55 protein-coding genes, 1 tRNA gene and 1 pseudogene (1 of these 57 cut by a window edge) are annotated in these 56,344 nt (G+C 68.8%); 26 read left to right on the top strand and 31 right to left on the bottom strand.

The genetic code is table 11. The annotated features are described in order from the left end of the window. From VGS97_RS16190 to rpsF, 10 genes are all read right to left on the bottom strand, one after another. Window positions 1-477, bottom strand: partial view of an AAA family ATPase gene (locus tag VGS97_RS16190; protein WP_326854355.1) — the 5' portion only. 447 nt of this gene lie to the left of the window's left edge; 477 of the gene's 924 nt are visible here — the first part of the coding sequence; it begins with the start codon at window positions 475-477; its stop codon lies off the left edge, out of view. Between the two features lie 30 nt (window positions 478-507). Then, window positions 508-1,005: a hypothetical protein gene (locus tag VGS97_RS16185; protein WP_326854354.1), complete on the bottom strand. Its 498-nt coding sequence runs from the start codon at window positions 1,003-1,005 to the stop codon at window positions 508-510. A 17-nt stretch (window positions 1,006-1,022) separates the two neighbouring features. Next, window positions 1,023-2,018: a CBASS oligonucleotide cyclase gene (locus VGS97_RS16180; protein WP_326854353.1), complete on the bottom strand. Its 996-nt coding sequence runs from the start codon at window positions 2,016-2,018 to the stop codon at window positions 1,023-1,025. A gap of 500 nt (window positions 2,019-2,518) precedes the next feature. Further along, the gene (locus tag VGS97_RS16175; RefSeq protein WP_326854352.1) at window positions 2,519-2,806 is read right to left on the bottom strand and encodes a DUF3892 domain-containing protein; all 288 of its coding nucleotides are present in this window, start codon (window positions 2,804-2,806) and stop codon (window positions 2,519-2,521) included. A 147-nt stretch (window positions 2,807-2,953) separates the two neighbouring features. Continuing rightward, window positions 2,954-3,670, bottom strand: a complete 717-nt coding sequence (locus VGS97_RS16170; RefSeq protein WP_326854351.1) for a MerR family transcriptional regulator — start codon at window positions 3,668-3,670, stop codon at window positions 2,954-2,956. Between the two features lie 163 nt (window positions 3,671-3,833). Next, entirely contained in the window at window positions 3,834-6,335 is a 2,502-nt protein-coding gene (gene dnaB, locus VGS97_RS16165) for a replicative DNA helicase (RefSeq protein ID WP_326854366.1), read from the bottom strand. Window positions 6,336-6,853: 518 nt separating this feature from the next. Then, window positions 6,854-7,300, bottom strand: a complete 447-nt coding sequence (gene rplI, locus VGS97_RS16160; protein WP_326854350.1) for a 50S ribosomal protein L9 — start codon at window positions 7,298-7,300, stop codon at window positions 6,854-6,856. Window positions 7,301-7,314: 14 nt separating this feature from the next. Then, complete coding sequence (gene rpsR / locus VGS97_RS16155) at window positions 7,315-7,551, bottom strand: 30S ribosomal protein S18 (RefSeq protein WP_211469144.1); 237 nt, start codon at window positions 7,549-7,551, stop codon at window positions 7,315-7,317. A 33-nt stretch (window positions 7,552-7,584) separates the two neighbouring features. Beyond that, entirely contained in the window at window positions 7,585-8,136 is a 552-nt protein-coding gene (locus VGS97_RS16150) for a single-stranded DNA-binding protein (protein WP_326854349.1), read from the bottom strand. 96 nt (window positions 8,137-8,232) lie between these two features. Beyond that, the gene (rpsF, locus tag VGS97_RS16145; RefSeq protein ID WP_326854348.1) at window positions 8,233-8,535 is read right to left on the bottom strand and encodes a 30S ribosomal protein S6; all 303 of its coding nucleotides are present in this window, start codon (window positions 8,533-8,535) and stop codon (window positions 8,233-8,235) included. 249 nt (window positions 8,536-8,784) lie between these two features. Here rpsF and VGS97_RS16140 point away from each other — a divergent pair, with 249 nt between their 5' ends. The 4 genes from VGS97_RS16140 to VGS97_RS16125 are packed head-to-tail and all read left to right on the top strand — an operon-like array spanning window position 8,785 to window position 12,290. Then, the gene (locus VGS97_RS16140; protein WP_326854347.1) at window positions 8,785-9,105 is read left to right on the top strand and encodes a hypothetical protein; all 321 of its coding nucleotides are present in this window, start codon (window positions 8,785-8,787) and stop codon (window positions 9,103-9,105) included. Between the two features lie 59 nt (window positions 9,106-9,164). Further along, entirely contained in the window at window positions 9,165-9,980 is an 816-nt protein-coding gene (locus tag VGS97_RS16135) for a deoxyribonuclease IV (protein WP_326854346.1), read from the top strand. A 14-nt stretch (window positions 9,981-9,994) separates the two neighbouring features. Then, window positions 9,995-11,257, top strand: a complete 1,263-nt coding sequence (locus VGS97_RS16130) for a lipid II:glycine glycyltransferase FemX (protein WP_326854345.1) — start codon at window positions 9,995-9,997, stop codon at window positions 11,255-11,257. Between the two features lies 1 nt (window position 11,258). Further along, the gene (locus VGS97_RS16125; RefSeq protein WP_326854344.1) at window positions 11,259-12,290 is read left to right on the top strand and encodes an alanine racemase; all 1,032 of its coding nucleotides are present in this window, start codon (window positions 11,259-11,261) and stop codon (window positions 12,288-12,290) included. 252 nt (window positions 12,291-12,542) lie between these two features. On the opposite strand, the gene VGS97_RS16120 is transcribed toward VGS97_RS16125, so the two are convergent. Both VGS97_RS16120 and VGS97_RS16115 read right to left on the bottom strand, forming a co-directional pair. Beyond that, window positions 12,543-14,084 carry a glycosyltransferase family 87 protein gene (locus VGS97_RS16120; protein WP_326854343.1) on the bottom strand — a complete coding sequence of 514 codons (1,542 nt, stop codon included), beginning with the start codon at window positions 14,082-14,084 and terminating at the stop codon, window positions 12,543-12,545. A 53-nt stretch (window positions 14,085-14,137) separates the two neighbouring features. Further along, entirely contained in the window at window positions 14,138-17,170 is a 3,033-nt protein-coding gene (locus VGS97_RS16115; RefSeq protein WP_326854342.1) for a transglycosylase domain-containing protein, read from the bottom strand. 386 nt (window positions 17,171-17,556) lie between these two features. Here VGS97_RS16115 and VGS97_RS16110 point away from each other — a divergent pair, with 386 nt between their 5' ends. The 4 genes from VGS97_RS16110 (at window position 17,557) to VGS97_RS16095 (ending at window position 20,349) form a co-directional block, all read left to right on the top strand. Further along, window positions 17,557-18,195, top strand: coding sequence for a PadR family transcriptional regulator (locus VGS97_RS16110; protein WP_326854341.1), 639 nt, complete (start codon window positions 17,557-17,559; stop codon window positions 18,193-18,195). 97 nt (window positions 18,196-18,292) lie between these two features. Beyond that, window positions 18,293-19,372, top strand: coding sequence for an inositol-3-phosphate synthase (locus VGS97_RS16105; RefSeq protein ID WP_326854340.1), 1,080 nt, complete (start codon window positions 18,293-18,295; stop codon window positions 19,370-19,372). Between the two features lie 105 nt (window positions 19,373-19,477). Further along, window positions 19,478-19,774 (top strand): hypothetical protein, encoded by a 297-nt coding sequence (locus VGS97_RS16100; RefSeq protein ID WP_326854339.1) that lies wholly within the window; start codon window positions 19,478-19,480, stop codon window positions 19,772-19,774. Continuing rightward, window positions 19,771-20,349: a DUF1697 domain-containing protein gene (locus VGS97_RS16095; RefSeq protein WP_326854338.1), complete on the top strand. Its 579-nt coding sequence runs from the start codon at window positions 19,771-19,773 to the stop codon at window positions 20,347-20,349. Before VGS97_RS16100 ends, VGS97_RS16095 begins: the two co-directional genes overlap by 4 nt. 11 nt (window positions 20,350-20,360) lie before the next feature. Here VGS97_RS16095 and VGS97_RS16090 read toward each other — a convergent pair. Then, window positions 20,361-20,445, bottom strand: a tRNA-Ser gene (locus tag VGS97_RS16090). A gap of 76 nt (window positions 20,446-20,521) precedes the next feature. Continuing rightward, window positions 20,522-20,890, bottom strand: coding sequence for a YbjQ family protein (locus VGS97_RS16085; RefSeq protein ID WP_326854337.1), 369 nt, complete (start codon window positions 20,888-20,890; stop codon window positions 20,522-20,524). A 128-nt stretch (window positions 20,891-21,018) separates the two neighbouring features. On the opposite strand from VGS97_RS16085, the gene VGS97_RS16080 reads away from it, so the two are divergent. Next, complete coding sequence (locus VGS97_RS16080; RefSeq protein WP_414641729.1) at window positions 21,019-21,822, top strand: glycerophosphodiester phosphodiesterase; 804 nt, start codon at window positions 21,019-21,021, stop codon at window positions 21,820-21,822. 394 nt (window positions 21,823-22,216) lie between these two features. Next, a complete protein-coding gene (locus VGS97_RS16075) occupies window positions 22,217-22,855 on the top strand; it encodes an ATP-binding protein (RefSeq protein WP_326854335.1) in 639 nt (212 codons plus the stop codon). A gap of 262 nt (window positions 22,856-23,117) precedes the next feature. On the opposite strand, the gene VGS97_RS16070 is transcribed toward VGS97_RS16075, so the two are convergent. After that, the gene (locus VGS97_RS16070; protein WP_326854334.1) at window positions 23,118-23,798 is read right to left on the bottom strand and encodes a TetR/AcrR family transcriptional regulator; all 681 of its coding nucleotides are present in this window, start codon (window positions 23,796-23,798) and stop codon (window positions 23,118-23,120) included. Window positions 23,799-23,918: 120 nt separating this feature from the next. Further along, window positions 23,919-24,557, bottom strand: a complete 639-nt coding sequence (locus tag VGS97_RS16065) for a hypothetical protein (protein WP_326854333.1) — start codon at window positions 24,555-24,557, stop codon at window positions 23,919-23,921. 195 nt (window positions 24,558-24,752) lie between these two features. On the opposite strand from VGS97_RS16065, the gene VGS97_RS16060 reads away from it, so the two are divergent. Beyond that, complete coding sequence (locus tag VGS97_RS16060) at window positions 24,753-25,508, top strand: glycosyltransferase (RefSeq protein ID WP_326854332.1); 756 nt, start codon at window positions 24,753-24,755, stop codon at window positions 25,506-25,508. Window positions 25,509-25,734: 226 nt separating this feature from the next. On the opposite strand, the gene VGS97_RS16055 is transcribed toward VGS97_RS16060, so the two are convergent. Then, the gene (locus VGS97_RS16055) at window positions 25,735-26,073 is read right to left on the bottom strand and encodes a rhodanese-like domain-containing protein (protein ID WP_326854331.1); all 339 of its coding nucleotides are present in this window, start codon (window positions 26,071-26,073) and stop codon (window positions 25,735-25,737) included. A gap of 422 nt (window positions 26,074-26,495) precedes the next feature. Here VGS97_RS16055 and serS point away from each other — a divergent pair, with 422 nt between their 5' ends. After that, entirely contained in the window at window positions 26,496-27,773 is a 1,278-nt protein-coding gene (serS, locus tag VGS97_RS16050; protein ID WP_326854330.1) for a serine--tRNA ligase, read from the top strand. A 129-nt stretch (window positions 27,774-27,902) separates the two neighbouring features. Further along, window positions 27,903-28,904 (top strand): phosphotransferase, encoded by a 1,002-nt coding sequence (locus tag VGS97_RS16045; protein ID WP_326854329.1) that lies wholly within the window; start codon window positions 27,903-27,905, stop codon window positions 28,902-28,904. Between the two features lie 5 nt (window positions 28,905-28,909). On the opposite strand, the gene VGS97_RS16040 is transcribed toward VGS97_RS16045, so the two are convergent. The 6 genes from VGS97_RS16040 to VGS97_RS16015 all read right to left on the bottom strand — a co-directional run bounded on the left by VGS97_RS16040 (window position 28,910) and on the right by VGS97_RS16015 (window position 32,794). Next, a complete protein-coding gene (locus VGS97_RS16040) occupies window positions 28,910-29,476 on the bottom strand; it encodes a dihydrofolate reductase family protein (protein ID WP_326854328.1) in 567 nt (188 codons plus the stop codon). 24 nt (window positions 29,477-29,500) lie between these two features. Further along, window positions 29,501-30,088 carry a bacterial proteasome activator family protein gene (locus tag VGS97_RS16035; RefSeq protein ID WP_414641731.1) on the bottom strand — a complete coding sequence of 196 codons (588 nt, stop codon included), beginning with the start codon at window positions 30,086-30,088 and terminating at the stop codon, window positions 29,501-29,503. Between the two features lie 52 nt (window positions 30,089-30,140). Next, a complete protein-coding gene (locus VGS97_RS16030; protein WP_326854326.1) occupies window positions 30,141-31,118 on the bottom strand; it encodes an NAD(P)H-quinone oxidoreductase in 978 nt (325 codons plus the stop codon). 86 nt (window positions 31,119-31,204) lie between these two features. After that, window positions 31,205-31,459 carry a DUF6457 domain-containing protein gene (locus tag VGS97_RS16025; protein WP_326854325.1) on the bottom strand — a complete coding sequence of 85 codons (255 nt, stop codon included), beginning with the start codon at window positions 31,457-31,459 and terminating at the stop codon, window positions 31,205-31,207. A gap of 158 nt (window positions 31,460-31,617) precedes the next feature. Beyond that, window positions 31,618-32,325 (bottom strand): molybdenum cofactor guanylyltransferase, encoded by a 708-nt coding sequence (mobA, locus tag VGS97_RS16020; protein ID WP_326854324.1) that lies wholly within the window; start codon window positions 32,323-32,325, stop codon window positions 31,618-31,620. Window positions 32,326-32,332: 7 nt separating this feature from the next. Beyond that, a complete protein-coding gene (locus tag VGS97_RS16015; RefSeq protein ID WP_326854323.1) occupies window positions 32,333-32,794 on the bottom strand; it encodes an ATP-binding protein in 462 nt (153 codons plus the stop codon). A 171-nt stretch (window positions 32,795-32,965) separates the two neighbouring features. Here VGS97_RS16015 and pheA point away from each other — a divergent pair, with 171 nt between their 5' ends. Then, entirely contained in the window at window positions 32,966-33,904 is a 939-nt protein-coding gene (gene pheA, locus VGS97_RS16010) for a prephenate dehydratase (protein ID WP_326854322.1), read from the top strand. 333 nt (window positions 33,905-34,237) lie between these two features. After that, on the top strand, window positions 34,238-35,074 hold the full coding sequence (locus VGS97_RS16005) for a hypothetical protein (RefSeq protein WP_326854321.1): 837 nt from the start codon (window positions 34,238-34,240) through the stop codon (window positions 35,072-35,074). 52 nt (window positions 35,075-35,126) lie between these two features. Here VGS97_RS16005 and VGS97_RS16000 read toward each other — a convergent pair whose 3' ends face one another. Both VGS97_RS16000 and VGS97_RS15995 read right to left on the bottom strand, forming a co-directional pair. After that, window positions 35,127-36,155 carry a hypothetical protein gene (locus VGS97_RS16000; RefSeq protein WP_326854320.1) on the bottom strand — a complete coding sequence of 343 codons (1,029 nt, stop codon included), beginning with the start codon at window positions 36,153-36,155 and terminating at the stop codon, window positions 35,127-35,129. A 68-nt stretch (window positions 36,156-36,223) separates the two neighbouring features. Beyond that, the gene (locus VGS97_RS15995; RefSeq protein ID WP_326854319.1) at window positions 36,224-36,547 is read right to left on the bottom strand and encodes a multidrug efflux SMR transporter; all 324 of its coding nucleotides are present in this window, start codon (window positions 36,545-36,547) and stop codon (window positions 36,224-36,226) included. 170 nt (window positions 36,548-36,717) lie between these two features. On the opposite strand from VGS97_RS15995, the gene VGS97_RS15990 reads away from it, so the two are divergent. Continuing rightward, window positions 36,718-36,996 (top strand): TfoX/Sxy family DNA transformation protein, encoded by a 279-nt coding sequence (locus VGS97_RS15990; protein WP_326854318.1) that lies wholly within the window; start codon window positions 36,718-36,720, stop codon window positions 36,994-36,996. Between the two features lie 46 nt (window positions 36,997-37,042). Here VGS97_RS15990 and VGS97_RS15985 read toward each other — a convergent pair whose 3' ends face one another. The 4 genes from VGS97_RS15985 to VGS97_RS15970 all read right to left on the bottom strand — a co-directional run bounded on the left by VGS97_RS15985 (window position 37,043) and on the right by VGS97_RS15970 (window position 40,305). Next, window positions 37,043-37,879, bottom strand: coding sequence for a peptidoglycan-binding protein (locus VGS97_RS15985; RefSeq protein ID WP_326854317.1), 837 nt, complete (start codon window positions 37,877-37,879; stop codon window positions 37,043-37,045). Between the two features lie 555 nt (window positions 37,880-38,434). After that, on the bottom strand, window positions 38,435-39,283 hold the full coding sequence (locus VGS97_RS15980; protein WP_326854316.1) for a fructosamine kinase family protein: 849 nt from the start codon (window positions 39,281-39,283) through the stop codon (window positions 38,435-38,437). Continuing rightward, window positions 39,280-39,735: a low molecular weight protein-tyrosine-phosphatase gene (locus VGS97_RS15975; RefSeq protein WP_414641730.1), complete on the bottom strand. Its 456-nt coding sequence runs from the start codon at window positions 39,733-39,735 to the stop codon at window positions 39,280-39,282. The genes VGS97_RS15980 and VGS97_RS15975 overlap by 4 nt, the downstream gene beginning before the upstream one ends. 186 nt (window positions 39,736-39,921) lie before the next feature. Further along, the gene (locus VGS97_RS15970) at window positions 39,922-40,305 is read right to left on the bottom strand and encodes a phage holin family protein (protein ID WP_326854314.1); all 384 of its coding nucleotides are present in this window, start codon (window positions 40,303-40,305) and stop codon (window positions 39,922-39,924) included. A gap of 161 nt (window positions 40,306-40,466) precedes the next feature. On the opposite strand from VGS97_RS15970, the gene VGS97_RS15965 reads away from it, so the two are divergent. The 5 genes and pseudogenes from VGS97_RS15965 to VGS97_RS15945 all read left to right on the top strand — a co-directional run bounded on the left by VGS97_RS15965 (window position 40,467) and on the right by VGS97_RS15945 (window position 48,242). Beyond that, on the top strand, window positions 40,467-41,036 hold the full coding sequence (locus tag VGS97_RS15965) for a MarR family winged helix-turn-helix transcriptional regulator (RefSeq protein ID WP_326854313.1): 570 nt from the start codon (window positions 40,467-40,469) through the stop codon (window positions 41,034-41,036). 441 nt (window positions 41,037-41,477) lie between these two features. After that, window positions 41,478-41,690 (top strand): hypothetical protein, encoded by a 213-nt coding sequence (locus VGS97_RS15960; protein ID WP_326854312.1) that lies wholly within the window; start codon window positions 41,478-41,480, stop codon window positions 41,688-41,690. Window positions 41,691-41,918: 228 nt separating this feature from the next. Continuing rightward, window positions 41,919-43,484, top strand: a pseudogene (gene thiC, locus VGS97_RS15955) (phosphomethylpyrimidine synthase ThiC); the annotation flags it as partial. A 25-nt stretch (window positions 43,485-43,509) separates the two neighbouring features. Continuing rightward, the gene (locus VGS97_RS15950; protein ID WP_326854310.1) at window positions 43,510-46,245 is read left to right on the top strand and encodes an MGH1-like glycoside hydrolase domain-containing protein; all 2,736 of its coding nucleotides are present in this window, start codon (window positions 43,510-43,512) and stop codon (window positions 46,243-46,245) included. Between the two features lie 119 nt (window positions 46,246-46,364). After that, window positions 46,365-48,242 carry a DUF262 domain-containing protein gene (locus VGS97_RS15945; protein ID WP_326854309.1) on the top strand — a complete coding sequence of 626 codons (1,878 nt, stop codon included), beginning with the start codon at window positions 46,365-46,367 and terminating at the stop codon, window positions 48,240-48,242. Window positions 48,243-48,275: 33 nt separating this feature from the next. On the opposite strand, the gene VGS97_RS15940 is transcribed toward VGS97_RS15945, so the two are convergent. Beyond that, window positions 48,276-49,109, bottom strand: coding sequence for a metallophosphoesterase family protein (locus tag VGS97_RS15940; RefSeq protein ID WP_326854308.1), 834 nt, complete (start codon window positions 49,107-49,109; stop codon window positions 48,276-48,278). A 150-nt stretch (window positions 49,110-49,259) separates the two neighbouring features. Here VGS97_RS15940 and VGS97_RS15935 point away from each other — a divergent pair, with 150 nt between their 5' ends. Further along, the gene (locus VGS97_RS15935; protein WP_326854307.1) at window positions 49,260-50,057 is read left to right on the top strand and encodes a nuclease-related domain-containing protein; all 798 of its coding nucleotides are present in this window, start codon (window positions 49,260-49,262) and stop codon (window positions 50,055-50,057) included. A gap of 31 nt (window positions 50,058-50,088) precedes the next feature. Here VGS97_RS15935 and VGS97_RS15930 read toward each other — a convergent pair whose 3' ends face one another. Continuing rightward, window positions 50,089-51,204, bottom strand: a complete 1,116-nt coding sequence (locus VGS97_RS15930) for a HoxN/HupN/NixA family nickel/cobalt transporter (RefSeq protein ID WP_326854306.1) — start codon at window positions 51,202-51,204, stop codon at window positions 50,089-50,091. 211 nt (window positions 51,205-51,415) lie between these two features. On the opposite strand from VGS97_RS15930, the gene hisC reads away from it, so the two are divergent. From hisC to VGS97_RS15910, 4 genes are all read left to right on the top strand, one after another. Then, complete coding sequence (gene hisC, locus VGS97_RS15925) at window positions 51,416-52,480, top strand: histidinol-phosphate transaminase (RefSeq protein WP_326854305.1); 1,065 nt, start codon at window positions 51,416-51,418, stop codon at window positions 52,478-52,480. A gap of 350 nt (window positions 52,481-52,830) precedes the next feature. After that, complete coding sequence (gene pdhA, locus VGS97_RS15920) at window positions 52,831-53,997, top strand: pyruvate dehydrogenase (acetyl-transferring) E1 component subunit alpha (RefSeq protein ID WP_326854304.1); 1,167 nt, start codon at window positions 52,831-52,833, stop codon at window positions 53,995-53,997. Then, window positions 53,994-55,049: an alpha-ketoacid dehydrogenase subunit beta gene (locus tag VGS97_RS15915; RefSeq protein ID WP_326854303.1), complete on the top strand. Its 1,056-nt coding sequence runs from the start codon at window positions 53,994-53,996 to the stop codon at window positions 55,047-55,049. Before pdhA ends, VGS97_RS15915 begins: the two co-directional genes overlap by 4 nt. Window positions 55,050-55,067: 18 nt before the next feature. Further along, window positions 55,068-56,344 (top strand): dihydrolipoamide acetyltransferase family protein (locus VGS97_RS15910; protein ID WP_326854302.1); only part of this gene is annotated, 1,277 nt, incomplete at its 3' end.

Genomic DNA, 56,344 nt, shown 5'->3' with positions numbered 1-56,344 from the left:
GGCGTCGGCCTCGTCGATGACGAACACCAGCACCGACGTGGCGCCGCGGGGCCCGCGCGCCCGGCCGCCCTGGTGGTGCAGGTGCGCGAATGCCTCGCCGATGAGGGTGGTCATCTCCCCGACCAGGCCGCTGCCGCGCGTGGACAGCTTGAGGCGGTACAAGTAGACCGGCAGGCTCAGGAACTCGGCCAGGTCGCCGCCGAAGGACTCGGCCAGCGCAGACTTCCCCGAGCCGACGTCGCCGGCGAACACGAACAGCGGCGCCTGATCGGTGAACAGGCTCAAGGCGGCCACGCGGTCGGTGCCGTGGTGCTCGCTCGCCCATGCCTGCAGTCGCCGCGGGTCCGCCAGCAGTGCTGCCTCCTTGCGCAGGCGCTCCTTGATGCCGTCGAGCCCGACCAGCCGGTCGTAGCGGGCCTGGCGGACCGGTTCTGGGAGTTCGATCACGGGGTGGAACAGGTCGTCCTGATTGGCCATGAGGCATATCCGTTCTGCGAGGGGAGGGGACTACGACGCGACGTACACGTCGCGGGTGACACCGGTGCCGGCCCGGCCGTACCCGTTGCCAGTGGTGGTCGTGCCCAGCGACGTGGTCGGCTCCGGCGCGCCGGTGCGCTGGAACGGCAGGTCCTGGCCGAACCGTGACTTCTCCGCCGCCCCCAGCGATCGGTAGGCCGAGCTGTAGGTGAGATAGCTGTAGAAGTCCAAACCCTGTACGGCGACGCTGGTCGGCAGGGCGCCGGGGCGGCTGTCCAGCAGCTGGCCCCCGGTGGTGGCCCGGTAGCGCAGGCGCAGCCGCCACGACTGGCCGTCGGCGTTGCGAAAGCCGTAGTCCACCGTGTTGAGGTAGCCAGCCTTCAGCAGCAGGGCGACCTCCTCGACGTAGTCGGGGATGACGGCCAAATCGGGCTTGCCGTACAGGTTGTGCAGAAGCCGAAGGTCGGTCCCCACCTTGGCCCCGACGTACCGGGCATCGGTGATCGTGAAGCTGGCGGAGCGTGTCATCGAGGCGGTCACTGCGCTCACGCCCCCGGGAAGGCCGGGCCGAACAGGTCGCGCCAGGCATCGGTAGCGTCGCCCTTCGTGGGGGCCATGGCCGCCCACGCCACCGACTCCAGCGCGGCCTGGGCGTGCTCGACCAGGCGGCGCCGGTCCAGCTCCACGTAGGTCGAGGCGACGTTGTTCTCCGGGTTGACCGGGTCCCAGACCTGGATCGGGTCCGAGCACGCCACGACCTCGTCGGCGCCGTAGAAGTCCTCGAAGATGATCGGCGTCTTCAACCCCGTGGTCACGACGTAGGACAGCACCTGCTCGAACGCCCTGGGGTAGTCGTCGACCTGCAGGGACTCGCCGTTCCAGCCGTGCTCCCACAGGTGCGCCACCAGCAGCTCCAGCAGGAAGCTCTTGCAGCGCAGCGAGGGGTCCTCGACCTTGGAGTGCCGGATCCAGGCCTTCAGCAGCCGGATGAGCTCGGCGTAGCCGCGGCCGGCCTGGCGCTTGCGTTCCTCGATGAAGCGCAGGTGCAGCGTCACCGAGGTCAGGACCTTGTTCCCCTGTCGGGTCACCAGGTGTCCCTTGTCGTCCGGCTCGCCGGTGTACAGCACCGGTGCCACGTCGATCTTCAGGCCCGTGCCGCGCAGGGTGATACCCACGGCGTGCTCGGAGATGACGAAATCCTCCGCGTCCTTCGTCGCCCCGTACACGGCGCGGCAGCGCTCCTTCAGCCACTCCAGCAGCTCGCACTCATCGATGTCGAGATCCCCGGTGCGCAGGTACGCTGCGACGTCGGCGTCCGAGCCCTCATTCTTCTTGCGCTGGATCGCCGTGTGCTTGGCCGTGCTCCCCGCGGCGCGCAGCTTCACCAGGTCGAACCCGGGGTGCGCGTCGATGTGCTTCTCCAGGCGCTGCCGCAGGTGGTTCACCTGCCTGCGCCGCTCCGCCGCCTCGTCCTTCGGCACGTTCACGTTCTTCTGCGCGAACTGCGCGAGGACCTCGTGGTTGATGATCTCGCCTGACATGTTGCTCTCCGTCGTTCTCGTTCTCTGTTCCGCCCCGACGGAGGTCACCGTCAGGTTCAATATCGGCCGCCGACAGTTCCGCCCGCCGTCAACCTGGGCGTTCCGCCGATACTGACCGCGAGACTCAGCCCGGGCGGAGCGCCGAGGGCGCGTCAGCTTCCGGGAGCGTCATGGAAGTAAGGACCCTGGGGCCGCCGCGTTAGTTCGGTAGCTGCGGCCGTGGAGGTTCTTGCGGAATGCCGGGCTGGAGCAGCGCTTTCCTTCCGCCCCTGTGCTTTTCGGCGGTCGGCTGGACGGCAGGTACGAGGGAAACGATCCCGCGCGAGGCGGACCCGATCGTTCGGGTGAAGCCGATCCCTCCGCTGAGTCTCACTCTGATGGCGAGGCCGCCATCAGAGTGAGACATGAATGTCTACCGCTGGGGAAGCGCCAGGACGTTGTTGTTCCACACCCCGTCCGCGTGTGGGTTGGGGGAATCTGATCCCCCAACCCACAGCTGGCTATCGCCGGGTATGCGCTAGCGCCAGCAGGTTGTTGCCCCACACGCCGTCGGCGCGGGTCTGCAGGTACTTCACGCCGCGCTCGGAGGTCCGCACCAAGACATCGGCCCGATGGCCTCTACCATCATCGGTGTAGGCCTTGCCGCTCTCGTTCTCGATCCACGCCACAATTTCGGCGCGCGAGTTGTTGCCGGACTCGTTGGTGCTGGGGTTGGTCCACCAGAGGCGGACGATGTGCTCGTGTGTGGAGCCGCCCGAGAGTTCCGTGCGCGTGATTTGGATCGACACTGGCTTTCAACTCCTCAATCTGACGTGTGCCGCTTGGCGGCTTGGCAGTGAGGGTCGTAGGCTGTCCGTGCCATAACGGGTTGCCTTGCGACCCTCTACTGAGGCGGGCACTCCAATGCCCGCCTCAGATACTTTTTTGGAGACGCGCTATGTGGTCGCGGCTTCCTCCAGCTCACAGTCGCGTGACCTGTCTGCGTCGGGATCCGGCGGCAACGCCTCGTTCGGTTTCACTCCAAGGATCACAGTCGTCGGATCCGATGAGTGACTGTCCGTGAAGGCCAAGCTCACGCGGGTCGCCGCGAACCAGTCGGGCGTCGATGCCCCGTCCTCGTCTTCAAACGACCGGGCGATCGCGAAGCCCACGGTGGTCTCTGGAGAGTTCATCGGCCTACGTTCGCCGTCCTTCGTGACGATGACCATGTCCTTCTGGCATCGCGGGCAGCGATGGCCCATCACGTCGGCGACGACACGTACGACACCTAGCGAGCCCTCGACGGATGTGACGTGCTGTCGGGCTACATACTCCAGTTCACCCAGTATCAACTCCCCTGAGGAGCGCGCCCGGATCAGGAACTTCCAGACGGGGAGTAGCTCCTTCAGGGCTTCGATCGAGACCCCTACATCCCGAGCGCGCCGGATCCAGGTCAGCAGTTCGACGACCACGGTCGGGTATGCACCAGCTCGTGAACCGACTCGGACTGACCGAGGCATAAGCCCTTCCGTGACGTAGAAGGTCAACTGCCGGTCGGTGATGGGGTAGCCCGCGCCTCGAACGCGCGCTATGAGTTCGGACTTCGTCACCAGTTCGGGCTCGCCGTCCAGCAGTTGCAGGTACTCGAAGAACCCATTCGGTTCGACCGTCATGATCACCTCCGGCGTTGACGTCTTCAGTCTAACACGAGTCTCGAACAGTACTGCTGTTGTGTCCTTCAGTACTACTGAAGGCTAGCCTTCCTGGCGGATCCGCCAGCCTCTCGCCATCTCATCTGGGAATCCGCCATTCCAAATGAGTCCCTACACCTACATATCAGCTCTGGGCCATGTCGACGAAGCGGGAGTAGTGGCCCTGGAAGGCGACGGTGATGGTCGAGGTGGGGCCGTTGCGGTGCTTGGCCACGATGAGGTCGGCCTCGCCGGCGCGCGGGGATTCGCGCTCGTAGGCGTCTTCGCGGTGCAGGAGGATGACCACGTCGGCGTCCTGCTCCAGAGAGCCGGATTCGCGCAGGTCGGACATCATCGGGCGCTTGTCGGTGCGCTGCTCGGGGCCTCGGTTGAGCTGGGCGATGGCGACGACCGGGATCTCCAGTTCCTTCGCCAGCAGCTTGAGGGCGCGGGACATCTCGGAGACCTCCTGCTGGCGGCTCTCCGGGCGGCGCGAGCCGCCGGTGGACATCAGCTGGAGGTAGTCGACCACGACGAGGCGCAGGTCGTGACGCTGTTTCAGGCGGCGGCACTTGGCCCGGATCTCCATCATCGACATGTTGGGGGAGTCGTCGATGAAGAGCGGCGCGGCGGAGACCTCGCCCATGCGCCGGGCCAGGCGCGCCCAGTCGTCGTCGGTCATCGTGCCGGAGCGCATGTGGTGCAGGGCGACCCGCGCCTCGGCGGACAGCAGGCGCATGGTGATCTCGTTGCGGCCCATTTCCAGGCTGAAGATCACACTTGTCAGGCCGTTGCGGATGGAGCAGGAACGGGCAAGGTCCAGTCCCAGCGTCGAATTGTGCGTCGGGATCCAGGTGCGACCGGCGAGGTACAGGTGGTCGTCGTTGTCCACTTCCACGCAGCGGACAGGCACGGACTGGATCGGGCGGACGTCGATGATATATCGCAGGCCAGTGCTCGGGTGCTCGCGGCTCTGGCACACGATCTTGCGCGGCAGGCGGAATACCTTCTCGGACGGCGTGAATGTGATCATGTAGCAGATCGGGCGATCACTGTCGTGACTGGCGCCGAGGTTTGTCGTCATCGTCGCTTTGTAGCCGAGACTCATCACGAGTTCCCACGCATCGTGCGCTAGCCGCCGGTTGGTGGCTGAGAAGTGCACGGCGCCGGTCTTGTCGACGTAACCGCCGGTGTCGAGCAGTCCGGCCAGTAGGTCGCGGCGCTGGGCTTCGGAGGCGCGTAGGTAATCTTGTGGGATGTGCTTATCGCCGAGCATTCCCATGTGCCGCAGAACCGCTTGCACGGTTCCATGGCGGTCATGGCCTGCCTGGCAGTGCGTCAGAGCGTTCGACGGGTCGCCGCAATCGCAATCTGGGCACTGTGGTGTGGACCCGGCGGAGAAGGGGAGCGAGTAGTCCAGGCTCTCGCTCGGGGCGATGCTGAATCCTTCGGCCTTGAGGTTCTCGATGATTTCCGGGTCGGTGGTGGCGAATCGGGCCGAGTCTGCGTCGCCATCGCCGAGCCAGACGCCGAGCACGTATGGGGACAGCGGGAAGTCGGCCGTCGGCAATTGCGCGGCTTTGGCGACCGGAACGGCGTGGTTGATTCGTGTGCCAGCCGGGTCGCAGTGCAGAGTGACGGCGATTTCCCGGGTGGTCTTCACGGAGGCGGAGGTCTGCTGATTGCGGCTGTGGTTGTGGCTGCGGCTGTATCCGGCGGCGGCGGACTGGGCCGACTCGCGTGACGCCCGGGTCTCGGTCAGCCACTGATGTTGTTCGTCGGCGACGAGAACCGCGCCGTCGGAGAACTCGACTTCGTAGCACGGGCGGTCGTTCATCACCTCTGTCGCGGCGATGACTCGGGTGGGGCGCCCGTCAGCCCCTAGCAGGAAGTCGCCGACTCGGACTGCGCCCATGGTGGTCCAGCCCGTCGGGGTCGGGAGCGCTGTATCGACGGCGAGGGCCTTGCCGATGGCGGGACGAGCCGCGAGGATGATCATCTGGCCGGGGTGCAGGCCGTTGGTCAGCTGGTCCAGGTCGGTGAAGCCGGTGGGGACGCCGGTCATCTGGCCGGAGCGGTTGGAGATCGACTCGATCTCGTCGAGCGCGCCCTCCATGATGTCGGCGAGGGCGGCGTAGTCCTCGCCGGCGCGTTGCTCGGTGACGCCGTAGATCTCGGCCTGGGCGCGGTTGACGATCTCGTCGAGGTCCGCGCCGTCGGTGGAGTAGCCCATCTGCGTGATGCGAGTACCCGCCTCGACCAAGCGGCGCAGGATGGCGCGCTCCCGCACGATCACCGCGTAGTAGCCGGCGTTGGCCGCGGTGGGCACCGAGGACATCAGGGTGTGCAGGTACGGTGCGCCGCCGACTCTGGCCAGCTCGCCGCGCTTGGTCAGTTCCGCCGAGACGGTTACGGCGTCGGCGGGTTCGCCTCGGCCGTAGAGGTCGAGGATCGAGTCGAAGACCAACTCGTGCGCGGGCTTGTAGAAGTCTCGCCCTTTGATGACGTCGATGACGTCCGCGATGGCGTCCTTGGACAGCAGCATGCCGCCGAGCACGCCCTGCTCGGCTGCCAGGTCCTGGGGCGGGGTGCGGTCGTACGACGAGCGGCTGCTGCCGCCGTAGCCCTGGGGGCCGGGGTCGCCCATGCCGTCGTCGGGAGGTTCGGGTACGCCGTCCGGACCGTTGAAGGCGGACATGGGACTGCTCGCCTCCTCGGGTCAGGCGGGTGTCGGCGGATCCGGGGTTCGCGGCCCGCAGTTCGCGGCCTGCAATTCAGGGTCCGGGTCGGTCGGGGTCGTTGATCCGGATACGGGGGCTGTGGAACGCGGGTGGGTCATTCACGGTACGGCGGGTGGGTGCGGCAGGCGAGCGGGAAGTACACAGGGGTTGTGGATAACCTGGAGATTCCTGTGGACAACCGGCCTGTTCCTGTTGAAAACCCGGCCTTGTCCTGTGCGTATGGAGTGGACAACCGGTGTGGACGAACCTGCCGCCCCCGGTGGCTCGCGCCGTGAGGTGCAGTGGTCCGGCGGGTGGTTTTCCACCTGCTGTGGATAGAAAAAAGTCGGGTGCCGCGCCTCCGTTTCAGGCGCGGCACCCGACACCGCGTCGGTACCCGGCGGACGGACCGTCGGGCGTGACGACTATCAGGCGGTGACGACCGTCAGGCCGCGGTGACCGTCAGGCCGATGGTCGCCGCGACCTCGGGGTGCAGCCGGATGGAGACCTTGTGGCTGCCGACCGTCTTGATCGGGGCCGGGATCTCGATCTTCCGCTTGTCCACCGAGGGGCCGCCCGCCTTGGACACCGCGGTGGCGATGTCCGCCACGGTGACCGCGCCGAACAGCCGGCCCGAGTTGCCCGCCCGGCTGGAGAGCCGGACGTTGAGCCGCTCGAGTTCCTTCTTGATCTGCTCGGCGTGGCCGAGGTCGCGCACCTCGCGGGCGCGGCGGGCCTTGCGGATGGTCTCGATCTGCTTCTCCGCGCCCCTGGTCCAGGAGATCGCGAAGCCGCGCGGCAGCAGGTAGTTGCGGCCGTAGCCGTCCTTGACCTCGACCACGTCGCCTGGGGCGCCGAGGCCGGTGACCTCGTGCGTGAGGATGAGCTTCATCTTCTCGGCCCTTCCTAACGCGCGGTGCTGGTGTACGGCAGCAGCGCCATCTCACGGCTGTTCTTCACGGCCGTGGCGACGTCGCGCTGATGCTGGGTGCAGTTGCCGGTCACGCGACGGGCACGGATCTTGCCGCGGTCGGAAATGTACTTCCGCAGCAGGTTCGTGTCCTTGTAGTCGACGGACGTGACCTTGTCCTTGCAAAAGGCGCAAACCTTCTTCTTCGGCTTGCGCACCGGGGGCTTAGCCATGATCGCTCTCTTATCCCTGCGAAATCTGTCGGTCTAGAAGGGGGGTTCGTCCGAGTAGCCGCCGCCCCAGCCGCCGCCCGAGCCACCACCGGTGGCCCAGGGGTCGTCCTGGGGTGCGTTGCCCCCACCGGAGTTGCCGGGGCCTCCCGAGGGAGCACCGCCCCAGCCGCCTGCGCCGCGCGAGTCGCCTCCGCCTCCGCCGAACCCGCCGCCTGCGCCGCGCGACGCCTTGGTGACCTTCGCCGTCGCGTACTTGAGCGACGGGCCGACCTCCTCGACGTCCAGCTCGACGACCGTGCGCTTCTCGCCCTCGCGGGTCTCGTAGGACCGCTGGCGAAGCCGGCCCTGCACGACCACGCGCATGCCCTTCGTCAGGCTCTCGGCCACGTTCTCCGCGGCCTGGCGCCAGATCGAGCAGCGCAGGAACAGCGCGTCGCCGTCCTTCCACTCGTTCGTGTTCTTGTCGAAGGCACGCGGGGTCGAAGCGACGGTGAAGCTCGCCACCGCCGCGCCGCTCGGGGTGAAGCGCAGTTCGGGGTCGTCGGTCAGGTTCCCGACGACGGTGATGACGGTCTCGCCTGCCATGGGGTTCTACTCGCCTTTCGGGCTAGCGGTCTTGTGGGGCGCAGCGCCCCGACGATGACGGCAAGTGCCCGGCGCAGCTCGGTGACTGAGGAACACTCACCGCTGGTCGGGTCGGATGACCTTGGTGCGCAGCACGCCCTCGTTGAGGTTGAGCTGGCGGTCGAACTCCTTCACCACGGAGGGCTCGGCGTTCAGGTTGATGACGGCGTAGATGCCCTCGGCAACCTTCTTGCCGCCCTTCTTGATCTCGTAGGCGAGCCTGCGACGGCCCCAGATGTCGGTCTTCTCGACCGTGCCGCCGTTGGTGCGGATCACGTTCAGGAAGCTCTCCACCGACGGAGCGATCTGACGCTCTTCGAGGTCCGGGTCGAGGATGACCATGACTTCGTAATGACGCATACGGAAACCCACCTCCTATGGACTCAAAACGGCCGCGGGCTCTCCGCGACAGGAGGGTTATGCGTCGGGCTGTGCTCAGGTGCGTGCACAGACCGGGTTCGGGCAAGTCTAGCGGCACCCTCATGGACCCTTGAAATCGACGGGAAACGCCCCGATGGTGACAGTGGGAGGGGCGGCGCCCGCACCGTGCGCGCGGGGGCGTGCCCGACCCGTTCGGCCGAAGACGCCCGCGGCAGGAAGGATCCATCGATGTCCCGCACGGTCCCTCCGGGCAGTGCCTCCCAAGGAGTCCACCGGCACCACTTCATCCTCAACACCGACGGCGGGAGCCACCCGCTGGAGAACACCGGCAGCATGCTGACCGCGGTCCTCGGCCTGGTCGCCGCGGTGTGCGCCTTCTTCCCCCCGCTGCACCTGCTCGGCTCGTGGACCGGGCTGTTCGGCCTGGGCACCGGGCTGTGGGCGCAGATGATCTCGGCGACGACGGCCGAGCGGTTCGTGAACATCACCGGAGTCGTCCTTTCCGGGATCGGTCTGCTTTTCGGGCTCGCTCACGGTGGACTCTACTGACCGCCACTGACAGCGACTGACTGCGGCGGGTGTCGGCGAGCGGGCGTACGGTTGGCCTCATGACCAAGACCCAGGGCTCGCGCGTCGGCTGCACCGTCGACCCCGCCGATCCGATCGGCGCCGCGGCCGAACGCGGCGCCGAGGCGATCCAGATCCTGCTCGGCGATCCGCAGAGCTGGAACAAGCCGGTCACGCTGTACCCGGACGGTGCCGAGGCGCTCAAACAGGCCGTGAAAGACGCTGAGTTGACCCTGTACGTGCACGCGGCGTACGTGATCAACGTGGCGTCGGCGAACAACCGGCTGCGGATCCCGAGCCGCAAGCTGTTGCAGCAGACCTTGGACGCGGCGGCGGAACTGGGCGCGGCGGGGGTCGTGGTGCACGGCGGGCACACGACCAAGAACGACGATCCCGAGCTCGGCTTCGACAACTGGCGCAAGGCCGTGGCGGGGCTGGAGTTCTCCTGCCCGATGTTCATCGAGAACACCGCGGGCGGCGATCACGCGGTGGCCCGCAGGCTGGAGTCGATCGCCCGGCTGTGGGACGCGCTCGACGGATACGACGTCGGGTTCTGCCTCGACACCTGCCACGCGTTCGCCGGGGGCGAGCCGGTGGAGACGGTGGTGGAGAAGGTCCTCGCGATCACCGGGCGGATCGACCTGATGCACGCCAACGACTCGCAGGGCGGCCTGGACTCGGGCCGGGACCGGCACGCCAACTTCGGCGAGGGGGCCATCGCCCCGGCGGACCTGGCCGCGGCGGTGCTTGCGGCGGCGGCGGTGGGCGCCGACTTCGTCTGTGAGACCCCCGGCGCTGCTACCGCTCAAGCGGCTGACATCTCCTGGATTCGCGAGCGGCTGGCCAAGGCGGAGTAGTACCCTCGCTCGGCGTGGCACTACTTTACGCGAGCAGATCATCACGCAAGGCGACTGCGGGGCTGGTGGTGCGGCAGCTCGGCCGCGCGGCTCACCTCGAATTCGTGGATAGGGCGGTTGGCGTCGTCGGTGTCGGTGTCGGTGTCGGTGGCGTTGCTGGTGGCGGCAGTGCTGTTCGCAGTGCTGTCGACAGTGGTGCTGTCGGCGGGATCGGCGTGTCGTTCTTGCAGTGTCCGTCGTGGGGTGCCGTGAAGAGCGGGTGGGATGCGGAGTCGCTGGGCTGGTACCAGGGCGCGCGGCTGGTGGGGGCGGGCCTCGTGCTCTACCGGTGGCTGCCGCGAGTACGCCGCTGCCTGGCGTATCTGCCCGAGGGACCGATGATCGACTGGTTCGGCGAGCGCACCGGGACCGAGGTGGCGGAATGGCTCGGACCACTCGTCGAGGGACTGCGGCGGCGCGGGGCGTTCGCGGTCAAGCTGGGGCCGAAGGTGGTCAGCCGGATCTGGTCTGTGGCGACGCTCAAGCAGGCGATGGCCGGCGGAGGGCAGTGGCGGCTCGGTGACGTGCCCGCGGATTACGTCGATGCGCGAGCTGACGAACTATCACGACGGCTGCGCGCACTCGGATGGCGGCGTGCGAGGCCCGGTGGCGACGGTTTCACCGACTTCCAGCCGCGTTACCTCTTCCGGCTTCCGCTTGCCGGGCGCAGTGAGGAGCAGATCAGCGCGGGATTCAGTCAGCAGTGGCGACGAAACATCCGGCTGTCGCAGCGCGCCGACGTACACGTGGCGTGTGTAGGGCGCAGCTGGCTGCCCGAGTTTCACCGGCTGTACGTCGAGACTGCGGCGCGGGGCTGGTTCACACCGCGACCGCTGGAGTACTTCCAGCGCATGTTCGACGCCTTCGACGAGGAGGATCCGCAGCGGATCCGGCTGTACATCGCGCGGCGCGGTAACGAAGCGCTGGCTGCGGCGACCATGGTGCGCGTCGGGTCGTACGCCTGGTACAGCTACGGCGCGTCAGCGAACCAGGGGCGTGAATACCGGCCGTCGAACGCGTTGCAGTGGCGCATGATCCAGGACTGTGTTGCCGACGGCATGAACGTATACGACCTACGTGGTATCGGCGACTCGCTCGACCCGGCGCATCACCTGTACGGTCTGCTGCGTTTCAAGGCCGGACTCGGTGGCGAGGCGGTCGAGTACCTCGGCGAGTGGGACTACCCGATCAACCCGGTGTTGTATCGCGCGTTTCAGTTCTACCTGGCCCGGCGTTGACATGCCGCTCACCCTGTACGTCGACCGCAGTGCCTGGCGACATCATCAGCTGCGCGTGACACGGAGCGAGCCCGACCTGGTGCCCGTGGCCAAAGGCAACGGTTACGGCTTCACCGTGCCGGTGCTCGCGCGCGCGGCCGCCACACTTGGCGTGGATCAGCTGGCCGTGGGCACGGAGGACGAGGCCGCGTCGGTGATCGACTATTTCTCCGGCGACGTGATCGTGCTCGATCCGTACCTCGACGGCCTTGATCCGGCGCTTCCGGACGACCGCGTGGTGCGTACCGCCGCGTCCGTGGACGCGGTGCGGAAGCTGGCCGGCCACCGGATGGTCGTCGACTGCCGCAGCTCGCTGCGCCGTCAGGGCATCGCGCCAGACGAATTGCCGCTCGCGGCAGAGGCACTGGGTGGCCAGCGGGTCGACGGTTTCTCGCTGCACCTGCCGCTCGCCCGGCCCGCCGCGGCCGATCCCGTCGCCGAGACCCGATCCTGGGTGGAGGCGCTCACGGACGCGGGGTTCCGCGTCGAGACCATATATGTCAGCCATCTGGACCACGCCGAGGTCACCGATCTGGAGCTGGCTTTTCCGCGAACGCGGTTCCGGCCACGCATCGGCACGCAGCTGTGGCTCGGCGATCCGACCGCCGTCGAAGCCCGCGCGACCGTGTTGGACACGTTCCCGGTGCAACGCGGCGACCGGATCGGTTACCGGCAGACGCGATCGCGTCAAGACGGCTGGGTCGTGGTGGTCAGCGGCGGCACGGTGCAGGGCGTCGGGCTCGAAGCGCCGCGCACCCTGCGAGGGCTCGCGCCGCGTGCGAAGGAACTGCTGCGCTCGGGCCTCGCGGCCGTGAACCGGACTCGGTCACCGTTCCGCTGGCAGGGACGCAAGCAGTGGTTCGCCGAGCCGCCGCACATGCTGGTTTCGATGCTGTACCTGCCGCGTCAGGTCGACCCGCCGGAGCCGGGCGCCGAGCTGCCGGCCGAACTGCGGCACACCTCGACACACTTCGATCAGGTCGTCATGCGCTGACCTCGGCGCCGGCGTCTCACGCTGGCAGTTCGCCGCAGAAATCGGCCCCACGCGGTTGATCAAACACAGTCCGCCTGGCTGCGTTGCCGCAGCGCCCTCAAACAGCAGCGCACTCGTGCAAAGTGCCCTTATGCCACAGCGCCCTCATATGCCACAGTGCCCTCAAACAATCGAGTTTGAGGGCACTGTGGCGCCTTGCAGCCGGGCGCGGATGGCCGATTTCCTACGCGGCGAACATCCGGCGCGGGACCGCTAGGCGGTCGCTTCGGTGGGTTGCGAGGCTTCCGGCTCCGGTTCCAGTTGCAGGTCCTCTTCCGGCGCCACCGCGTTCGGTGATACGTCTTCGAGTACGTCGCGGAAGCCGTACACGTCCGGCGCGCCGTCCAGTACGCCGCCGCCCGGGTCGTCGTGGCCGCCGGCCCGGATCGGGTCGCGCCGGGTGTCGAAGATGTCTCGGATCACCTGCACCACGAAGAAGAGCGTGCCGCCGATGTGGATCGCGATGGCCGTGTCGTAGCCGCCCTGCGGCAGGCCGCGCTCCGGCGTGTTGAGGGTGACCAGGTAGAGCCAGATCGCGCCGTAGTACAGCACTTCGCAGGCCTGCCAGATCAGGAAGTCGCGCCAGCGCGGCCGGGCCAGCACCGCGAGCGGGATGAGCCAGAGCACGTACTGCGGCGAGTAGACCTTGTTGAACAGGATGAACGCCGCCGCGACCAGGAACGCGACCTGGGCCACCCGCGGCCGGTTGCGGGCCAGCCAGGCGATCAGGCCGACGCCGACGCAGGAGAGCGCCAGCAGCACCGCGAAGTAGGTGTTGATCTGACTGTAGGTGAAGTTCATGTGCAGCGGGCTGTACTCGAGGAACAGCCACAGCGAGCCCCAGTCGGCGCCGCGCTTGTCGTTGAACGTGTAGAAGTAGACCCAGGAGTGCCAGTTCTCGACCGCGAACGGCAGGTTCACCACCAGCCAGGCGCCCACCGCGCCGAACAGGCACTGCGCCCATTCCTTCATCTTCCCGGCCCGCCAGCAGACCAGCACCAGGGACACCAGCAGCAGCGCCGGGTACAGCTTGGCCGCGGTGCCGAGGCCGATGAAGGCCCCGGCCAGCATCGGCCTGCGGCGGGCCCAGGCGAACAGCGCCACCGCCGCCAGGCCCACCGCGATCAGGTCCCAGTTGATCGTGCCGTTGAGCATCAGGCCCGGGGCCACCGCGAACATCGCGGCGTCCCACGGACGCGGCCCCGAGATCCCGATCAACGCCACCACCGTGATCGCGGCGAAGGCGAGCAGGAACCAGGTGGTGAACACGTAGAACCAGCGGCCCTGGTTGTTCGCGTCGCCGGGCACGTGCCTGGCCAGCAGCGCCGCGGTCTCCATCGCGGCCCCGGTGATGACCGGGTACTCCAGGTAATCGTTCGGGTTGGTCGAGAAGTACGCGACCTCACCCTGCGAGAAGCCGCGGCCCTGGTACATGAACGGGATGTCCGTGTAGCACATGTGCGTGTACTGCTGATTCCCGCCGCCGGTCCACGACGAGTTGAAGCACGGCTCGCGCATGCCGATGCCGATCGCGGTGGACAACAGCGTCAGCACGATCAGCAGGAACGCCATGCCCGCCCGGGTGCGCGGCAGCCGCGCCCGCTTGCCGTGCACGCCGCCGAAGCCGTCGGCGCCGACGTTCATCACCGGGTCGTCGAGACTCGGCGCGGTGATGCCGAGCAGGGCCGGGCGCGCGGCGTGCTGCGGCTCGCGCGACTCGGAGGCGTCGTCCAGTTCGGCAGTGCTGACCGTCATGCGCGTTACCATAGCGGCTCCGCTAAGGCTCTTCGAAGCGCTCTGCTTTCTTCTTAGTGCTTCCTGATGGCCGTTGGAGACCCGGATACACCGCTCGCGCTCGGCGTCGGCGTGCCGCCGCCTCCACCGCCGCCGCCCTGGCAGCCGCCGAACAGGAACTGCGGCGTGCAGGTCGACGAGGGGGTCGGGCTGGAACTTTCAGTCGGCGTCGCCGTCCCGGACGGGCCGCCGGGGCCGCCGTGGCCCTTGCCCGACGACTTCGTGGGGGACGCGGAGGCCGACGGGCTGGCCGACGGGCTGTTCTGTATCTGCATCGTCGAGGTGTTCGGGGCCGGGAAGGCCGGGTCCCCGGTGAACTTGGAGTTCGTCCCCTGCATCAGCTTCATGAACTCGGACCAGATCGGCAGCGAGACCGAGGCGCCGAAGGAGAAGCCCGAGCCGTTGATGTTGTCCACCGGGGCCTGGATCATCGTGCCCTTCTCGTTGATCCAGCGGGACACCGCGACCGCGGCTTCCAGCTTCGGCGTGTAGCCGTTGAACCACACGGCCGCCGTGGTGAAGTACCCGTTCTGCGTCTTGTCGTAGATGTCCGGGTACTTCTGCTGGAGCGTGTTCATGTCCATGGTCGAGGTGCCGGTCTTGCCCGCGATGTTCTGTAGCCCGGTCTGGTCGGACGCGCCGTACGCCGTGCCGTCCTTGTCCTGCGTGACGTGCGTCAGCGTCTGGGTGACGGTCTCGGCGACGTTCGGGTCGAGCGCCTGCGTCGGCCTGGCGTTCGGCTTCCAGTCCGTGCTGCCGTCGCTGTTCTTGATCTCCTTGACCTCGATCAGCGGGTACTGCGCGCCGTTGTCGGCGAACGCGCTGTACGCCGACGCCATCCGGGCGGGGCTCACCGCCGAGATGCCGAGGGTGAGTCGGGCGTTGTCCGCCAGGCCCTGGGCGTTCTTGGAGTTGATACCCAGGTCGTTGATCGTCTGCATCACGTCCTTGTACGTGACCTGGTTGGACAGGCGCACGAACGCGGTGTTCACCGACGCGGCGGTGGCCGTGTTGATGGTGATCATCCCGTGCGAGCCGTCGTCGTTCTTCACCGGCGGGTCACCAGCGGCCTGCTGCTGTTCGGTCGTGTCGCCGGGCTTCGGCCACGGCGAGTCGCCGCTGATGTAGCTGTCCGGCGAGATGTTCTGCTTGAACGCGGTCGCCAGTGTGAATGCCTTGAATGTCGAGCCGGGCTGCACCTGCCCCTGGGTGGCCCAGTTGTACTGCGTGGTCCCACCGTAGAAGGCGACCAGTTCGCCGGTCGTCGGATCCACCGCGGCCAGCGCCGGATACAGGTTCTGGTCGTACCAGTCCTTGTTGTTCAGCTTGGAGAGCAGCTGGTCCTGGACCGCCTGCTTGGCCAACGCCATGTACTTCTGGTTGAAGGTGGTGACGATGGTGTAGCCGCCGGAGCCGGATTCTATGTCGCTCAGCGACGGGATGTTGCTGTTCGGGTTGGCGGCCGCGTAGGAATCTATCCAGTTCTTGACCGCCTGCTGCATCTGCTGCTGCTCGGCCGTCTCGGTGGTGCTCGCCTGCGTGACCACGGCCGGGAACTTCGCCGCGGCGGCCGTGTAGTCGGCCTGGCTGATCAGCCCGTACGACTGCATGTTTTGCAGTACCGCGCCCCAGCGCGTCTTGAGCTGGCCCTGCCAGTACTGCTGCGTCGCCGGATCCTCGGTCGAGTCCCAGCCCTTGCTGAAGTTGGTCGGCTCGTTGACCAGCGAGGCCAGGAACGCCGCGTCGGACGGGCTGGTGATCTGGCTGATGTCCTTGCCGAGCCAGGCCTTCGACGCGGCCTCGACCCCGTACGAGTTGCGGCCGAAGAAGACCGTGTTCAGGTACTCCTGCATCACCCGGTCCTTGGTCCAGGTGTGGCCGATCTTGAGCGCTATGAAGATCTCGTCCATCTTCCGGCTGAACGTCTGGTTCTGCGTCAGGTAGGCGTTCTTGACGAACTGCTGGGTCAGCGTCGAGCCCCCTTGCAGCGGCTTGCCCTCCACGTCGTTGATGAACGAGCGGATCATGCCGGTGTAGGAGATGCCCGGATTCGTGCGGAAGGTCTTGTCCTCCGCCGCGATGATCGCGTTCTGCATCACCGGCGGGATCTGGCTTATGTTCACCGTCTGGCGGTTCTTCGAGCCCATGGTGGCGAAGGTGGTGCTGCCGTCGTCGTAGGTGAAGTTGGTCACCTGCGCGGTGGAGGCCAGCGACTCGGCGGTGGGGATCTGCACCGTGGCGTACTCGTACGCGACCAGGCCGATCAGCAGGAAGAAGCCGGCCAGCATGAAGGAGCTGACCTGCTTGATCGACGGCACGAACTGCCGCCAGCCGGCCATGCCGGTGCGCGGGTAGTCGAAGTACCGGTGGTAGCCGGTCTTCTTGACCGGCCGGCCGGCCGCGCGCTCGGCTGCGCGCCGCCCGGCCCCGTTCCTGGTGCCCCGGCCGTCGATGGCGCTCGGACCGTACCGGTCGGAGCGCCCCTGTCCTGGCGCGTACTCGGGTGTGCCTTCGGCGCCGGACCTGGCGGCCCGGCGTTCTTCGATGCGGGAGCGACGGCCCGGTCCGCCGGGGGCGTCTTCACCCGCGCGGGTCGGCTGGTCGGGGAAGGACGGCATCTGCCGGGTTCCGCCTGGAACGCCTGCGCCGCCGTAGACGATTTCACCGGGGATCGGGCCCTGCTGCCCGCGGGCGCGGTGACTGCTGCCGCGGTGCCCGCCGGCCTGAGGGTCGACAGAGGGCTGACCGTAGCCGCGCGAGTCCCCGCTTCCGCCTCCGGCTCCACCGTAGCCACGGTCCGAGCCGCTGTCCTGGCCGTAGCCGCGTGAGCCGCCCGAGGCGCCGTATCCACGGTCGCCCTGCCCGGGATCGCCGTAGCCGCGCGGTGCGGATCCGCCATACCCGCGGTCGGCCCCGCCCTGATCCGCGCCGCTGGCAGGGTTCTCGCCCTCGCCTGGCTGGGAGCCGTAGCCGCGTCTGCCGCCCCCGTAGGACCGTGAGCCGTCTCCAGACGCGTCGCCGCGTCCGTACTCGTGATCTCCGCCCATAAGCCGCGTCAGCTCCCTGTGCCTCTTTCGTGGCCCTCCCCGGAAGACGAACTCCCTTCCGAGGACGGTTCCCCGCGCCGAGACGACGCGATTGGCAAGCAGGGTACGCCGACTGCCCAAGTCGGCTGAAGTCGGGTGATCGATTTACGGGATCTTGCCCGTCAATGTCCGCAAGGACGGGTAACGAGCGCTCTCGTACACCTGCTGTGCGGCGGACTTGTCAGCCACGCCGCTCACATCTATCGTGTCGATGTATCGAACCGATACATCGTTTCGAGTGGTCTTCGCCGTGTGGACACGTACCGTACAACCTGCGGTCCGACGGTGGAAGACCAATGGTCATCCGATCCCGGCGCCGGGATCGGACCGAGCGACGAGGAGGCCCGGTGGCGAAGCGCTCCGGAGTGCTGGAGTTCGCCGTCCTCGGCCTGCTTCACGAGTCTCCGATGCACGGATATGAGCTGCGCAAGCGTCTCAACGTGCTGCTCGGCTCGTTGCGCATGTTCTCCTACGGCTCGCTCTATCCGTGTCTCAAGGAGCTGGTCGCGCGGGGCTGGCTGGTCGAGGACGCGCAGGCCGCGCCCGCGGCGCCGCGCCGGACCCCCGCCCGCGCCTCCGCCAGGAGCACCGCGGCGCACACCGGGCCGGGCGGCCCGGCGCGCCGGTCGAAGATCGTCTACCGGCTGACCCCGGAGGGCGAGGAGCAGTTCAGCCGACTGTTGTCCGACGCCGGCCCTTCGGCCTGGGAGGACGAGAACTTCGGCGTGCACTTCGCCTTCTTCGGCCGCACCGACGCGGCGGTCAGGCTGCGGATCCTGGAGGGGCGCCGCTCGCGCCTCGAAGAGCGGCTCGACCTGTTCCGCCAGTCGCTGATCCGCACCCGGGAGCGGCTGGACCGCTACACCCTGGAGGCGCAGCGGCACGGCCTCGAATCGGTGGAGCGTGAAGTGCGCTGGCTCAATGAGCTGATCAAGACCGAGCACGACCAGCAACTGGGTCCGCAGGTGGGCCCGCCGGCCCTCTGAGGCCCACGGGCGGATCGCGGGCGAGCAGGTCCCGAGATTTCGAGGGCGCGACCAAACCCGCCCACCGAATATCCACTACCAGAAGGAGCAAGACCGCATGGGTTCGGTTCGCGTAGCCATCGTGGGCGTGGGCAACTGCGCCTCATCCCTCGTGCAGGGCGTCGAGTACTACAAGGACGCCGACCCGTCCTCAAGAGTGCCGGGCCTGATGCACGTGCAGTTCGGTGATTACCACGTCCACGACATCGAGTTCGTGGCCGCGTTCGACGTGGACGCCAAGAAGGTCGGCCAGGACCTGGCGCACGCCATCAACGCCTCCGAGAACAACACGATCAAGATCGCCGACGTCCCGCCGACCGGCGTGATCGTGCAGCGCGGCCACACCCTCGACGGGCTGGGCAAGTACTACCTGGAGACCATCGAGCAGTCGCCCGAGGAGCCGGTGGACGTCGTCCAGGCGCTCAAGGACGTGCGCGCCGACGTGCTGGTGTGCTACCTGCCGGTGGGTTCCGAGCAGGCCGCCAAGTTCTACGCGCAGGCCGCGATCGACGCGAAGGTGGCGTTCGTCAACGCCCTGCCGGTCTTCATCGCGGGCACCAAGGAGTGGGCGGACAAGTTCACCGAGGCCGGCGTGCCGATCGTCGGCGACGACATCAAGTCGCAGGTCGGCGCGACCATCACGCACCGGGTGCTGGCCAAGCTGTTCGAGGACCGCGGCGTCGTGCTCGACCGGACCATGCAGCTGAACGTCGGCGGCAACATGGACTTCATGAACATGCTTGAGCGCGAGCGGCTGGAGTCCAAGAAGATCTCCAAGACCCAGGCGGTCACCTCGCAGCTCTCGCACGACATCGGCAAGACCAACGTGCACATCGGCCCGTCCGACTACGTCTCCTGGCTCGACGACCGCAAGTGGGCGTACGTGCGCCTCGAAGGCCGTGCCTTCGGCGACGTGCCGCTGAACCTGGAGTACAAGCTGGAGGTCTGGGACTCGCCGAACTCGGCGGGCGTCATCATCGACGCGGTGCGGTGCGCGAAGATCGCGCTGGACCGGGGGATCGGCGGCCCGATCCTGTCGGCCTCGTCGTACTTCATGAAGTCGCCGCCGGTCCAGTACTTCGACGACGAGGCGCGTGACGCGGTCGAGAAGTTCATCCGGGCCGAAGTCGACCGCTGACGGCGCGCAGCGCCCGAGCAATCCGCAGTGCCCCGGCGTCGGAGAGGCTGCCGGGGCACTGGCCTGACCGGGGCCGTAACACGGCCGGACCGGTAGGCTCGCCCCATGTCGCGCAAGGTGGTGTGGGCAATCGTCGCCGGGGCGCTCGTCATCGCGGGCTACCTCTACTGGGTGAACCAGGGCAAGAGCCACTACGCGTCCGTCGGTGACTGCGTCGCGATTCCGAAGGCGGGCCAACTGGTCCACGTGTCGTGCGACGGCAGGGGCGCGTTGCGTGTACTGGCCAAGTTCGCCGGCGACGACTCGAACCAGTGCGACGCGGTGAGCGGCACCACACACGCCTTCGTCGAGTACCCGAAGGGCACCGCCGCCTTCGTGTTGTGTACGGAAGCGGCGAAGTGACGACCCGTTACGCCGCGCTGCTCGCGGCGGTCAACGTGGGGAAGCGCCAGGTCCCGATGGCGGACCTGCGTCAACTGCTCGCCGACCTGGGCTACGGCGACGCCCGCACCTATCTTGCGAGTGGAAACGCCGTCTTCGACGCGGGTGACAGTCGCGATGGCGGCGGCGCCGAAGACGACGAGCCCGCGATCGCGGCGCGGATTTCGGCGGCGCTCAAGGACCGCTTCGGATTCGAAGTGCCGTGCGTGGTACGCACGAGCGAGTACCTGAGCGCCGTGATCGAGGCGTGCCCGTTCCCGGCGGACGACGTGGCCGGCAAGCATCTGCACGCGACGTTTTACGCGGAGCCCGTCGACACGGACCGTTATGCGGACATCGATCGGGAGGCGCTCCTGCCCGAGGAGTTCCGCTTCGGCGACCGCGTGATGTACCTCTATCTTCCCGGCGGGATGGGCCGCTCAGCTCTGGCCGCGGCGCTGTCGAAGCCTGCGACGCGCACGAAGGGCGTCGTCGCGACCGGCCGGAACTGGAACACGGTCAAGGCACTCGCGCAGCTGACCGCCGGCTCTGCTTGATCCGGCTCCTGCGGAGGGCGTGGGATTCGAACCCACGATGACTCTCGTCATGCCGCTTTTCAAGAGCGGTGCCCTAGGCCACTAGGCGAGCCCTCCGGGCCGCGAGTCGCCCCGCGGTCCGGCGGTCAGTGTCTCACATACGGGCTCGCCGACGTGCGGATTACCCACGTACTCACGCTTGCGGCTGGTCCAGCGGGGAGATGTGCACCGCGGTGCCGTAGGCGCAGATCTCCGTCCAGACGTCGCCCATCTCCGAGGTGTCGAAGCGCATCGCGATGACGGCGTTGGCGCCGCGGGACTGCGCCTCGCCGATCATCCGGCCCATCACCTCGTTGCGGCTCTCGACCAGGACCTTGGTCATGCCGCGCAGCTCTCCGCCGAACATCGACTTGAGGCCGGCGCCCATCTGGCTGAACACGTTGCGGGAGCGGACGGTCAGGCCGAACACCTCCCCGAGTACCTGGTCGATGCGGTACCCGGGGACGTCGTTGCTCGTGACGACGAGGAATTGCGGCCCGGTCCATCCTGATGCTTCGCTCATCTGTCCACTCCGCTGTCATGTGAATTGGGGCTGTGTGAATAGGCGCTGAACTCGGACTGTTTACCGATCCTTCCTACCGCTGTCCGGTGCGTACCACCAGCAGCGCCACATTTCGCTGACACGATGGGGTGGTGAAGTCCGCATTGCGGCGCCCTCAAGTGGTCGCGCATCGGGGTGCCTCCACCGAAGCGCCTGAGCACACCCTCGCCGCGTATCGCACTGCGCTGTCCGTAGGCGCCGACGCCCTGGAGTGCGACGTCAGGTTGACCGCCGACGAGCACCTGGTGTGCGTGCACGACCGGAAGGTGAACCGCGTGTCGGACGGGCGCGGGCTGGTTTCGACGCTTGAGCTCGCCCGGCTCGAAGAGCTCGACTTCGGCTCCTGGCACCACACGCACGACCCCGAGGAGCCCGACCTCGACCGGAACCGGGTGCTGACGCTGCGTCGGCTGCTGGAGCTGGCCGCGGCGCACCCACGGCGGGTCGAGCTGGCGATCGAGGTCAAGCACCCCACCCGGTACGCCGGGCTGGTCGAGCGCAGGCTGGTCGAGTTGCTCGACGAGTTCGGATGGGCGCACGCGCGCGGCGGCGCGCCATCACCGGTTCGGGTGATGAGCTTCTCGCGGCTGGCCGTCCGGCGCATCCACCGGCTGGCGCCGTCGCTGGACACCGTGTTCCTGATGGAGCCGTTCTCCTACCGGTTGCGCGACGGAGCGCTGCCGCGCGGCGTGTCGATCGCCGGACCTGCGATCTCGATCTTGCGCAACCGCCCCGAGTACGTTGAGCGGCTGCACAGGTCGGGGCAGCGGGTGCACGTGTGGACCGTGGACGAGCCGAGTGACGTGGAACTGTGCATCAGACTCGGCGTGGACGCCATCATCACCAACAGGCCGCGTGAAGTACGTGCCCAGGTCGATCTGGTTGACGTGTAATCGGCTCTTCGAAGAACTGTAAGCACACAGTGAGCGGGATACATGTGAACGCATGTGCGCCCCGTGTTCGCCCGAATACGCTCCGGCGCGCGCAACCTTCAGGCTTTCATTCATTCCGCCACAACGTGACTCAAATCTCGGTAAAGCCAAGGCTTTGCCGCAGTCGGCGCAGCCGCGACCGGAAAGTGGCGGTGGCCAGGACGATTCCGGGGCGCCCCGCTGCGACCTGGTGTTCGGCGGGGCGCATTGGGCGCGCGAGCGTCGCCAAAGCGCCGTTGCGATCCGGATTCGGGCCGTTTCCCCCGCTGCGGCCATGGGCATCGATCTCATGGTGCCGTCCGGAATCCGGTGCGGACCACACCGAGAGCAGTGAGAGGGGTCGGTGGGGGTGATCATGCCTGTGGCGCGGGTTTCGCCTACCTCGTACACCGGCTATCTGCCGCACTCCTCGGTGAGCGTGAGGCAGGCCAGAGCGCAGTTGGCCGCCGCACTCTACGAGCGGGACGTGCTCAGTTCCCTCGTCGACGACGCCGTGCTCATACTCTCCGAGTTCGTCACCAACGCGCTGCGCCACGCGCGGGCGCTCAATTCGGGGATGATCCGCGTTTCCTGGGAGCTGAGCGGCGAGGGGCTGCTGCGGATCGAGGTGACGGACGGCGGCGGGACTACCCGGCCGTCCACGAAACCGTACTCGATGTCCGTCTCCGCGCACGCGGGCCGCGGCCTGGAGATCGTGGACCGGCTCGCCGACCGCTGGGGCTCCCAGCGGGAGGAGGGCGGCGACGAGTACACGGTGTGGGCCGAACTGGCCGTACGCGCCCGGCACGCCGGGCGCAGGATGCGGCCCGATCGCGGGGGATCGGGGGGGCCGACGACGGCCACGGTCACCGCACTGCCTTCCGCTCCAGCGAATCCCGCCGAGCCGTCGGCCCCCGAACCACCCGAACAGCCCACCGCGAGCGCGCCACAGCGCCCGGCCGAGCAGCCGGCCGCGGCAGTGATCCATCTGCTCCCCACGTATCCCCAGCGCTGAGCTCCCGCCGGGTGGCTGCTGCCTGCGCGCGGCCGCCAGAGCATTGAAGAACCCTGCAATACCTGGCCCATCCACCGGTCAAGACCTGGCAAAACACCGGGACAAATCCGCTCCGTGGTCTTGCGAACGCGCGCCGCGTCCGGGGTAGAGTCGTCACCGGCTCGACCGTCGGCGCATCCCCCGTCGCCGCCGGTCGGGCCACTGCGGTCCGGTCACTGTCGTGAAAACCGCTCCCGGCGACGTCGTTTCTCAAGGGGCCGCGCTACGCGGCCTGCTCGCCGTCCGGCCGGCCCTCCCTCTCCGACCGCACCGGGTTGGGTGCCAGGTAGGCGTCGAGCATCTCGCCGAGTTCGGCCAGCAACCGGAAGACCGGAACCGGTCCGTTGGCCGCGGCGGAGACGACGAACGCCTGAGCCGTCAGGACGATCGCATGTGCCTGCACGGCGATCGAGCCCTGCCGGATCGAGCCGTCCCGGTAGCCGGCGTCCAGCCGGTGCGCCAGCAGGGTGACCGCGATCTGTTGGGTGCTGCCGAACCGGTTGACCAGGTACGGCATGAGGATCTCCGGCTCGGCCTCCAGCACCTGGTGCATCAGCGGGTCGGCGTGGAAGGCACGGACCACCGCGAGCACCGTGTCGACCAGCCGCCTGCGGGCCGGGCGCAGGTCCGGCGGCGCGTACGGTGGCGGGTCGGCGGTGTGCTCGCGCAGGATCCGCGCGAACTCGTGCCCCAACACCTCGCTGATCAGCGAGCCGATGTCGGAGTAGCGCCGGTAGAGCGTCATCCGGCTGACGCCTGCGCGGCGGGCCACGTCGTTGAGCGTGGTGTCGTGCACCCCGGCGGCGAGAACGCAGGCCCGCGCCGCGTCGAGGATCTGCCGCTCGCTCAGACGCAGGGCGCGGGTACGGCCGCCATTGGCCGTCGGCACCGAGCTAGTACTCATCTCTGCCAGCCTACGCAAAGAGCTACCCGACAGTAACCACCATTGCGGAACTGTTCGGTGCCAGTGACCGGCGCTCGTCGTGGTGCCGGTCTTGCGGAACCGGACGCGAGTTAACTGGAGTTACTGCCCGTTCTGCGGGGTGACCTGCTGGTCGACCTGCTGCGCAGCGGGCGCTACCAGTCCCGACTCGACGTGTACGACCCCCGCGGAGAGCGGGGCTCCCACGGTGGCCAGCTCGGCGATCGCGTTGAACGCGCCCGTGCCGCCGCTGATCGCCGTCGGGCTGGTCGCGCACAGACCGTTCGCGTCCGCGGCGGTGATGGTGCACTGCACCTGGATCACGGTGCCGTCCGCCCGGGTGAGGTTCAACGCGACGAGCTGGTCCTTGCTCGTGCCGTTCGCCACGTAGACGCGTGCCGCGGCCGCTGTGTCCTCCTGCACGACGCACGCCTGGACCCGCACGGTGCCGTCGCTCATCGTCGCGGTCCGGGCCGTGCCGCAGAACTCCGGGTTCAGCGCCTGGACCCCGGCGCCCGGCGAGGGCGAAGCTGTCGCAGAGGGCTGACCCGAGGCCTGGGCGCCGGCGAGCCGCCCGGCCGCGGCCTGGGCATCATGGCTCTGCGACGGAGTCGCCTGGGCCGCCGCGATCGGGAGCACGACGACCCCGACCACCGCGCCGGCCAGTGCGAGCGTCCTTACGTGGTGGGGGCGAAGTGACGCGGAGTCGGAATTACGGGCGAGTCCGGCGTTCTCCGGCATGGAGCAGGGCCCCCTTCGAGCGGGGAAGAATTCGAATGATCAGTGGCCTGATCGAATGTCGAACACCGGATCGGTGCCGGTCGAATGCTAGCCCCCCGACGACCTGCGCCGGTAGTCGATTCACTCTTCCGGACTTGGCCTTTGCACGATCGTGACGGTCCTTTGCCACGGGTCCGGACCATAGGATTGCCATCCATGGAGACCAGCGATCTCGCCGTGATCGTCCCCGCGTTCGACGAGGAGGAGCGGATCGCCGCGACGGTCGAGGGCGCGGCGAAAGTGGCCGGGGTCGATCTGGTGCTCGTCGTGGACGACGGCTCCGCGGACGGCACCGCGCGCCGGGCCCGCGAGGCCGGCGCCATCGTGGTCCGGCACGGCCGCAACCGCGGCAAGGCGGCCGCGATGGAGACCGGCGCGGCCGCGCTCGCCGCGATCGAGGCGCGCGAGGGCCGGGCCGAGCCGCGGCTGCTGCTGTTCCTCGACGGGGACCTGGGGGCCACCGCGGCCAACGCGGCTCCGCTGGCCGAACCGGTCCGCTCCGGCGCGGTCGGCATGAGCATCGCGACGCTGCCGCCGCAGCCGGGCGGCGGGCACGGTTTCGTGGTGCGGCTGGCTCGTGGCGGGATCCGGGCGGCGGTGGGCTTCGAGGCGCGCCAGCCGCTGTCCGGCCAGCGATGCCTGAGCCGGGCGGCCTTCGAGGCGGCGCTGCCGCTGGCCCGCGGGTTCGGCGCGGAGACCGGGCTGACCATCGACGTGCTGCGGGCCGGCTACCGGATCGCCGAGGTCGAGGCCGAATTCCGGCACCGGGTCACCGGCACCGACCCGGGTGCTCAGCTGCACCGGGCTCGGCAGTACCGGGACGTGGCCCTGGCGCTCGCGGTGCGCCGCGTTCCGGCGCCGTTGCGCCCGGCGCCCCGGCGGCGCCGGCGGGGACCGCTCGCAGAAGGCTGATCGCAGGCTTCTGCGCGACGCTCCGGGCCCCGCCGCCGGGCTGCGCCAGATGCTCCGCTAAACGCTGTTCTGTGCCTCCTACGGCCGTCTGGTGGCCGTTGGGCGTATTCCTCAAGCGTTGCCCTTGGCTCAGGCCGCCGTGCTTGGGGCTGCTTAGGGCTTATGGCGCTGTGGACGTCAGATCGCTGTGGACGTCAGATCGCCGTGGACTCAGACCACCGTGAGCTCAGACCACCGTGGGCTGGCTGCCGTCCTCGCTGACCATCGGCAGCCCGGCGGCCTCCCAGGCGAGCATGCCGCCGGCCACGTTCAGCGCGGTGCAGCCGAGCTGGTTCAGGTAGCTCGTGGCCTGTTCCGAGCGGGCGCCGGCCCGGCAGATCACGTACACGTCCCGGTCGGCCGGAACCTCCTCGGTGCGCGCCGTCAGCTCGCTGAGCGCCAGATGGACGGCGTCGGGGGCGTGACCCGCCTGCCACTCGTCGTCCTCGCGCACATCCAGCAGGTACAGGTCGGCGGGCAGTGCCGCGAGGTCCACGGTGGGCGTGGCGGATTGGGATCCGAACATCTCTTCAGTTCGCTCCTTCGTGAGGGGCGCGAACGCCCTGAAGATCGGGTCAATGCAAGGTTAAGCGAAGCACGGGGCGCACCGCCGCGTTCACCGAGGGTTCCGCGGACTCTTGACACCCGATCTGGTCTAGTCCATTTTTGGCTTGCCGGGTTGTGCAAGCGCCGGTCGGACGCGGTGTCCGGGGAGTCCTCCCATGACTCGCGGTCGAGCGACGCTGCCCCGCCACGGCCGAAACCATATCGCGAGGCGAGAAAACACGGGGGCGGACTTCGGTCCCCAAAACGCCGGGGAGGCAGGCGCCGCTGCCTCCCCGGTCCCCCGACCGGCGCGGAAGAAGCCGACTCCACAGCGCTGATCCCATGTGTCCTGGCACCGATCTCATTACCGATCAGTGAGGCCTTCAAGGTAGCTTGTGCGGCGTGATCGACCTTCGCGAGCTTCGTGACGACCCGGAACGTTTCCGTGCCTCCCAGCGCGCCCGCGGCGAGGACTCGGACCTGGTGGACTGGGTGCTGGCCGCCGACGAACGGCGCCGGTCGTCCTCCCTCGGATTCGACACGCTGCGCGCCGAGCAGAAGAGTCTCGGCAAGCAGATTCCCAAGGCCTCCGGCGAGGAGAAGGCCGCGCTGCTCGAACGGGCCAACGAACTGGCCGCCGCGGTCAAGGCCGCCGACGCCGAGCAGAACGAGGCCGCCGAGGAAGCCCGCCGGCTCGCGCTGGCGCTCTCGAACGTCGTCGAGGAGGGCGTGCCCGAGGGCGGCGAAGAGGACTACGCGGTCCTGGAGACCGTCGGCACGCCCCGGGACTTCGCCGCCGAGGGCTTCGAGCCGCGCGATCACGTGGAACTCGGCCGGATCCTCGGCGCGATCGACCTGGAGCGCGGAGTCAAGGTCGGCGGGGCCAGGCAGTACTACCTGACCGGGGTCGGCGCGCTGCTGGAGTTCGCCCTGCTCAATCTGGCGATGGAGCAGGCGCTGCGGCACGGCTTCACCCCGGTGGTCACCCCCTCGCTGGTCAAGCCGTCGGCGATGCAGGGCACCGGTTTTCTTGCCCAAGCGGCCGAGAACGTCTACCACCTCGCCGAGGACGACCTCTACCTGGTCGGCACCTCGGAAGTGCCGCTCGCCGCGTACCACATGGACGAGATCCTGGACGCGTCCGCGCTGCCGCTGCGCTACGCCGGGTACTCCTCGTGCTACCGCCGCGAGGCCGGGTCCTACGGCAAGGACACCCGCGGGATCATCCGCGTGCACCAGTTCGAGAAGGTCGAGATGTTCTCCTTCTGTGCCCCCGAGGACGCGCAGGCGGAGCACCGGCGGCTGCTCGGCTGGGAGAAGGAGTTCCTCGGCCGGCTGGAGCTGCCGTTCCGGGTGATCGACGTGGCCGCCGGCGACCTCGGCTCCTCGGCGGCGCGCAAGTTCGACTGCGAGGCGTGGATCCCCACCCAGGGCAAGTACCGCGAGGTGACCTCGACCTCGAACTGCACCGGCTTCCAGGCCAGGCGGCTGTCGGTGCGGCTGCGGGACGCGGACGGGGTGCGCCCGCTGGCCACGCTCAACGGGACGCTGTGCGCGATGACCCGGATGATCGTGGCGATCCTGGAGAACCATCAGCAGCCTGACGGCTCGGTCCGGGTGCCGGAGGCGCTTCGCCCTCACCTCGGCGGCCGAGAGGTTCTCAGTCCTCTGATCAAGTAGCCGGGCTTCGGGCAGCTAGCCGGGGCGTCGGCCCACGTCAAGCGCCCGGATGGGGCGGGGCGTGGCAAAAAGGGGCGCGTCATCGGCAAACGCGCTCCCCCGGAGCATGCGCGGGCGTACAGTACGCACATGCCACGCCACTCCCCGCTTGCGGCCATGCTGCGGCGGTACGGGATCGGCGACGTACTCGCGTTCCGGCCGCTCGACGAGGGCCTGCTCAACCGCTCATTCGCCGTACGGACCGGCTCGGGACCGCTGTTCCTCAAGCACTATCTGGATCAGGAACCGCATACCATCCTGGCGCAGCACGCCGCGACCGCCGCGCTGTCCGCCCGCGGCCTGCCGGTCATCGCCCCGCTGAGCGACCTGGCCGGGCGGACCCTCGCCCGCAGCGGAGAACGGCTGTTCGCGCTCTACCCCTGGGCGGACGGGGAGCATCTGCCGGGGCTGGCCCTGGAACTCACGCAGTGCCACGAACTCGGGGCGCTGCTCGGCCGGCTGCACCGCGCGCTGACCGAGGTCCTCGGCCCGGTCGAGCAGCCGCTGCTCCAGCCGGCCAACCGGGTGCAGGACGCTCGCGCCAAAGCCCTGCAACTGCTTGACCTGTTGCGCAGCAGGCCGGTGCGCGAGGGGATCGACGACCTGGCCGAGTTCAGGCTGGTCGAACGGCTCGGTCTGCTCAGCAGCCTGGCGCACCAGCGGCCCGGCGACGAGGCGCAGCTCACCGTCGGGCACGTGCACGGCGACTTCCACGGCTTGAACGTCTTTCACGGACCGAGTGGAGAGATCACCGCGGTGGTCGACTGGGACCGGCTCGGCGCAGCGCCCTACGGCGAGGAACTGGTGCGGTCCGCGCTGATCTTCTTCGTCGACCCGCACGACGGGCAACTCGACCTGTCCCGGGTGCGCGAGTACGTGCACGGCTACGTGTCCGCGGTGCCGTCGATGGCCCACGAACTGGCGGCTGCCGTGCACCGGCTGTGGTGGGAGCGGCTGACCGACTTCTGGATGCTCACCTGGCGGTATGAACGTCAGGACGAGCGCACCGACGTGCAGTTCCCGGCCGCGGCGGCGCTCGTGGTGTGGTGGACGCACCACTACGAGAAGGTCCTGGACGCCTTCTGCGGCTAGTCGGTTCAGGCCGCAGGCCGCTGATAGCGAAGCAGCGCCACGCCGTTGCCGAAGGGCCGGGTCTCGGTGAGTTGCAGGTCGGTCCTGGGAGTGCCCGGCGGGAACAGGGGCTTGCCGTTGCCGAGGACGACCGGGACCACGTAGAGCCGGTACTCGTCGATCAGGCCGTATCGCATGAAGACCGCGGTGAGGCCGGCGCCGCCCAGCGACAGATCGCCGCCGGGCCGCGCCTTGAGCTCTTCGATCTGTTCGGGCACGACGTCGCGCACGATCGTGGAGTTCCAGTCGGCCCGCTCCAGCGTCCTGGAGTACACGAGCTTTGGCATGTCGCGCCAGATGGCCGCGAACTCGATCATCGGGCGCGGGGCCAGCGGGTCCTGGTCGGCGGTCGGCCAGAACTTCGCCATCAGCTCGTACATGGGGCGCCCCATGAGGAACGCGCCCATCGCGCCGAGCTGCCGGTTGAAGTGGTCGTGCAGCTCCTCGTCGACCAGATGCCAGTCCAGCTCGCGATTCGGTCCCTCGATGTAGCCGTCGAGGGACACCACCATCTGTAAGACGATCTTCCGCATCGCGGGCCCCGGTCCGTCAGCCGGTCACAGGTACGGGCCGGCGCCGGTCGGGTTCGGCCGCTGCACCTGCTGGTCGGACATCCCGGGGGGCAGCGCCCGGCGCATCTGCTCCAGTTGCGCGCGCGCCGCCATCTGCTGGGCGAACAGCGCGGTCTGGATGCCGTGGAAGAGCCCTTCGAGCCAGCCGACCAGCTGGGCCTGGGCGATCCGCAGCTCGGCCTCGCTCGGCACGCCGTCCTCGGCGAACGGCAGGGAGAGCCGTTCGAGCTCGCTGATCAGCTCGGGCGCCAGGCCCTTCTCCAGCTCGGCGATCGAGGACTTGTGGATCTCCTTGAGCCGCACCCGGCTGGCCTCGTCCAGCGGCGCGGCCCGCACCTCTTCGAGCAGCTGCTTGATCATCGAGCCGATCCGCATGACCTTCGCGGGCTGCTCGACCATCTCGGCGACCGCGGCCGGGTCCTCGCCGTTCTGCCCCGGCACCTGCTCCATGACCTCGGCGCCGTCCTCGTCGACCACCGGGAGCCCGCCGGGGCCGACCACGACGTAGCGGCCGGACCGGTAGTCGGGCTGGTTCTGGATTTCCGAGTTCTGCGGGTTCATCGGCTGCTCCAGCGGACGAGTCGGTTCGGCTTCGGTTCGGTCATGCTGTGTTTGCCGCGCTCTGCTATGCAACGAGCAGTACCTTACCCACGTGCCCCGACGATTCGACGAGTCGGTGCGCGCCGGCGGCGTCGGCGAGCGGGAACCGCTGGTCGGCGACCACGGTCAGGGTGCCGTCGGCGGTCAGCGGCCAGACGTGTTCGCGCACGGCGGACACGATCGCCGACTTCTCGGCCACCGGGCGTCCGCGCAACGACGTCGAGATGATCGCGGCCCGCTTGGACATCAGTCTGCCCAGATCGAGCTCGCCCCGGGTCCCGCCCTGGAGCCCGACGACGACGAGCCGTCCGTTGACGGCCAGCGCTTCCACGTTCCGGCCGAGGTAGGCGGCGCCCATGACGTCGAGGATGACGTCGGCGCCGTGGCCGGCGGTGATCTCGGCCAGGCGGGTCACGAAGTCCTCGGCGCGGTAGTCGATCGCGGCGTCGGCGCCCAGTTCGCGGCAGCGGGCGACTTTCTGCGCGGACCCGGCCGTGGCCACCACGCGGGCCCCGAGCGCCTTGCCCAGCTGGATCGCGGTGGTGCCCACGCCTCCGGCGCCGCCGTGTACGAGCAGAGTCTCCCGGGGCTGGAGCGCGGCGGCCATGAAGACGTTCGACCAGACGGTGCACACCGTCTCGGGCAGCCCCGCCGCGTCGATCAGATCGATCCCTTTCGGCACCGGCAGCACCTGGCCCGCCGGGACGGCCACCAACTCGGCGTATCCGCCGCCGGCCAGCAGCGCGCACACCTCGTCGCCCACGTTCCAGCCGGTGACCCCCGCGCCGAGCGTCGCGATCCGTCCCGAGCACTCCAGGCCGGGGATCGGGCTGGCCCCGGGCGGCGGAGGGTAGAAGCCCGCGCGCTGGAGCAGGTCGGCCCGGTTGACCGCGCTGGCGGCGACGGCGATCAGCACCTCGCCGGCGGCCGGGACCGGATCGGGCGCGTCCGCCCAGACGAGGACCTCGGGTCCGCCCGGCTTGGTGATCTCGATCGCTTTCACGGTTCCACCCTAATGCTCCGCGCCGCACGATCAGGCGGCCGGTTTGCTCGACGGCGCCGAGGGCGGGATCGCGCCGAAGCAGGCCGTCACTCGTCGGCCGGTCGCCGGTGTGCCTCGGCGGCGGCGGAGAGGACTGACACGACGCTGTCGAGGCCGTCCAGGCTCCCGCCGATGCCGAGCGCGTAACCGGCCAGGAACGTGGTCAGCGGCGCTGCGGGGCGGGCGATCGCGTGCGCGGCGACCCTGGCGAGGTCGAGCAGCGCGTCCTGCTGCTGCGCGGTGAGCGCGAGTTCGGGGCGGCCGAGTTCCGAAGCCGCTTCGCTGAGCCAGGAGTCGAGCATCGCGTGTCAGTCCCTCTCGTCGCCCGGGGTCCGCGGCGCCGGCTCGGCCGCCCACTGGCTTGGTTTAACACCGTGGCTGGTTTAGCACTGTGCTTCGTTTAACACCGTGTCTAACACCGTGTCGGCTCAGGCGGACGCTGTGTTGCTTCGGCAAGGTGCTATGTCGGTTTAGCGAGGCGCTGTGCCGGTTCGGCGAGCCGCCGTGCCGCGGCCACATCCTCCCAGGTGTCGCAGTCCAGCACGCTCTGCCCCGCCGCCGTGATCCGAAGCAGCCGCAGGTCCCGCACCAGTCGGCGCAGCGGAAGACCGTGCAGAGCCTCCTGGCCCTGATCGGCGATTCTCGCCAGCAGCGCATCGCGCCGGTAGACCGCGGTCAGCCACTGCTCGTGGCCGTCCGGGTCCACGGCGATGGCGCCGTCGTAACCGGTCCCCGAAGCGGTGAGCACTGTCCACAGGCTGTGGACAGTCTCAGCCGTCAGGAACGGGAGATCGGCGGCGAACACACCGACGTAAGGGGCTCGGCACATGGAGAGTCCGGCCGCGATCGCCGCGACCGGTCCGCCACCCGGCGGATCCTCGCGGGCCCAACGCACCGAGCGGCGCGTCGGACGCATCGGTCCGACAACGATCGGATTGTTGTGATTTACCGAAATATCATGACCGGAGGCCGCCTCGGCGGCATCTGCGGATGCAACTCCAGTGGATTCTTCCCCGTGCGGCGCTGCGTCGTGCACGACCGCGGTGCAAGCCTCGATGACCCGGTCGAGCAGCGACCGGCCGCCGATCTCGACCATCGGCTTGTCCGCGCCGCCGAGGCGCCGTGCTTCCCCGCCGGCCAGGATCAGTACGTCTATCAGGGCGTCCACGTAAGCATCATGCCGCCATTGTCACGCCCGGCTTGAGGTCCCGCTCGAAGTGGATCATCGCGCCACGCGCCGGGTGGTTGCGGATGTCCACCCGATCGCACAAAGCCTCGATGAGCATCAGGCCACGGCCGTCCTCCGGAGTGTCCGCCAGGGGCACCGCCGCGAGGTGCGCCCGATGCCGTGTTGACGCGGACGTGTGCTCGGCCAGCCGGCGCGGGGCGAAGCCGACCCCGTTGTCGATCACGTCGATCCAGCACCGGTCCTCGCTGATCCCGGCCGCCACCCAGTACCCTTCCGCCTCGCCGGCGTGCTCGATCACGTTCGCGCACGCCTCGGTGAGCGCCACGCCCAGATCGAAGGAGATCTCCGGATCCATCCCGGCGAGCGACGCGGTGTCCCGCAGCATGCGCCGGGCCTTCCCCACGCTCTCCGCCTCTCTGGGCAGCAGCAGGGTCCAGTTGACGTCCACGAGCCACAACCTCCCACGGTCGAGGTGCACGCAGTTACGTATTACCGCTCCCGAGGATCAATACGCGCTCAACGTACGTGATGGCCGACACCGTGTCGTGCCCGGATCACTCATACGGCTGCACCCTCTGAGCGCAGCCCAGTTGCATGGCAGCAAGATACGGTGGTCACCATGTCGGTCCAGCAACCAGCCCGTTACGCCTACCTCGGACCCGAGGGCACGTTCACCGAGGCGGCGCTGCTCGCGCTGCCGGAGGCCGCTTCAGTCGAGGCGGTGCCTTACCCGACTGTCCCCACCGCGCTCGGTTCGGTACGCCGTGGCGAGTGCGCCGCCGCGGTCGTCGCCATGGAAAGCTCCGTCGAGGGCGCGGTCACCGCGACGATAGACGAACTGGCTACCGGTGAACCGCTGGTCATCATCCGGGAACTGGTGCTGCCGGTGAGTTTCGCGTTGCTGGCGCGGCCGGGCACCGTCCTCGACGACGTCAAGACGGTCGCCAGCCACCCGGTGGCCGAACCGCAGTGCCGCCGCTGGCTCGGCGAGCACCTGCCGGACGCCCGCTGGGAGGCCGCCACGTCGAACGCGCACGCGGCTCGCCAGGTGCAGGACGGGATCTACGACGCGGCGCTGGCCGGTTCGTTCACGGCCACCCGCTACGGGCTGGTCGTGCTCGCCGAGCCGGTGCACGACGTCGCCGGTGCGCAGACCCGGTTCGTGGTGGTCACCCGGCCCGGCCCGGTGCCGCCGCCCTCCGGGATGGACAAGACCTCGATCACGGTCGGGCTGCGCGACAACCACCCCGGCGAGCTGATGGAGATCCTGGAGCAGTTCGCCACCCGCGGGGTCAACCTGAGCCGGATCGAGTCGCGGCCGACCGGCAAGGCGATGGGCCGCTACTTCTTCTTCATCGACTGCGAGGGCCACATCGCCGACGCCCGCGTCGGCGAGGCGCTGATGGGTCTGCGCCGCACAAGCGCGCACCTGCGGTTCCTCGGCTCGTATCCGCGCGCCGACGGGCAGTCGCCCACGGTGCGCCTCGGCACCAGCGAGCAGGAGTTCGCCGCGGCACGCGATTGGCTTGAAGCAGCCCGCGCGGGCGGGTCCGCCTGAGCCGCCGGTGAACTCGCGTTCGCCCCGGCGTGCGCCTCCGACTGCAACCGTGCGGGCTCTGACGCCGCATCAGGCTGTGCCTTATGCAGTTGCAAGAGCCTCCTGAGAATTCTCAGCACGAGCCTTACCTGGCGTCTTGGGTCGGTTACGCTAGGCCACAAGACTGATGGCGCAGTCTGTCGCACCGATGCGTGGATGTAATTAGGGGACATCCGGGGGTCGCACGCTGCGGCAGAGACGAGCACGGATCGACGTACGAGGGGGTTGACAGTGGCGCTCGTGGTCGTCGTTCCGGGTCCCGGCGGTCCGGGCCCGCGTACGGCTGATTCGGGGGTGCGTCGGACCGATCCGGTGCAACGTGTCGTCGCGGCGTTGTCCTCTTCGGTGCGCACCATGCGCGGGCCGGTTCCGCGTGCGGGAGACGTCAACGTGCTGGACTTCGCCGATCTGTTCGCCCGGCCCGCCGAGTCCGCAGACGCCGCGGACGGCGCCGCTGACGAGCTCACCACGGAACTGTTGCGCGCGTGGTGGACCGAGGCCGTCCGGATCGACAGGTTCGACGCGGGGGCCGATCGACGCGGGGGCCTGTTGGTGAATGGCCCGATCGATGGCTCAATCGGTGGCATAGTGCACGGCGCGGAGGAACCGGCCGAACTGTCCGCGGCGCTCGGCGGCGGCGCCTACTTCCGCGGCCCGCCGGATCTTGCCGAGACCGAGGCCCGCGCGCTCAGTCGGTACCTGACCGATCTGAAGCTGCGTCACGAGGCCCGCGACCGGACCCAGGGCGCGATCCTGCCGGGCACCCGGGTCGTGATCGGCCACGGACTCGGCGGGTTGATCGCGTACGAGGCGCTGTGCGCGCTCGGTGACGGGGCAAGCGTCACCCTCGTCTCGCTCGGCGCCGCGCTGTGCGGGCCCGAGCAGATCTTCGGCCGGCTCGAACCCGCGCCCCGCAACGAGCAGGGACACTGGCCCGCCGCCGTCCGGCGCTGGTTCAACGTGGTGGCGCACTCCGACCCGACCGCGATGATCGCCCCGCAGCTGACCGCGCGCTTCGGCCCCGGGATCGAGGACGAGGTCGTCGAGATCAAGAGCTCCAGCGGCGACATCCAGCCCTACCTGCTGGACCGCGTCGTCGGCAGGGCGCTGGCCACCGGCCTGGCCCGCTGACGCCGTACGCGTGCCAGTTGTACGAATGCCGGGGCCAGTGCGCCCTAGCCGCCTAGCTTAGGTAGCCCAGATCCGGCTTCTCCGGCTCGGGCAGGGCCCACACCGGATACGGCTCCTGCGCGACCTGCTTCTGTTCCGGTACGTGGAACTGATCCGATATCTGCTGCTGGGCCGTGTACTCGATCGGGGTTTGGTGCTGGACCGGAACGACGGTCTCGGTCGCGTACATCGCGCGCAATTCGTCTTCCTTGTACTGGATCTGCTCGAAGAGCCGGGCGGACAGCGCGTCGAGCGCCCGTTCCGCGCCGAACTCGGCGAGCACTTGGCCGAGCGGGCTGGACAGCAGCGTGTCCCGCTCGACCCGCGCCTCGGCGGTCCGGGCGCGCAGCCAGATCAGCCGCTGACGCAGCCACAACTGTCGCTCCTCGGTGCCCGCCTCCGGCCCGTTGGCGCTGATCACCGTCCACTCCTCGGCCAGCCGCTGCAAGTCGTACAGGTCGGCGCGCCGGTACGCGTCATTGACCCGGGTTATGAACGCGTTGCGCCGCTCCTTCTCCCGCGGATCCTGCGTGAAGTCGGGGTGCGCGCGCCGCGCGAGGTCCCGGTAGAGCCGTTGCAGCGTCTTGGCCGGATCGGCCGTCTTGGACTGGTCCTCGGCGGGCTCGGCGGAGTCGATGAACCGCAGCGTGCTGGCGTACTCCGGATCGATCAGCGGCGCCGGTTCGGGCTCCGGCGGCAGCGGATCGGTCAGCGGATCGAACACGGGCGCGCCCGCCGATCCGTACCTCAGTTCGTACGCGCGGCGGGCCTGTTCGGGATCGCCGGACACCACGGCCTTCGCCTCGGCGATGAGCAGGTCGAGTTCGTCGAGCCGGTCGTAGAGCGGCCCGAGGTGGTGATGGTGCAGCCTGGTCAGGCGGTCGAGGTCGAGCCGTGCGGCCTCCAGGGCGATCTGCGCCTCGGCGAGCGCGGACTCGGCCGAGGAAACGGTGTCCTCCAACGACGGCGCTGCCTGTTCCCCCGTGGGCGGCGCCGTGCTGAAGGGCTTGTCTTCCGTGTCAGACGTCGCGGAGACGTCCATGGGGCCCTCCTTGCTGGTCCGTACGCGGTAAAGATATCGGTCGCACTGTGGTTCGGTGCATCGGCGGTTCAGTGCACCGCGCCGAAGAGGTTGAGCCCGACCACGCCCGCCACGATCAGGGAAACGGACACGAGCTTCGCCGCGGAGGCGCCTTCGCCCAGGAACAACATTCCGAAGACGACTGTTCCGGCCGCCCCGATCCCGGTCCACACCGCGTACGCCGGGCCGATCTCCAGCCGCCGCAGCGCCAGGGTCAGCAGCGCGAACGAGCCGATCGCGAACAGCGAGAAGCCGAGCGTCGGCCAGGGCTTGGACAAGCCGTCGCTCTGCTTGAGGCAGACCGCGAACCCGGTCTCCAGCAGACCGGCGAGAACGACGAGTACCCAGGCCATGTCCCTCAGTCTCGGTGGGCTGCTCATCGTACACAATTCGAATTAAGCGATGAATGTCAGTCATAAGGCCGAACCGGGTGGCCGAGGCGGCGCTGCTGAGCCAGGCTCGTGTGCAGTGTGGCGTGTGTGTAGCGGCGCTGATGTGCACGAAGGAACGAAGGGCGGCGGCGATGACGGTGGGCGGATCGACCCGGGGCACGCCGATGGATCGGGCGGTGAACATCGGGCCGGTGCTCTCGGAACGGCTCGGCTCCGTCGGCGTGGACACTCTCGAACAGCTCAAAGCGCTCGGCGCGTTGCGGGCCTGGCAGCTGATAGCGGACCAGACCCCGGGCGAGGAGTGCGTGCACACCCTGCTCGCCCTGGAAGGCGCGATCCGCTCGGTGCGTTGGACCGCGATCAGCCGACAGGAACGCGACCGGCTGCTGACCGCGGCCGGGCTGCGATAAGGCATCGGCGGTACGGCGAGCGCGGTCCGGCGTCGGCGGCAAGCCGTCAGACGACTCTGCCGGACTGCAACGCGGTCCAGGTCTGCTGGTTCGTCGAACCGGTCGCGGCGACTCCCACCTGCTCCTGGTAGCGGCGTACGGCGGCGAACGTCGCGGCGTCGTAGTGCCCGCTGATCGTGAGCCCGGCGTTCTCCGCCGTGTTCAGCGCCTCCTGTAGCCGCCTGACATCGCCCGAGCGCTGGCCGAACTTCAGGTCGGGCTGCGACCCGGCCGCGATCAGGGCGGTGAGCGTGGGCTTGCCCACGGTCCCGGACGGGTCGGCGGTCACCCCGGCTCTGGCCTGGAAGGACGCCACGGCCTGGGCGGTCGCCTGGTCGTACTGACCGGTGATGCCGCCGCCGTAGTAGCCGAGCGCACGCAGGCGCGTCTGCACGTAATGAACGTACGGCCCGGTCGAGCCGACGCTCAGCGGCAGCGACGTACCACCCGCAGAGGCGCTCGGCGATGCCGACGCGCTGGCGGACGCGGACGGGCTTGCCGAACCCGGCGCCAGGTCGACGCTGCCGACCGTCGAGGTAGTGGAGACTGTCGCGGTCGGCGAGTTCGTCGCGGCGCCGTTGGCTGGGCCGCTGCCGTTGTTGTGGCTGCCGATGTAAAGCAGGCCGAGGATCACCGCCGTGGCAGCGGCAACGGCTCCCAGGGTTCCCCACACCACCGGCTTGCGGATGCCGCTCGGTTCATCGTCGTCCCAGTCCTGAGCATCGTCGGATCCTGCTCCGGGTGGGTATCCGTTACCCGGTTGAGGGCGCACGTACTGCGTCGGCGCGGCGCTGAACGCGTCAACGGTCCGCGTGCCGTCCATCGGGCCCGACGGCGGGGGCATCCGGTAGTCGGCTTCGACCGGCGCGATCAGCTGAGTGCGGCTGTGCTCGTTGACTTGCCCGTCCGGCGGACGGAACAGCGACTCGAAGCCGGACTCCGGCGGCTGGGTGTGAGAGGGGCGATGCGTGGGCGGCGCCTGGAAAGGCAGCTGCTGGGTCGGGGCTGCCTGGGCTGCGTTCGATTGAACGGTGCCCGATTGGACTGTGCTCGACTGGACTGTGCTCGATTGAAAGCTGGCCGTTGCGATGGCTTCAGCGGGTACTGCCGCGGCGGGCGTACCGCACATTCGGCAGAACCGACCTTCGATCGGCTCACCGCAGGAGCTGCAATAGCTCAAGCTCACCGCTCGTCACGCTCCATCGGATGCCCGTGAAATCAATGTGCCCGTGAGGTCGATGTCGGCGCCCCCTTTACCCCGACGTTCGGTCGGTAACTGTAGTACGGGTGTACGCGCGCCTGATACGTTCCACGCCGACCTTTTGCTCTCCTGGGACAGGACTGTCACATAGAGCGCCGGGGCGTTATCTGCGCCCCTACAGGTACCACTCTGTCAGCGCTACAGGTACTGCCTGGCCGCGGCGACCGCCTGCGCGCCGTATGAGGCGCCGAAGAGCACGGCGTGCACGAGCAGCGGATGCAGCTGGTGCAGGCTTGTCCGCTCGCGCCAGTTCTCGTCGAGCGGGTGCACCTCGTCGTACGCGGCCACAATCGTGTCGAGATGGGGTGGTTCGAACAGGGCCATCATCGCCAGGTCGGTCTCCCGGTGGCCGCCGTGCGCCGCGGGGTCGATCAGCCAGGCGCGGCCGCGGGTGTCCCAGTGGATGTTGCCGGCCCAGAGGTCGCCGTGGATCCGGGCGGGCAGCTCCGGCGGTCCGGCCAGGTCCTCGATGCGCGCACAGACCCGCTCGATCACGGCCACCCCGTCGGCGTCCACCGCGCCCCGGTCCGCCGCCGCACGCAGGTAAGGCAGTACTCTGCGCCCGGCGTAGAAGCCGGGCCATTCCTCTTCCTCGTTGTTGTCGAGCGGCAGTGAGCCGATGTAGCCCGGCCAGTCGGCGCCGAAGGACTGCGCGCCGCGTGCGTGCAGGGTGGCCAGCTGGCGGCCGAATTCCTCGGCGCCGTCGCGGGTTGCCCGTCCCGGCGCGATCCAGGTGGTCACCAGCAGCGAGTCGCTGATCCCGAGCACTTCCGGCACCCGTACGCCCTCGGCCTCGCGCAGCCAGCGCAGTGCGTTGGCCTCGGAGGCCAGGAAGCTGGGATCCTGCCCGCCGGTCGCTTTGACGAACACGTTGCCCCCGCCGAGCAGCGCGACCCGGTATGTCCCCGCGCCCCCCGCGCCGGTGCCCAGCGCCGTCACCCCGGCCACGGCGGCCTCCAGCAGCGCGGCCACCTGGTCGCCGATCACCCTGCCCTCGTCTCCAGCGCCTTCCCAATGTGCGACAGCAGACCCGGCATCGCGCCCTCCACCATCGCCAGGCATTCTTCGAAGCCTGCCAGAGAACCGTAGTACGGATCGGGCACGTCCAGCCGGTCCGGCCCGGCGCCCGGGTCGAACTCGCGCAGCAGGCGCAACTCGGCCGGATGTTCCGCGGCCGATGCCGGGGAGCCGGTCCAGCGGCGCAGGGTCCGCAGATGCCCGGAGTCCATGGCCACCACCAGATCCCGGCGGCCGAGGTCTGCGGGCTCGAACTGCCGGGCGACGTGCCGTGACGGATAGCCGTGCTGTGCCAGCACGCGTACGGTGCGCGGGTCGGCGCCTTCGCCCACGTGCCAGTCGCCCGTCCCGGCGCTGTCGACGGCGACCGCGCCGGACAGTCCGGCCGCGGCGACGCGTGCGTGCATGACCCACTCGGCCATCGGCGAGCGGCAGATGTTCCCGGTACAGACGAAGCAGATGCGGTACGGGCCGCGGTCCCGTTCACTGCCGGGGCCGCGGTCCGTACCGGTACGGATGTCCGTGTGGTTGTTCACTGGCCTTGTTCTTCGGTCACGATCGTGTGCGCGGCCGTTGAACTGCGGCCGCTGCTCTGCGTTCTACTACTTCTACTTCTTCTTGTCGTCCGGCAGCAGCGCGTGCAGGATGAGCGACGTCGCGGTCGCGATCACCGCCCCGATGATCGCGAACAGGAAGTTCTCGACGTGGAAGGCCACCGAGAAGTGCTCGGAGATCTTCGAGGTCAGCCACAGCATGAGAGCGTTGATGACGAAGGTGAACAGGCCGAGGGTGACGATCAGCAGGCCCATGCTGAAGAGCTTGACGATCGGGCGCAGGAAGGTGTTGAGCAGGCCGAAGATGAGCGCGACCAGCAGCACCGTCCCTACCAGGCCGATCCCGTGACCGGTGAACTCGATGTGCGGTTTGGCGAGGATTGAGGCCACGTAGACCCCGACGCCGTTGATGAGGATCTTGATCACGTAATTCTTCATGGCCGCATGTTGCCGCAAGTGGCACGCTTCAGCCAAGAAGGTGTGGCAAGCTGTTGTAGAAGGGTACGGGTGGCGCTCGCAGAGCGTTGTGTATCACCCATCCGCGTCAGAGCCCGCCACAAAAACGGGCATTTTGTGCGACACAGGATATGATCGACGCCATGACAGCAGTGGATGACCGGCTCGGCCACATGGTCAAGAGCCTTGAGCAAGAGCTCTCCGGAGCGAAAGACGCGGCACTGCGCCCGATGGGCCTGACTGTCCCGCAGTACTCGGCGCTGTTGGTGATTGCTGACACGCCGGGTATCAGCGGGGCCGAACTCGCCCGCCGGTGCCTAGTGACTCCGCAGACCATGACGACGGTTTTGGGAAACCTGACCGTCAAGGGTCTCATCGAGCGGCGCACCGTCCCGGGTCAGGGCCGCGCGATGGAGACGACGATCACCGCGGCGGGCAAGAGATTGCTCGGCCGCGCCGACAAGAAGATCCTCGAGGTTGAGGAGCTGCTCAACGGGCAGCTCAGCAAGGCGGACCAGCAGTCGCTGCGCAAGCTGCTGGAGAAGTGCCGCAGCGCGTTCACCACCGTCACCGCTTCGGTCGAGGCGCAGGAGGAGACTCCCGCCGCGCCGACGCGTCCGGCCCGGAAGACCGCGAAGAAGGCACCCGCCGCCAAGAGGCCCGCGAAGAAGGCTGCTTCGAAGCGCACGGCAACGCGCGCCAAGAAGGCCTGATCGCAGCCGGCGACAGCCGGCGTACATCACGGCAGTGCCAACCGGCCGCGCTGTCTCAACAGTGTTAGTCGGTTGCCTACAGCATCAACAGGTGTCAATAGACATCGGTGGCATCAGCTTTATCAATGGTTTCAGTGCGACACGGAAATACCAGGCAGTATCAACAAGTGTCGGTTCGTGCGTCCCTGGCACGGATGTGCGATTTGGCGACCGACCGCGAGCAGCCCGCCGGGGTGCGCTAGGTCCCGGCGGGCACTGTCCTGCGTGTGTACTTGAGCCGTTGCCCGAGCAGGTGTGCCGCCTGGCCTGGCGACAGGCCTGGCGCCCGGGGCGAACGCGATATATCGTGGATTGGGGAACGGGGGCGAGGGCCCGGTCGTTCTCCTGGCAGACGCCGTAACGCGCGGCGTCGTAGCGCTCCTGAAGGGGTTGGGAAGGCAGATGCCATTCTGGCTCAAGGCTGTTCTCGCGGTCGCCGGCGTGGTGATCGCAGCCAAGATCGTGATCGCGCTGGTCACCGCGGTGTTCAGCTCGCTGTTCTTCGTCGCGCTCGTCGCCGGGGCGGCGGGCGTCCTGTGGTACGGCTACCGCCGGTTCATGAACTCGCTGCCTGCCAACAAGCGCCGGCAGATCCGCAACAAGCGCGGCTTCTGATCCTGTTCGACCGGGCCGCCACACGGGGTGAGGCGCGTCATCGCGCCGGTGCACGCACTTGCACCGGCGCGCGGTCGCGCTAGGGTGAGCCCGGAAAACTGAAGACCGCGGGAGCTCGGGACCGACCGGGCTGAGAGGGCGACTGGCCGAGGGCCGTGATGGCAGGCCGTCGTCGCCGACCGCATGAACCTGTCCGGGTAATGCCGGCGTAGGGAGCGTGGGACTTCCATGTCCGAAATTCGCAAGACTTATCTGAGCGTCGGCTCATCCACAGGCACATCCACGTCTGGCACATCTACGTCTGGGGTGCGCGGGGAACTGCGCGTGCCGATGCGTGAGATCGTCCTTTCGGACGGTAACAGTGTCGTGCTGTACGACACCTCCGGTCCTTATACCGACCCGGCACTCACGACCGATGTGCACGTCGGGCTGCCCAAGCTCCGGCAGCCGTGGATCGCCGCGCGCGGCTCCAACGGTGGCGGCGGTATTGGCACGCAGCTGTCGTACGCGCGCCGCGGCGAGATCACCGCCGAGATGGAGTTCATCGCACTACGCGAGGGCGTGCCGGCCGAGAAGGTGCGCGACGAGGTCGCCGCCGGGCGCGCGGTGATCCCGGCCAACGTCAACCACCCGGAGACCGAGCCGATGGTCATCGGCGAGGCCTTCCTGGTGAAGGTCAACGCCAACATCGGCAACTCCGCGGTCACCTCCTCGATCGAGCAGGAGGTGGAGAAGATGGTGTGGGCGACCCGCTGGGGCGCCGACACGGTGATGGACCTCTCGACCGGCCGGGACATCCACCAGACCCGCGAGTGGATCCTGCGCAACTCCCCGGTCCCGATCGGCACCGTGCCGATCTACCAGGCGCTGGAGAAGGTCGGCGGCAAGGCCGAGGAACTGTCCTGGGAGGCGTACCGGGACACCGTGGTCGAGCAGTGCGAACAGGGCGTCGACTACATGACCGTGCACGCGGGCGTGCGGCGCGACTACGTGCCGCTGACCGCTCGCCGCAAGACCGGCATCGTCTCGCGCGGCGGCTCGATCCTGGCGGCCTGGATGATCGCGCACGGCCGGGAGAACTTCCTGTACGACCACTTCGCCGAGCTGACCGACATCCTGCACGCGTACGACGTGACGTACTCCCTCGGCGACGGCCTGCGCCCCGGCTCGATCCACGACGCCAACGACGAGGCGCAACTCGCCGAACTGCGCACGCTCGGCGAACTCGGCCGGATCGCCCGTGAGCGCGACGTCCAGGTGATGATCGAAGGCCCCGGACACGTCCCCATGCACAAGATCCGCGAGAACGTCGAGTTGCAGAAGGCGCTGTGCGACGACGCGCCCTTCTACACCCTCGGCCCGCTGACCACCGACATCGCCCCCGGATACGACCACATCACCTCCGCCATCGGCGCTGCGATGATCGGCTGGTACGGCACTGCGATGCTCTGCTATGTCACCCCGAAGGAGCACCTGGGCCTGCCGGACCTGGAGGACGTCAAGCAGGGCATGATCGCCTACAAGATCGCCGCGCACGCCGCCGACCTGGCCAAGGGCCACCCCGGCGCGCAGGCCTGGGACGACGCGCTCTCCGATGCCCGGTTCGAATTCCGCTGGGAGGACCAGTTCAACCTGGCGCTCGACCCGGCCACGGCCCGCTCCTTCCACGACGAGACGCTGCCCGCCGCCCAGGCCAAGCAGGCGCACTTCTGCTCGATGTGTGGCCCGCACTTCTGTTCCATGCGCATCACGCACGAACTTCGCCGAATCGAGGAGCGGGGTAGCGCGGCGGCGGCCTCGGTCGGGTAAGACTGGTCAGGTGCATCAGGATGAGGATGACAACAACCCCGCTTCGGAGAGCTACGACGACACCGAGCGGCGGCGGCTGAAGGCCGCGGACGACGGTGCGGAGCCCTGGCACGAGTGGGGGCCGTACCTGTCGGAGCGCGCGTGGGGCACGGTCCGGGAGGACTACAGCGCGGACGGCGACGCCTGGGACTACTTCCCGTTCGAGCACGCGCGCTCCCGCGCCTATCGCTGGAGCGAGGACGGCCTGGCCGGGCTGTGCAACCTCAACCAGGACTGGTGTTTCGCCCTGGCCTTCTGGAACGAGCGCGACCCGATCCTCAAGGAACGCGCCTTCGGCCTGACCAACGCCGAGGGCAACCACGGTGAGGACGTCAAGGACTACTGGTGGTACGAGGACGCCACGCCGACCGCGTCATGGCTGCGCTGGCGCTACCACTACCCGCAGGCCGAGTTCCCGTACACGCAACTGCGTGAGCAGAACGCGGCGCGCGGAAAGGGCGACCCCGAGTACGAACTCATCGACACCGGGATCTTCGCCGGGGACCGTTACTTCGTCATCACCGCCGATTACGCCAAGGCTGCTCCCGAGGCATACGCGCTGCGCATCACGGTCGAGAACGTCGGACCTGAGGCCGCGCGGCTGCACGTCCTGCCGCACCTGTGGTTCCGCGACATGTGGTCCTGGGGCCGTGCGCCCGACATCGAGGACACGGTTGACACCGACGCGCTGCTCATCCGCGGCGAACCGGGGCGGCTGACCGCGACGCATCCGCACACCGGGGCCGTCTCGCTGTCCGACGCCTCGGGCCAGACTCCGCCCGCGCTGCTGTGCGACAACGAGACCAACGCGAAGCTGCTGTTCGGCGCGCAGAACCGCACGCAGTACCCGAAGGACGGCATCGGTGACCACGTCGTGCACGGCGCGTCGACGGTGAACCCGTCGGCGACCGGTACCAAAGGCGCGCTGCACTACGTACTCGAACTCGCTCCCGGCGAGCGCCGCGAGATCGACCTCTGGCTCACTGGTTCCGACAACGCCGCTTCCAATAACGCTGCTTCCGGCAACACCGCGTCCGGTGCGCAAGCAGCGGATCACGCGCGGGTGCTGGCCGACCGCGAACGTGACGCCGACACGTTCTACGCCGCCTGCACGCCGCCCGGTCTGAGCGCGGACGACGCGCGAATCATGCGCCAGGCCTACAGCGGCCTGATCTGGTCGAAGCAGTTCTATCACTACGACGTGCACCGCTGGCTGCACGGCGATCCGGCGCAGCCGCTGCCACCCGACCACCGGGCGCACGACCGGAACGCCGGCTGGCAGCACTTCTGGGCGCGTGACGTGCTGCTGATGCCCGATCCGTGGGAGTACCCGTGGTTCGCCGCGTGGGATCTGGCCTTCCACTGCGCCGCGCTGGCCGAGATCGACCCGGGCAGCGCGAAGCGGCAGCTGCTCACCTTCCTCTCCCAGCGCTATCAGCACCCGAACGGCCAGGTCCCGGCCTACGAGTGGAACTTCGACGACGTCAACCCTCCCGTGCTGGCCTGGGCCGCGCTGCGGGTGCACCGGGCGGCGGGCGGCGACCGCGAGTTCCTCAAGGCCTGCTTCCACAAGCTGCTGCTGAACTTCACCTTCTGGGTCAACCGCAAGGACCAGGGCGAGGACAACATCTTCGAGGGCGGATTCCTCGGCCTGGACAACATCGGGGTGTTCGACCGCTCGAAGCCGCCGGTCGACGGCGTGCTCGAACAGTCCGACGGCACCGGCTGGATGGCCTTCTACTGCCTGTGCATGCTGGAGCTCTCCCTCGAACTGGCCACGGCGGAGCCGGTCTATGAGGACATGGCCTGCAAGTTCGCCGAGCACTACGCCTACATCGCGGTGGCGATCAACGACTGCGGGCTCTGGGACGAGCAGGACGGCTTCTACTACGACCGGCTGCGCCGCGACGGCGCCGACCCGGTGGTGATCCGAGTGCGTTCCATGGTCGGCGCGATCCCGCTGCTCGCCGCCGTCGCCGTGGACGCCGACACGCTCAAGCGGCTGCCCGGCTTCACCGCGCACCTGGAGGAGTTCACCTCCCGTCGGCCCGAGTACGCCCGTGCGATGACCCGGCCGCACGCCGCGGGCGGAATGGTGTTCTCGGTGGCCGACGACGTGCAGGCGGCCCGGATCCTGAACCGGCTGCGCGACCCGGCGGAGTTCCTCTCTGCGCACGGGCTGCGCTCGCTCTCCCGCTACCACCTTGAGCACCCGTTCTCGGTGGATCTCGGCGGGTACACCGCGAGCGTGGACTACGAGCCCGGCGAGTCGCGCTCCGGGCTGTTCGGCGGCAACTCCAACTGGCGCGGCCCGGTCTGGATGCCGCTCAACTACCTCGTGTTCGAGGCCGTGTGCCGGGTCGGCCCGGCGCTGGCCGTCAGCGCGCACCCGGTCGACGGCGTGCCGCCGGTGGACCGGGCCGGTTTCGCCGAGGAGCTGCGGCAGCGGCTGATCGGCCTGTTCCGGCTCGGCCCGGACGGCCGGCGGCCGGTGCTCGGCGTGTCGGGCGGCGGCGCGCAGGACGACGGTGCGACACTCGAATCAGCCATCTTGCAGTCCGACCCGCGATGGCGGGACCGGCCGTGGTTCTTCGAGTACTTCCACGGTGACAGCGGAAAGGGGCTCGGCGCGGCGCACCAGACAGGGTGGACCGCCTTGATCGCTTCACTGATTCGTAATCCCACGTTGGGTTTTCCGCTACGCTGACCTGGGCATGTTCCGGAAGACAGGGCGGGCAAGAGGCGCACTGACGTGAAGACAGCGCTCGAAGGCGCACACCGGGCAAGCCGCGATCCGCGTCTCGCAACATCGGGGACGGCGCAATTTTGACCAAGAACACACAGGAGCGCATCGACGGCCGCGGTCACACCGTCAGGGAGCTGTTCACCGGCCGGCGGTACGGGCTCGAACATTACCAGCGGGAGTACGACTGGACGCGGACGCATGTCGGCGATCTGTTGCACGACCTGTCCGAGCGCTTCCTCGAACAGTGGCGGCCGGACCACGATCGCGAGGACGTGGCCGGGTACCGCCCTTACTTCCTCGGCCCCTTCGTCACCTATCCCTCCCCGGGTGTCTCCTACCTCGTCGACGGCCAGCAGCGGTTCACCACGCTGCTCCTGCTGCTCATCCACCTGCGCCACCGGCTGACGGATCAGGAGGACCACGCCGGGGCCGCCGTGCTGGACAACATGATCTGCACGGTCCAGTACGGCGTGCCCACCTTCACCGTGCACGTGGACGAGCGCGAGCCCGCGTTGCGCGCGCTGCGCGCCGGGCGCGACTTCCCGGTCACCGAGCTGACCCCGATCGCGGTGCGCACCATCTGCCAGCGCTACCGGGAACTGGTCGAGGACTTCCCGGCCGAACTGCGCGGCGAGGCGCTGCCGTTCTTCGTGGACTGGCTGCTTGAGCGGGTGTTCCTGGTCGAGATCACCGCGCGGGACCGCGACCACGGCTGGGAGATCTTCGAGTCGATGAACGACCGGGGCGCCCGGCTCACCCCGCTCGACCTGCTCAAGTCCTTCCTGCTCTCCCGCGCGGACAAGGACCACAGCGCGCTGAACGCGATCTGGCGGCGCACGATGTCGCAGCTCGCGGTCACCGACGACCAGGCGCCCGGCGACTTCATCAAGACCGTGCTGGCCGCCCGCTACGCGCCGGCCGACGCGGCCACCGCCGAGCGCATCTCCACCGCCTTCCACGAGTGGGTGCGGCAGAACACCGAGGCGGTCGGGCTGGTGCGGCCGCGCGACTACCGCGTGTTCATCCGCGAGACCATCAGGCCCCTGGCGGACCGCTACCGCGCGCTGGTCGAGGCCTGCGCCGCGCCGGCCAAGGGCCTTGAGCCGCTGTTCTACAACGCGGCCAACGGGTTCACCTCGTTCCAGCTCACCCTGATCATGGCGGCGATCGGCCCGACCGACTCGGACACCGTCTTCCGGGAGAAGGCCCGCCTGGTCGCCGCGTTCTGCGATCTGCTGCTGGCCCGCCGGATGGCCAACTACGCCGCGTTGCAGTCCGGCGACCTGGCCCGGCAGGTCGGCGCGCTGATCGAGCCGCTGCGCGCGGCGCAGAGCCTCGACGCGGTGCGCACCCTGCTGTCCGCCGAGGTGTCCGGGCTCGAACACGGCTTCGCCGGGCTGGAGACCTTCGGCCTGCGCTCGGACAACCGCAAGCAGGTGCGCTACCTGCTGTCCCGGATGACCGCGTGGGTGGAGACCCAGTGCGGCCAGCCCGACCTGATCGCCGACTACCTGGGCTTCGGCCCGACGGGGCGCCCGTACGAGATCGAGCACATCTGGGCCGACCACTTCGGCCCGTACGCCGAGGAGGTCGGCACGCCCGAGCGCTTCCGGGTGGTGCGCAACCGATTCGGCGCGTTGCTGCTGCTGCCCAAGGAGATCAACGCGGCATTCCGCGACGACCCGTACTCGCTCAAGGCCGAGCACTACCGCGCGCAGAACCTGCTGGCGCGCTCGCTGCACCCGCTGTGCTACGAGCGCAACCCGTCCTTCCGGCGGTTCATGCTGCGGCACGGCCTGGCCGACTACTTCCGGGCGTACCCGCACACCTTCGGCATCACGTCCATCACCGAGCGGCAGCGGCTCTACCGCGCCCTCTGCGAGCGGATCTGGGACCCGATCCGGCTCGGTCTCGCTCCGGCGGTCGAGCCGCAGCCGACGGAGCCCCAGACTGCGTGATATGGCCTTTCGAACTCGACTGGGGTGGTCCCGTCAGGGCGCTTCGTTGGGTACCGAGGGCAGCGCGCAGACCAGGCACGGGCCGCCGAGGAACACACCGGTGTCCAGGTTGACCGCGTAGCCCCCGGCGTACACCAGCGGACCGGTCACGTTCTGCGGCTCGATGCCGAGCAGCAGCGGGATCGGGGAGTGGCCGTGCACCATCTGCCTGCCGCCGAAGACGCGCAGGAACTCGCGGGCCGCCGTTCCCTCGTCCGAGGCGAAGGCGAAGCGCTTGGTCATCAGGTGGGTGAGGCGGTCGATCTCCTCGACGTCCACCGGGGCGCGAAGCAGCTCCGCGATGCCGGCGTTGACCGCCTCGACCGACTCGCCGTATTCGAGGTACCCGACCGTGTCCGCGTGCACGAGCAGGTGCTCGCCGACGCGGGCCATGGCGGGCAGAGCGGCGATCCACTGTAGATGATCGTCCGTCAGCCGGTCCGAGTCGGCGCTGCGGCCGCCGTTGCCGATCCAGCGCTCGCGGAACAGGGCGTGCACGTCGTCATCGTCGTCGTGGTGAAGTATGCGCAGCTTGCGCCCTTCGGGCAGGTGCGCGGCCAGCAGCATCGCCTCGTGGTTGCCGAGCAGGCAGCCCACCTCACCGCCCTGGTCGGCCGCCTGGACCTGCAACGACATCACCAGATCGAGCACTCCGACGCCGTCCGGGCCCCGGTCGGTCAGGTCGCCCAGGAACCACAGCCTGGAGTCCTCGCCGATCCAGCGCTCCCGCTCGTCGATGTAACCGGCGCGGTACAGCGCCTTGCGCAGCGGGTCCACGCAGCCGTGCACGTCGCCCACCGCGGCCACCGATTCGGACACGTCAACCATGAGATGTGAGGGTAGTGGCCGAGAATGGGATTCCGGTATCCCTGACGCGTGTCGCCATCGGGCGCTACCGTGCTGTGCAGGGTTTCGGCGCGGGGCGCAACGGTGCGCGGGGAGCCGCCGGAGACTGCGGTGTTCTTGAGGAGGATGCCGATGGCCGCACTCGGTCGGGCGGCACGTCAGGAGGGTCCGCCACGAGCGGGCCAGAGCCTGCAAGCCGCGTATACGCAGCGCTATGGCGCATTTCTCGCGGCGCGCCGCCGTGCCGCCGGGCTGTCAGCCCTCTGGTGGGGGCCGACGCTCGGCGCCGTCGCGATCCTTGCCGGCGTCTCGACGCACTTCCCGGTATTCGGGCTGGTCCTTTTCGTGCTGGCCACGGCCGCCGTGCTGGACGTGTTGTTCCGCCGGCCCGATTCGCTCGTCAAGGTCAAGGCGCGCGCCTCCGCAGAGTCGGCGACCGGTAAGGAGCTGCATGCGGTCGAGATCCGCGGCCGGGCGACTGTGCTGCACGACCGGATGTTCAGGGCGACGGCCGACCCGTTCGAGGTCGAACACCTGGTGCTGTCCCCGCGCGGCGCCTTCCTGATCGACACGAAGCAGTGGGGCGGCATCAAGATGCTGGGCACCTCGCTGTACGTCGGCCACGCCGATCAGGAGTCGTTGTTCGAGGCGATGGCCAAGCGGGCTCGGGCGCTCGCCGAGGCGCTGACCGAAGCGTCCGCGCACGACGAGGAGGTCGGCATCGTCACGATCCACCCCGTGATCGCTGTGGGCGCCGAACAGCTGAAGGGCACGCCACGCACCATGCGCGGCGTCACCATCGTGACTCTGCCTCAGCTCGCGCCGATGATGCGTAGCCCGGACCTGCGCTGGTCGCCCTCGGCCGTGGACACCCTGAGCGCCGCAGCTGAACTGCTGCTGGTGAGCAAGCAGTCGACCGGCGCGGTCTAGCAGTCCGACTGTCTTCTGGGCCGCCTTCTGACTAGCTCTCCGTCCGCCAGCGTTCCTCGATCCGGCCGAACCGCCAGACGGCCAGTGCCACGACCCACGTGGCGACGAAGAGCCCGACGATGACGAAGCCGACCGTGTTCAGGTTCAGCCCGGCGATCCAGGTCCAGAACGCCCCGGTGAAGTTGAGCTGCTGGGCCAGCAGGCCGAGCAGCTCGACGGTGCCCACGATCAGTGCGACGGCCACGGACAGTCCAGTGATCGTCAGGTTGTAGTACACCTTGCGCACCGGGTTGGCGAAGGCCCAGCCGTAGGCGAAGTTCATGAACGAGCCGTCGATCGTGTCCAGCAGGCTCATCCCGGCGGCGAACAGCACCGGCAGCGACAGGATCGCGTACCACGGCAGCCCGGCCAGCGCCGTGGACGAGGCCAGCACCAGGAAGGCGACCTCGGTGGCGGTGTCGAAGCCGAGGCCGAACAGCAGGCCGACCGGGTACATCTGCCACGGCTTGCGGATCGCCCGCATCACCCGCCCGAGGATCCGGTTGAGCAGGCCGCGGTTGTTCAGGTGCTCCTCAAGCGCGGTCTCGTCGAACTCGCCCCGGCGCATGGCCCGGAAGACCTTGAGGATGCCCCAGAAGATGACCGCGTTGACCGCGGCGATCACGTACAGGAAGCCGCCGGAGACGGTCGTGCCGATCAGCCCGGCGTAGTGGTGCAGCGGCGCGTTGCCGTCCTTGACCGGGCCGACCAGCGCCTTGACGCCCATCGCGAGCAGGAGGGAGAGCCCGAACACGACGCTGGAGTGGCCAAGCGAGAACCAGAAGCCGACCGACAGCGGTCGCTTGCTCTGCGGCATTTGCGCCTCTGACATTTCCGCCTGGGACATCAGCTTGCGCGTGGTGTTGTCGATCGCGGCTATGTGATCGGCGTCGAAGGCGTGGCGCATGCCCAGCGTGTAGGCGGTCAGCCCGGTGCCGACGCCGAACGCGGTACTGCCGAGCCGATAGTGGCTCGACGCGATGGACGCGACGATCCCCCAGCCGACCACGTGCAGCAGCAGGATGAATCCCGCCATTCCGGACAGCCGGTACCACTCGCCTGGGCGCAGTGCGCTGCGAGCTCGGGCGAGAGTGATCGTCGGCGTCATGAAAACCACTATTGCAAACTGTTCGCATCTGCGGCTAGTAGGCGGTCTGTGGACGCGCCTGTGACGTTCGAGACGTCCGAGTCGTACGCTGAGGCTCGGTTGACTTCGAGAAGGCACACCGCGATGTCAATGGCAGGGGTGTCAAAGACAGAAGACAGCGCTGTTGAAGAGGACAGTGCTGTTAGAACAGCGCTGTCAGAGAGGGCAGGCAATGGTGACTGGGCCCAAGCTGCGTGACGCGATCGCCACACTCCCGACCTACAAGGCGGGCAAGGCGCCGGAGCCCGGTGAGGGGAAGACGTTCAAGCTCGCCTCGAACGAGAACCCCTATCCGCCGCTGCCCGGCGTTCTGGAGGCCGCGTTCGCCGCGGCCGGCTCGATGAACCGCTACCCGGACTTCGGCTCGGTCGAGCTGCTCGAAGCGCTCGCCGCGCACTACGGCGTGCCGGTCGAGCACCTGGCGGTGGGTACCGGATCGGTCGGCGTTTCGCAGCAACTCCTACAGATCACCGCCGGACCGGGTGACGAGGTCGTGTACGCCTGGCGGTCCTTCGAGGCCTATCCGATCCTCACTCAGATCGCCGGGGCGACCTCGGTTCAGGTGCCGTTGCGCGACGAAAAGCACGACCTCGACGCGATGGCCGACGCGATAACCGACCGCACCCGGCTGGTCTTCGTGTGCACGCCGAACAACCCGACCGGCACCGTGGTGCACCGCGCCGAACTGGAACGTTTTCTGGACAGGGTGCCCGCCGGCGTCCTGGTGGTGATCGACGAGGCCTACCGCGAGTTCAACCGCGATCCCGAGGTCGCCGACGGTATCGACCTGTACCGGGACCGGCCGAACGTCTGCGTCCTGCGCACCTTCTCCAAGGCGTACGGGCTCGCCGGCCTGCGCGTAGGGTTCGCGGTCGCGCACCCTCCGGTTGCTGCGGCGCTGCGTTCGTGCGCCGTGCCGTTCGGCGTGAACCTGGTTGCCCAGGCCGCCGCCGTCGCGTCACTGCGGTCGCAGGCGGCGCTCGGGGAGCGGGTCGAGGCCTTGGTCGCCGAGCGCGCCCGGGTGCTCGCCGCGCTACGTTCCCATGGCGTCGAGGTCGAGCACACCGAGGCGAACTTCTACTGGTTGCGGCTCGGCGAGCGCACCGTCAAGTTCGCCGCGGCCTGTGAGGAGTCCGGAGTCACCGTGCGGCCGTTCGCCGGGGAAGGCGCGCGTGTCACCATCGGCGAGCCTGAGGCGAACGACCTGGCTGTGGCGGTCGCCGCGCGCTTCGCGTAACACATCATGCGCGCGTACTCAGGCCGTTACTTAAGGCAATCGGACGATACGTAAACAGGTAAGGCACCGGACAAGTTTTAAGACGCCTATTCATTCGGTAGGCACTGTTCGATGGAAGCAACCGATCGGTAACCTGGCCCACATCGCCGCGCCCGCCGACCACCACCCGAGGCGGCGGCGCTGCGACCCGGCAACGATCCAACCCGTCCCGGCGATCCCGGGAACGGAGCGACCGGTGACGTCGAAGGCCGCGGACGGCAGTCCGGGCAGACGGCGCCGCAGCCGGTCGCCATGAGGACGCCACCGCGGAAGACCTCCGTGGTCCTCGCCGACGATGAGGAGTGAAGAACGTGACGACACGGACCCCGGCGCGTCCCCGCCGGTCCGCGCAGGCGCAGCCGCCGGCGCTCGAACAGGGCGCGCTCGCGCCCGAAACCTCGGCCGAGCTCCAGCTCATTCAGCTGCTCACCCCCGAAGGTGAGCGCATCCCCCATCCGGACTATCCGCTCGAAGTGACGCCCGACGAGGCCCGGTCCCTGTACCGCGACCTGGTCCTGGTGCGCCGGGTGGATGCCGAGGGCACCGCGCTGCAACGTCAGGGCGAGCTGGGCCTGTGGGCCTCGCTGCTCGGCCAGGAGGCCGCGCAGGTCGGCTCCGGCCGGGCGATGCGGCCGGGCGACTTCGCTTTCCCGACGTACCGCGAGCACGGCGTCGCGTGGGTCAGGGGCGTGCCGCCGATCAACCTGCTCGGCATGTTCCGCGGCGTCAACAACGGCGGCTGGGATCCGCACGAGAAGAACTTCATGCTCTACACCATCGTGATCGGCTCACAGACGCTGCACGCGGTGGGCTACGCGATGGGCATCCAGCGGGACGGCTCGGACGAGGCGGTGATCGCCTACTTCGGCGACGGGGCCTCCTCGCAGGGCGACGTCAACGAGGCCTTCGTCTTCGCCGCGTCCTACAACGCCCCGGTCGTCTTCTTCTGCCAGAACAACCAGTGGGCCATCTCAGAGCCCACCGAGCGGCAGAGCCGGGTTCCGCTCTACCGCCGCGCCTCCGGCTTCGGCTTCCCCGGCGTGCGCGTCGACGGCAACGACGTCTTCGCCTGTCTGGCAGTCACCCGGGCCGCGCTGGACCGCGCTCGCAGTGGCGAAGGCCCCATGCTGATCGAGGCGTACACGTACCGCATGGGTGCGCACACGACGTCCGACGACCCGACACGTTACCGCGGCAACGACGAGGTCGAACTCTGGCGCGCCCGCGACCCGATCGCCCGGCTGCGCGCCCACCTGGTCCGCGAGGGACTGGCCGACGACGAGTTCTTCGCCGGGATCGACGCCGAGGCGGACGCTCTGGCCGCGCAGATCCGGGCCGGCTGCCTGGCGCTGCCCGATCCGCAGCCGCTGAGCATGTTCGACCACGCCTACGCCGAGCCGCACCAGCAGATCGACGCGGAACGCGCGTGGCTCGCCTCGTACCTCGACAGCTTCGGCGACGAGGAGGCGGCCCGATGACCTCCCCGGCGACGGGCACCGCGAACGCTGCGCCCCAATCGAACGCTGCTCCCCAGTCGAACGCTGCGCCCCTGTCGAACACCGTCACCCTCGCCAAGGCCCTGAACAAGGGACTGCGCCGGGCCATGGAGCGTGACTCCAAGGTGGTGCTGATGGGCGAGGACATCGGAAAGCTCGGCGGGGTATTCCGGGTCACCGACGGCCTCCAGAAGGACTTCGGCGAGGCCCGGGTCATCGACAGCCCGCTGGCCGAGTCCGGCATCCTCGGCACGGCGCTCGGCTTGGCCCTGCGCGGTTACCGGCCGGTGTGCGAGATCCAGTTCGACGGGTTCATGTCCCCGGCCTTCGACCAGATCACCACGCAGGTCGCCAAGCTGCGCGCCCGCTCGCTCGGCAAGGTGCGGATGCCGATGGTCATCCGGGTGCCCTTCGGCGGCGGCATCGGCGCGGTCGAGCACCACTCGGAGTCGCCCGAGGCGGTGTACGCGCACATCGCCGGCCTGCGCATCGTCGCCTGCTCGAACCCGGTGGACGGCTACTGGATGATCCAGCAGGCCATCGAGTCCGATGATCCGGTCCTCTTCTTCGAGCCCAAGCGCCGCTACTGGGACAAGGCCGAACTCGACGAGTCGGCCGGTCCCGCGTACCGGCTCGACCAGGCCGTCGTCGTGCGCTCCGGAACGGACCTGACCCTGGCCGCGCACGGCCCGATGGTGCGCACCTGCCTCGACGCCGCGCTCGCCGCCGAGGACGAGGGCCGCTCGATCGAGGTGATCGACCTGCGCACCATCTCGCCGCTCGACGTCAACGCGGTCGCCGCGTCGGTGGAGCGCACTGGCCGGCTCGTCGTGGTGCACGAGGCGCCGGTCTTCTTCGGGCTCGGCGCGGAACTGGCCGCTCAGATCACCGAGCGCTGCTTCTACCGGCTCGAAGCCCCGGTCGGCCGGGTCGGCGGCTTTCACACGCCGTACCCGCCGTCGCGGATCGAAGAGACGTACCTGCCCGACTTGGACCGCGTGCTCGACGCCGTCGACCGCGCCTTCGCCTACTGATACCGGAGGGAGAGCAGCATGGCTATCAAGCAGTTCCGGCTCCCCGACGTGGGTGAGGGCCTGACCGAGGCGGAGATCCTCCAGTGGATCGTCGCGGTGGGCGACGAGGTGAAGGTCAATCAGACCCTGGTCGAGATCGAGACGGCCAAGGCCGCCGTCGAGCTGCCCTCGCCGTTCGCCGGCGTGGTGCGCGGCCTGCTGGTCGAGGCAGGCAGCACGGTGGACGTCGGCACGCCGATCATCGCGATCGAGACCGCCGACGCGCCGGCTGTGCAGGGCGACGAAATGGCGACACAGATCGCCCAGACCGCACAGCCCGCGAGCACTGTGCAGTCCGGGCAAACCGCCAAACGTGAACCGGTGCTCGTCGGCTACGGCGTCGCGCACAGTTCCACCAAGCGCCGGGTGCGCAGGGGCATGCCGTCGCGCAGCGTGCCGACTCCCGCACCGGCAGCACCTGTGCGAGTGTCCGCACCCGCCCCAGCCCCGATCGCCGTCGAGCGGCCGCAACCGGTGTCGGCGCCAGCGCCCGAGCCGGTGACCGACCGGCCGACCCACGTCCTTGCCAAGCCCCTGGTCCGCAAGCTGGCCAAGGACCTCGGCGTGGACCTCACGACGATCGCGCCCGAGCGTGAAGACGGCGTGATCACCCGTGAGGAGGTCGAGCGTGCCGCCGCACGCGTTACGACTCCCAAGCTCGGCACGGGCATGCTCGTCACACCTGTGGGCGAGACGCGGCGCGTACCGGTCAAGGGTGTGCGTAAGGCCACTGCGGCGGCGATGGTCGCCTCCGCATTCACTGCTCCGCACGTCACCGAGTTCCTGACGCTTGACGTTACGCGCACCGTGAAGCTCGTCGCGCGGCTGAAGGAACTGCCCGAGTACGAGGGTGTCAAGGTCTCGCCGCTGCTACTGGTCGCGAAGGCACTGCTGGTCGGCGTGGCCAAGCATCCGGAGGTCAACGCCTCCTGGGACGAGGCCGCGCAGGAGATCGTCATCCACGGCTCGGTGAACCTCGGCATCGCCGCCGCGACGCCGCGCGGGCTGGTCGTGCCGAACATCAAGGCGGCCGAGCGGCTCCCGCTGCGCGATCTGGCGGTGGCACTCGGGCAGCTGACCGCGACCGCGCGCGAGGGGAAGACCGCGCTCGAAGACCTCACCGGCGGAACCATCACCATCACCAACGTCGGCGTCTTCGGCGTCGACACCGGCACGCCGATCCTCAACCCGGGCGAGGCGGCGATCCTCGCGTTCGGTGCGATCAGGCAGCAGCCATGGGTCGTGACCGGCAAGCA

Origin of the sequence: Actinocrinis sp. (genome assembly GCF_035946395.1) — a bacterium.
Classification (GTDB): Bacteria; Actinomycetota; Actinomycetes; order Streptomycetales; family Catenulisporaceae; genus Actinocrinis.
This window is presented reverse-complemented; position numbering and strand designations above follow the sequence as displayed.

Coding starts and splice junctions, on each gene's coding strand:
- VGS97_RS15970 (WP_326854314.1), bottom strand. CDS start 40,305: ATGAAGAATTACGTGATCAAGATCCTCATCAACGGCGTCGGGGTCTAC.
- VGS97_RS16180 (WP_326854353.1), bottom strand. CDS start 2,018: ATGTCAGGCGAGATCATCAACCACGAGGTCCTCGCGCAGTTCGCGCAG.
- VGS97_RS15985 (WP_326854317.1), bottom strand. CDS start 37,879: ATGCCCCCGCCGTCGGGCCCGATGGACGGCACGCGGACCGTTGACGCG.
- VGS97_RS16100 (WP_326854339.1), top strand. CDS start 19,478: ATGTCGCGCAAGGTGGTGTGGGCAATCGTCGCCGGGGCGCTCGTCATC.
- VGS97_RS16025 (WP_326854325.1), bottom strand. CDS start 31,459: ATGCTCGACTCCTGGCTCAGCGAAGCGGCTTCGGAACTCGGCCGCCCC.
- rplI (WP_326854350.1), bottom strand. CDS start 7,300: ATGAAGCTCATCCTCACGCACGAGGTCACCGGCCTCGGCGCCCCAGGC.
- VGS97_RS16070 (WP_326854334.1), bottom strand. CDS start 23,798: ATGAGTACTAGCTCGGTGCCGACGGCCAATGGCGGCCGTACCCGCGCC.
- VGS97_RS16125 (WP_326854344.1), top strand. CDS start 11,259: ATGCCGCTCACCCTGTACGTCGACCGCAGTGCCTGGCGACATCATCAG.
- pheA (WP_326854322.1), top strand. CDS start 32,966: ATGTCGGTCCAGCAACCAGCCCGTTACGCCTACCTCGGACCCGAGGGC.
- VGS97_RS16065 (WP_326854333.1), bottom strand. CDS start 24,557: ATGCCGGAGAACGCCGGACTCGCCCGTAATTCCGACTCCGCGTCACTT.
- VGS97_RS15990 (WP_326854318.1), top strand. CDS start 36,718: ATGACGGTGGGCGGATCGACCCGGGGCACGCCGATGGATCGGGCGGTG.
- VGS97_RS15975 (WP_414641730.1), bottom strand. CDS start 39,735: ATGGCCGAGTGGGTCATGCACGCACGCGTCGCCGCGGCCGGACTGTCC.
- VGS97_RS16040 (WP_326854328.1), bottom strand. CDS start 29,476: ATGCGGAAGATCGTCTTACAGATGGTGGTGTCCCTCGACGGCTACATC.
- VGS97_RS16075 (WP_326854335.1), top strand. CDS start 22,217: ATGCCTGTGGCGCGGGTTTCGCCTACCTCGTACACCGGCTATCTGCCG.
- VGS97_RS15965 (WP_326854313.1), top strand. CDS start 40,467: ATGACAGCAGTGGATGACCGGCTCGGCCACATGGTCAAGAGCCTTGAG.
- VGS97_RS15960 (WP_326854312.1), top strand. CDS start 41,478: ATGCCATTCTGGCTCAAGGCTGTTCTCGCGGTCGCCGGCGTGGTGATC.
- VGS97_RS15940 (WP_326854308.1), bottom strand. CDS start 49,109: ATGGTTGACGTGTCCGAATCGGTGGCCGCGGTGGGCGACGTGCACGGC.
- VGS97_RS16105 (WP_326854340.1), top strand. CDS start 18,293: ATGGGTTCGGTTCGCGTAGCCATCGTGGGCGTGGGCAACTGCGCCTCA.
- VGS97_RS16185 (WP_326854354.1), bottom strand. CDS start 1,005: ATGACACGCTCCGCCAGCTTCACGATCACCGATGCCCGGTACGTCGGG.
- rpsF (WP_326854348.1), bottom strand. CDS start 8,535: ATGCGTCATTACGAAGTCATGGTCATCCTCGACCCGGACCTCGAAGAG.
- VGS97_RS16060 (WP_326854332.1), top strand. CDS start 24,753: ATGGAGACCAGCGATCTCGCCGTGATCGTCCCCGCGTTCGACGAGGAG.
- VGS97_RS16150 (WP_326854349.1), bottom strand. CDS start 8,136: ATGGCAGGCGAGACCGTCATCACCGTCGTCGGGAACCTGACCGACGAC.
- VGS97_RS16055 (WP_326854331.1), bottom strand. CDS start 26,073: ATGTTCGGATCCCAATCCGCCACGCCCACCGTGGACCTCGCGGCACTG.
- VGS97_RS16085 (WP_326854337.1), bottom strand. CDS start 20,890: ATGAGCGAAGCATCAGGATGGACCGGGCCGCAATTCCTCGTCGTCACG.
- VGS97_RS16135 (WP_326854346.1), top strand. CDS start 9,165: ATGACCAAGACCCAGGGCTCGCGCGTCGGCTGCACCGTCGACCCCGCC.
- VGS97_RS16140 (WP_326854347.1), top strand. CDS start 8,785: ATGTCCCGCACGGTCCCTCCGGGCAGTGCCTCCCAAGGAGTCCACCGG.
- VGS97_RS15930 (WP_326854306.1), bottom strand. CDS start 51,204: ATGACGCCGACGATCACTCTCGCCCGAGCTCGCAGCGCACTGCGCCCA.
- rpsR (WP_211469144.1), bottom strand. CDS start 7,551: ATGGCTAAGCCCCCGGTGCGCAAGCCGAAGAAGAAGGTTTGCGCCTTT.
- VGS97_RS15935 (WP_326854307.1), top strand. CDS start 49,260: ATGGCCGCACTCGGTCGGGCGGCACGTCAGGAGGGTCCGCCACGAGCG.
- VGS97_RS16045 (WP_326854329.1), top strand. CDS start 27,903: ATGCCACGCCACTCCCCGCTTGCGGCCATGCTGCGGCGGTACGGGATC.
- dnaB (WP_326854366.1), bottom strand. CDS start 6,335: ATGGGCGACCCCGGCCCCCAGGGCTACGGCGGCAGCAGCCGCTCGTCG.
- VGS97_RS15915 (WP_326854303.1), top strand. CDS start 53,994: ATGACCTCCCCGGCGACGGGCACCGCGAACGCTGCGCCCCAATCGAAC.
- VGS97_RS15995 (WP_326854319.1), bottom strand. CDS start 36,547: ATGGCCTGGGTACTCGTCGTTCTCGCCGGTCTGCTGGAGACCGGGTTC.
- VGS97_RS16170 (WP_326854351.1), bottom strand. CDS start 3,670: ATGACGGTCGAACCGAATGGGTTCTTCGAGTACCTGCAACTGCTGGAC.
- VGS97_RS16115 (WP_326854342.1), bottom strand. CDS start 17,170: ATGGGCGGAGATCACGAGTACGGACGCGGCGACGCGTCTGGAGACGGC.
- VGS97_RS16120 (WP_326854343.1), bottom strand. CDS start 14,084: ATGACGGTCAGCACTGCCGAACTGGACGACGCCTCCGAGTCGCGCGAG.
- VGS97_RS16000 (WP_326854320.1), bottom strand. CDS start 36,155: ATGGACGTCTCCGCGACGTCTGACACGGAAGACAAGCCCTTCAGCACG.
- hisC (WP_326854305.1), top strand. CDS start 51,416: ATGGTGACTGGGCCCAAGCTGCGTGACGCGATCGCCACACTCCCGACC.